The 57,226-nt window shown below is 72.4% G+C and carries 52 protein-coding genes and 1 riboswitch (2 of these 53 running past the window's edge); of the genes, 42 read left to right on the forward strand and 10 right to left on the reverse strand.

Annotation, left to right across the window (positions count from 1 at the left end):
* The 12 genes from alaS to nusB all read left to right on the forward strand — a co-directional run.
* Positions 1-2,313 carry the 3' portion of an alanine--tRNA ligase gene (alaS, locus tag OO62_RS14730; protein ID WP_033267840.1) on the forward strand. It extends 357 nt beyond the left edge of the window, so only the last 2,313 of its 2,670 coding nucleotides appear in the window; the start codon falls outside the window, past its left edge; its stop codon occupies positions 2,311-2,313.
* 14 nt (positions 2,314-2,327) lie between these two features.
* Positions 2,328-2,792 carry a Holliday junction resolvase RuvX gene (gene ruvX, locus OO62_RS14735; protein ID WP_033267841.1) on the forward strand — a complete coding sequence of 155 codons (465 nt, stop codon included), beginning with the start codon at positions 2,328-2,330 and terminating at the stop codon, positions 2,790-2,792.
* Between the two features lie 128 nt (positions 2,793-2,920).
* Entirely contained in the window at positions 2,921-4,609 is a 1,689-nt protein-coding gene (gene mltG, locus OO62_RS14740; RefSeq protein ID WP_033267842.1) for an endolytic transglycosylase MltG, read from the forward strand.
* A complete protein-coding gene (locus OO62_RS14745; RefSeq protein ID WP_033267843.1) occupies positions 4,606-5,433 on the forward strand; it encodes a shikimate dehydrogenase in 828 nt (275 codons plus the stop codon). The genes mltG and OO62_RS14745 overlap by 4 nt, the downstream gene beginning before the upstream one ends.
* 161 nt (positions 5,434-5,594) lie before the next feature.
* The gene (gene aroC, locus OO62_RS14750) at positions 5,595-6,779 is read left to right on the forward strand and encodes a chorismate synthase (protein ID WP_033267844.1); all 1,185 of its coding nucleotides are present in this window, start codon (positions 5,595-5,597) and stop codon (positions 6,777-6,779) included.
* Positions 6,776-7,333, forward strand: a complete 558-nt coding sequence (locus OO62_RS14755; RefSeq protein ID WP_033267845.1) for a shikimate kinase — start codon at positions 6,776-6,778, stop codon at positions 7,331-7,333. The genes aroC and OO62_RS14755 overlap by 4 nt, the downstream gene beginning before the upstream one ends.
* Positions 7,330-8,421, forward strand: a complete 1,092-nt coding sequence (gene aroB, locus OO62_RS14760) for a 3-dehydroquinate synthase (protein ID WP_033267846.1) — start codon at positions 7,330-7,332, stop codon at positions 8,419-8,421. The genes OO62_RS14755 and aroB overlap by 4 nt, the downstream gene beginning before the upstream one ends.
* Positions 8,422-8,426: 5 nt before the next feature.
* Positions 8,427-8,876 carry a type II 3-dehydroquinate dehydratase gene (aroQ, locus tag OO62_RS14765; protein ID WP_033267847.1) on the forward strand — a complete coding sequence of 150 codons (450 nt, stop codon included), beginning with the start codon at positions 8,427-8,429 and terminating at the stop codon, positions 8,874-8,876.
* Positions 8,877-9,108: 232 nt separating this feature from the next.
* Positions 9,109-9,969 (forward strand): Pro-rich N-terminal domain-containing protein, encoded by an 861-nt coding sequence (locus OO62_RS14770; protein ID WP_033267848.1) that lies wholly within the window; start codon positions 9,109-9,111, stop codon positions 9,967-9,969.
* Between the two features lie 78 nt (positions 9,970-10,047).
* Positions 10,048-11,154, forward strand: a complete 1,107-nt coding sequence (locus OO62_RS14775; RefSeq protein ID WP_033267849.1) for an aminopeptidase P family protein — start codon at positions 10,048-10,050, stop codon at positions 11,152-11,154.
* Between the two features lie 66 nt (positions 11,155-11,220).
* Positions 11,221-11,787: an elongation factor P gene (gene efp / locus OO62_RS14780; protein WP_033267850.1), complete on the forward strand. Its 567-nt coding sequence runs from the start codon at positions 11,221-11,223 to the stop codon at positions 11,785-11,787.
* A 2-nt stretch (positions 11,788-11,789) separates the two neighbouring features.
* The gene (nusB, locus tag OO62_RS14785; RefSeq protein WP_033267851.1) at positions 11,790-12,224 is read left to right on the forward strand and encodes a transcription antitermination factor NusB; all 435 of its coding nucleotides are present in this window, start codon (positions 11,790-11,792) and stop codon (positions 12,222-12,224) included.
* A gap of 303 nt (positions 12,225-12,527) precedes the next feature.
* Here nusB and bldD read toward each other — a convergent pair whose 3' ends face one another.
* Entirely contained in the window at positions 12,528-13,028 is a 501-nt protein-coding gene (bldD, locus tag OO62_RS14790) for a transcriptional regulator BldD (RefSeq protein WP_030412006.1), read from the reverse strand.
* 219 nt (positions 13,029-13,247) lie between these two features.
* On the opposite strand from bldD, the gene pyrR reads away from it, so the two are divergent.
* The 14 genes from pyrR (at position 13,248) to OO62_RS14860 (ending at position 30,011) form a co-directional block, all read left to right on the forward strand.
* Positions 13,248-13,838, forward strand: a complete 591-nt coding sequence (gene pyrR, locus OO62_RS14795; RefSeq protein ID WP_033267852.1) for a bifunctional pyr operon transcriptional regulator/uracil phosphoribosyltransferase PyrR — start codon at positions 13,248-13,250, stop codon at positions 13,836-13,838.
* A gap of 93 nt (positions 13,839-13,931) precedes the next feature.
* On the forward strand, positions 13,932-14,909 hold the full coding sequence (locus tag OO62_RS14800; RefSeq protein ID WP_033267853.1) for an aspartate carbamoyltransferase catalytic subunit: 978 nt from the start codon (positions 13,932-13,934) through the stop codon (positions 14,907-14,909).
* Between the two features lie 5 nt (positions 14,910-14,914).
* Positions 14,915-16,201, forward strand: a complete 1,287-nt coding sequence (locus OO62_RS14805; RefSeq protein ID WP_033267854.1) for a dihydroorotase — start codon at positions 14,915-14,917, stop codon at positions 16,199-16,201.
* Complete coding sequence (locus OO62_RS14810; protein ID WP_033267855.1) at positions 16,198-16,845, forward strand: PH-like domain-containing protein; 648 nt, start codon at positions 16,198-16,200, stop codon at positions 16,843-16,845. The genes OO62_RS14805 and OO62_RS14810 overlap by 4 nt, the downstream gene beginning before the upstream one ends.
* Positions 16,842-18,026: a glutamine-hydrolyzing carbamoyl-phosphate synthase small subunit gene (gene carA / locus OO62_RS14815; RefSeq protein WP_033267856.1), complete on the forward strand. Its 1,185-nt coding sequence runs from the start codon at positions 16,842-16,844 to the stop codon at positions 18,024-18,026. Before OO62_RS14810 ends, carA begins: the two co-directional genes overlap by 4 nt.
* Positions 18,019-21,327, forward strand: coding sequence for a carbamoyl-phosphate synthase large subunit (gene carB / locus OO62_RS14820; RefSeq protein ID WP_033267857.1), 3,309 nt, complete (start codon positions 18,019-18,021; stop codon positions 21,325-21,327). The genes carA and carB overlap by 8 nt, the downstream gene beginning before the upstream one ends.
* Positions 21,328-21,382: 55 nt before the next feature.
* Positions 21,383-22,492 carry a quinone-dependent dihydroorotate dehydrogenase gene (locus OO62_RS14825; protein ID WP_033267858.1) on the forward strand — a complete coding sequence of 370 codons (1,110 nt, stop codon included), beginning with the start codon at positions 21,383-21,385 and terminating at the stop codon, positions 22,490-22,492.
* Entirely contained in the window at positions 22,489-23,322 is an 834-nt protein-coding gene (pyrF, locus tag OO62_RS14830) for an orotidine-5'-phosphate decarboxylase (protein ID WP_033267859.1), read from the forward strand. The genes OO62_RS14825 and pyrF overlap by 4 nt, the downstream gene beginning before the upstream one ends.
* 215 nt (positions 23,323-23,537) lie before the next feature.
* Entirely contained in the window at positions 23,538-23,861 is a 324-nt protein-coding gene (locus OO62_RS14835) for an integration host factor (protein ID WP_006607450.1), read from the forward strand.
* 38 nt (positions 23,862-23,899) lie between these two features.
* A complete protein-coding gene (gene gmk, locus OO62_RS14840; RefSeq protein ID WP_051733194.1) occupies positions 23,900-24,520 on the forward strand; it encodes a guanylate kinase in 621 nt (206 codons plus the stop codon).
* A gap of 105 nt (positions 24,521-24,625) precedes the next feature.
* Complete coding sequence (gene rpoZ / locus OO62_RS14845; protein WP_005319902.1) at positions 24,626-24,898, forward strand: DNA-directed RNA polymerase subunit omega; 273 nt, start codon at positions 24,626-24,628, stop codon at positions 24,896-24,898.
* A 147-nt stretch (positions 24,899-25,045) separates the two neighbouring features.
* Positions 25,046-26,284: a bifunctional phosphopantothenoylcysteine decarboxylase/phosphopantothenate--cysteine ligase CoaBC gene (coaBC, locus tag OO62_RS14850; protein WP_033267860.1), complete on the forward strand. Its 1,239-nt coding sequence runs from the start codon at positions 25,046-25,048 to the stop codon at positions 26,282-26,284.
* 262 nt (positions 26,285-26,546) lie between these two features.
* Positions 26,547-27,755 carry a methionine adenosyltransferase gene (metK, locus tag OO62_RS14855; protein ID WP_033267861.1) on the forward strand — a complete coding sequence of 403 codons (1,209 nt, stop codon included), beginning with the start codon at positions 26,547-26,549 and terminating at the stop codon, positions 27,753-27,755.
* Between the two features lie 111 nt (positions 27,756-27,866).
* Positions 27,867-30,011, forward strand: coding sequence for a primosomal protein N' (locus tag OO62_RS14860; RefSeq protein ID WP_033267862.1), 2,145 nt, complete (start codon positions 27,867-27,869; stop codon positions 30,009-30,011).
* A gap of 124 nt (positions 30,012-30,135) precedes the next feature.
* Here the strand turns inward: OO62_RS14860 and OO62_RS14865 are convergent, their stop codons facing one another.
* Complete coding sequence (locus OO62_RS14865; RefSeq protein ID WP_033267863.1) at positions 30,136-30,690, reverse strand: hypothetical protein; 555 nt, start codon at positions 30,688-30,690, stop codon at positions 30,136-30,138.
* A 252-nt stretch (positions 30,691-30,942) separates the two neighbouring features.
* Between OO62_RS14865 and fmt the strand changes: the two genes are divergently transcribed.
* Complete coding sequence (gene fmt, locus OO62_RS14870) at positions 30,943-31,887, forward strand: methionyl-tRNA formyltransferase (protein WP_033267864.1); 945 nt, start codon at positions 30,943-30,945, stop codon at positions 31,885-31,887.
* 104 nt (positions 31,888-31,991) lie between these two features.
* Positions 31,992-33,425: an RsmB/NOP family class I SAM-dependent RNA methyltransferase gene (locus OO62_RS14875; RefSeq protein ID WP_033267865.1), complete on the forward strand. Its 1,434-nt coding sequence runs from the start codon at positions 31,992-31,994 to the stop codon at positions 33,423-33,425.
* 61 nt (positions 33,426-33,486) lie between these two features.
* Here the strand turns inward: OO62_RS14875 and OO62_RS14880 are convergent, their stop codons facing one another.
* A complete protein-coding gene (locus OO62_RS14880; RefSeq protein ID WP_033267866.1) occupies positions 33,487-34,653 on the reverse strand; it encodes a cytochrome P450 family protein in 1,167 nt (388 codons plus the stop codon).
* A gap of 208 nt (positions 34,654-34,861) precedes the next feature.
* Here OO62_RS14880 and OO62_RS14885 point away from each other — a divergent pair, with 208 nt between their 5' ends.
* From OO62_RS14885 to OO62_RS14920, 8 genes are all read left to right on the forward strand, one after another.
* Positions 34,862-35,350: a MarR family winged helix-turn-helix transcriptional regulator gene (locus OO62_RS14885; RefSeq protein ID WP_033267867.1), complete on the forward strand. Its 489-nt coding sequence runs from the start codon at positions 34,862-34,864 to the stop codon at positions 35,348-35,350.
* Positions 35,351-35,448: 98 nt separating this feature from the next.
* Positions 35,449-36,132, forward strand: a complete 684-nt coding sequence (rpe, locus tag OO62_RS14890; RefSeq protein WP_033267868.1) for a ribulose-phosphate 3-epimerase — start codon at positions 35,449-35,451, stop codon at positions 36,130-36,132.
* Positions 36,133-36,352: 220 nt separating this feature from the next.
* Positions 36,353-37,369: a sugar-binding transcriptional regulator gene (locus OO62_RS14895; RefSeq protein WP_033267869.1), complete on the forward strand. Its 1,017-nt coding sequence runs from the start codon at positions 36,353-36,355 to the stop codon at positions 37,367-37,369.
* A gap of 84 nt (positions 37,370-37,453) precedes the next feature.
* A complete protein-coding gene (locus OO62_RS14900; RefSeq protein WP_033267870.1) occupies positions 37,454-37,921 on the forward strand; it encodes a guanyl-specific ribonuclease in 468 nt (155 codons plus the stop codon).
* A complete protein-coding gene (locus tag OO62_RS14905; RefSeq protein ID WP_051733195.1) occupies positions 37,918-38,394 on the forward strand; it encodes a barstar family protein in 477 nt (158 codons plus the stop codon). Before OO62_RS14900 ends, OO62_RS14905 begins: the two co-directional genes overlap by 4 nt.
* Before the next feature lie 87 nt (positions 38,395-38,481).
* A complete protein-coding gene (locus tag OO62_RS14910; RefSeq protein ID WP_033267871.1) occupies positions 38,482-39,945 on the forward strand; it encodes a GuaB1 family IMP dehydrogenase-related protein in 1,464 nt (487 codons plus the stop codon).
* A 511-nt stretch (positions 39,946-40,456) separates the two neighbouring features.
* Positions 40,457-41,929 carry an amino acid permease gene (locus tag OO62_RS14915; RefSeq protein ID WP_033267872.1) on the forward strand — a complete coding sequence of 491 codons (1,473 nt, stop codon included), beginning with the start codon at positions 40,457-40,459 and terminating at the stop codon, positions 41,927-41,929.
* A gap of 10 nt (positions 41,930-41,939) precedes the next feature.
* On the forward strand, positions 41,940-42,395 hold the full coding sequence (locus tag OO62_RS14920; RefSeq protein ID WP_033267873.1) for an Lrp/AsnC family transcriptional regulator: 456 nt from the start codon (positions 41,940-41,942) through the stop codon (positions 42,393-42,395).
* Positions 42,396-42,451: 56 nt separating this feature from the next.
* Here OO62_RS14920 and OO62_RS14925 read toward each other — a convergent pair whose 3' ends face one another.
* Positions 42,452-43,891: an MFS transporter gene (locus OO62_RS14925; protein WP_051733197.1), complete on the reverse strand. Its 1,440-nt coding sequence runs from the start codon at positions 43,889-43,891 to the stop codon at positions 42,452-42,454.
* 54 nt (positions 43,892-43,945) lie between these two features.
* On the opposite strand from OO62_RS14925, the gene OO62_RS14930 reads away from it, so the two are divergent.
* Positions 43,946-44,884: a LysR family transcriptional regulator gene (locus tag OO62_RS14930; protein ID WP_033267919.1), complete on the forward strand. Its 939-nt coding sequence runs from the start codon at positions 43,946-43,948 to the stop codon at positions 44,882-44,884.
* Here the strand turns inward: OO62_RS14930 and OO62_RS14935 are convergent.
* Positions 44,853-45,401: a hypothetical protein gene (locus OO62_RS14935; RefSeq protein WP_033267874.1), complete on the reverse strand. Its 549-nt coding sequence runs from the start codon at positions 45,399-45,401 to the stop codon at positions 44,853-44,855. The genes OO62_RS14930 and OO62_RS14935 overlap by 32 nt on opposite strands.
* 434 nt (positions 45,402-45,835) lie before the next feature.
* Here OO62_RS14935 and OO62_RS14940 point away from each other — a divergent pair, with 434 nt between their 5' ends.
* Positions 45,836-46,624 carry a carbon-nitrogen hydrolase family protein gene (locus tag OO62_RS14940; RefSeq protein ID WP_033267920.1) on the forward strand — a complete coding sequence of 263 codons (789 nt, stop codon included), beginning with the start codon at positions 45,836-45,838 and terminating at the stop codon, positions 46,622-46,624.
* Between the two features lie 57 nt (positions 46,625-46,681).
* A complete protein-coding gene (locus OO62_RS14945; protein ID WP_033267875.1) occupies positions 46,682-48,388 on the forward strand; it encodes a flavin monoamine oxidase family protein in 1,707 nt (568 codons plus the stop codon).
* Between the two features lie 77 nt (positions 48,389-48,465).
* Here OO62_RS14945 and OO62_RS14950 read toward each other — a convergent pair whose 3' ends face one another.
* The 3 genes from OO62_RS14950 to OO62_RS14960 form a co-directional block, all read right to left on the reverse strand.
* Positions 48,466-49,395 (reverse strand): LLM class F420-dependent oxidoreductase, encoded by a 930-nt coding sequence (locus OO62_RS14950; RefSeq protein ID WP_033267876.1) that lies wholly within the window; start codon positions 49,393-49,395, stop codon positions 48,466-48,468.
* A 111-nt stretch (positions 49,396-49,506) separates the two neighbouring features.
* Entirely contained in the window at positions 49,507-50,226 is a 720-nt protein-coding gene (locus tag OO62_RS14955) for a DUF5995 family protein (RefSeq protein WP_228332405.1), read from the reverse strand.
* 505 nt (positions 50,227-50,731) lie between these two features.
* A complete protein-coding gene (locus tag OO62_RS14960) occupies positions 50,732-52,105 on the reverse strand; it encodes a uracil-xanthine permease family protein (protein ID WP_033267877.1) in 1,374 nt (457 codons plus the stop codon).
* A gap of 214 nt (positions 52,106-52,319) precedes the next feature.
* Between OO62_RS14960 and OO62_RS14965 the strand changes: the two genes are divergently transcribed.
* Positions 52,320-52,823 (forward strand): acyl-CoA thioesterase, encoded by a 504-nt coding sequence (locus OO62_RS14965; RefSeq protein ID WP_033267878.1) that lies wholly within the window; start codon positions 52,320-52,322, stop codon positions 52,821-52,823.
* Positions 52,824-52,883: 60 nt separating this feature from the next.
* On the opposite strand, the gene OO62_RS14970 is transcribed toward OO62_RS14965, so the two are convergent.
* Positions 52,884-54,116, reverse strand: a complete 1,233-nt coding sequence (locus OO62_RS14970; RefSeq protein ID WP_033267879.1) for an MFS transporter — start codon at positions 54,114-54,116, stop codon at positions 52,884-52,886.
* Positions 54,117-54,185: 69 nt separating this feature from the next.
* Between OO62_RS14970 and OO62_RS14975 the strand changes: the two genes are divergently transcribed.
* Positions 54,186-55,418 carry an ROK family transcriptional regulator gene (locus OO62_RS14975; RefSeq protein WP_051733200.1) on the forward strand — a complete coding sequence of 411 codons (1,233 nt, stop codon included), beginning with the start codon at positions 54,186-54,188 and terminating at the stop codon, positions 55,416-55,418.
* Between the two features lie 7 nt (positions 55,419-55,425).
* On the opposite strand, the gene OO62_RS14980 is transcribed toward OO62_RS14975, so the two are convergent.
* A complete protein-coding gene (locus OO62_RS14980; protein WP_033267880.1) occupies positions 55,426-56,205 on the reverse strand; it encodes an SDR family oxidoreductase in 780 nt (259 codons plus the stop codon).
* Between the two features lie 200 nt (positions 56,206-56,405).
* Positions 56,406-56,536, forward strand: a riboswitch (FMN riboswitch).
* A 135-nt stretch (positions 56,537-56,671) separates the two neighbouring features.
* On the opposite strand from OO62_RS14980, the gene ribD reads away from it, so the two are divergent.
* On the forward strand, positions 56,672-57,226 hold the 5' portion of the coding sequence (ribD, locus tag OO62_RS14985; RefSeq protein ID WP_051733203.1) for a bifunctional diaminohydroxyphosphoribosylaminopyrimidine deaminase/5-amino-6-(5-phosphoribosylamino)uracil reductase RibD. 591 nt of this gene lie beyond the right edge of the window; the window shows 555 of its 1,146 coding nt (coding positions 1-555); its start codon is at positions 56,672-56,674; its stop codon lies beyond the right edge, outside the window.

Here is a 57,226-nt window from a genome sequence, read left to right on the forward strand (position 1 = left end):
GACCCCGAGCGCCTGTGGATCACCGTCTACCTCGAGGACGACGAGGCCGAGCGCATCTGGCACGAGGTCATCGGGGTGCCCAAGGAGCGCATCCAGCGCCTGGGCAAGAAGGAGAACTACTGGTCCATGGGCGTCCCGGGCCCCTGCGGCCCGTGCTCCGAGATCAACTACGACCGCGGCCCCGAGTTCGGCGTCGAGGGCGGCCCGGCCGTCAACGACGAGCGGTACGTGGAGATCTGGAACCTGGTCTTCATGCAGTACGAGCGCGGCGCGGGCACCGGCAAGGAGGACTTCGAGATCCTCGGTGAGCTGCCCAGCAAGAACATCGACACCGGCCTCGGCCTCGAACGCCTGGCGATGATCCTGCAGGACGTACAGAACATGTACGAGACCGACACCCTGCGCGTCGTCATCGACAAGGCCACCGAGCTGACCGGCGTCCGCTACGGCGCCACGCACGAGAGCGACGTCTCGCTGCGCGTGGTCGCCGACCACATCCGTACGTCCACGATGCTCATCGGCGACGGCGTCACCCCCGGCAACGAGGGCCGCGGGTACGTCCTGCGCCGCATCATGCGCCGTGCCATCCGCAACATGCGCCTGCTCGGTGCGAGCGGACTGGTCATCGGTGAGCTGCTGGACGTGGTCATCAAGACCATGGGTCAGCAGTACCCGGAGCTGCTGGAGGACCGCCGCCGCATCGAGACGGTCGCCCTCGCCGAGGAGGCCGCCTTCGTCAAGACGCTGAAGGCCGGCACCAACATCCTCGACACCGCCGTCAGCGACACCAAGGCCACCGGCTCCACGGTCCTGCCCGGCGACAAGGCGTTCCTGCTCCACGACACCTGGGGCTTCCCGATCGACCTCACCCTCGAAATGGCCGCCGAGCAGGGCCTGTCGGTGGACGAGGACGGCTTCCGCCGCCTGATGAAGGAGCAGCGGGAGCGCGCCAAGGCCGACGCCCAGGCCAAGAAGAGCGGCCACGCCGACCTGTCGGCCTACCGCGAGGTCGCCGACAAGTCCGGCGCCACCGAATTCACCGGCTACGGCGCCACCGAGGGCGAGTCCAGTGTGGTCGGCCTGCTGGTCAACGGCGTCCCGGCGCCCGCCGCCCACGAGGGCGACGAGGTCGAGGTCGTCCTGGACCGCACCCCCTTCTACGCCGAGGGCGGCGGCCAGCTCGCCGACACCGGCCGGATCAAGCTGGACTCCGGCGCCGTCGTCGAGGTCCGCGACGTCCAGCAGCCGGTGCCCGGCGTCACGGTTCACAAGGGCATCGTGCAGGTCGGCGAGGTGGTGCTCGGCTCCGCCGCGTACGCCAGCATCGACGTCACCCGCCGGCGGGCCATCGCCCGGGCCCACAGCGCCACCCACCTCACCCACCAGGCGCTGCGCGACGCGCTCGGCCCGACCGCCGCCCAGGCCGGTTCGGAGAACTCCCCGGGCCGCTTCCGCTTCGACTTCGGCTCGCCGACGGCGGTGCCCGGCACGGTGCTCACCGACGTCGAGCAGAAGATCAACGACGTGCTCGCCCGCGAGCTCGACGTGCACGCCGAGGTCATGAGCATGGACGAGGCCAAGAAGCAGGGCGCCATCGCCGAGTTCGGCGAGAAGTACGGCGACCGGGTCCGCGTGGTCACCATCGGCGACTTCTCCAAGGAGCTGTGCGGCGGCACGCACGTCCACAACACCGCCCAGCTGGGTCTGGTGAAGCTGCTCGGCGAGTCCTCCATCGGCTCCGGCGTCCGCCGCGTCGAGGCCCTGGTCGGCGTCGACGCCTACCGGTTCCTCGCCCGCGAGCACACGGTCGTCTCCCAGCTCACCGAGCTGGTCAAGGGGCGCCCGGAGGAGCTGCCGGAGAAGATCTCCGGTGTCCTGGCCAAGCTGAAGGACGCCGAGAAGGAGATCGAGAAGTTCCGCGCCGAGAAGGTGCTGCAGGCCGCCGCCGGGCTGGCCGAGGGCGCCAAGGACGTCCGCGGGGTGGCGCTGGTCGCCGCCCAGGTGCCGGACGGCACCTCCGCCGACGACCTGCGCAAGCTGGTCCTCGACGTCCGCGGCCGGATCCAGGGCGGCCGCCCCGCCGTCGTGGCCCTCTTCTCGGTCGCCAACGGCCGCCCGGTGACGGTCATCGCCACCAACGAGGCCGTCCGTGAGCGCGGCGTCAAGGCCGGTGACCTGGTCCGTACGGCCGCCAAGACGCTCGGTGGCGGAGGCGGCGGCAAGCCGGACGTCGCCCAGGGCGGCGGCCAGAACCCCGCCGCGGTGCCCGAGGCCATCGAGGCCGTGGAGCGCCTCGTGGCCGAGGCGGCCTGACGCGCGTGAGTGAGATGCGACGCGGCCGGCGCCTCGCGGTGGATGTCGGGGACGCCCGTATCGGGGTCGCCTCGTGCGACCCCGACGGGGTCCTCGCCACCCCGGTCGAGACCGTGCCGGGACGTGACGTCCCGTCAGCGCACCGCCGGCTCAAGGCGATCGTCGACGAGTACGAGCCGCTGGAAGTCGTGGTCGGCCTGCCCCGCTCCCTCAGTGGGGGAGAGGGGCCGGCCGCGGCCAAGGTCCGGGCCTTCGCCCAGGAGCTGGCAAAGAACATCGCACCCGTAGGGGTCCGGCTGGTCGACGAGCGGATGTCGACGGTCACCGCGACCCAGGGCCTGCGGGCCTCGGGGGTGCGGAGCAAGAAGGGCCGTTCGGTGGTCGACCAGGCCGCCGCGGTGGTCATCCTGCAGAGCGCGCTGGAGACCGAACGCGTCTCCGGGGAACCTCCGGGCGAGGGCGTCGAAGTGGTCATCTGATCGCGATACGGTAACGTGCCGCGCGATGCGGCGGCGGTTCGAACAGCCGCACGTGCAAGTAGAGGCGGATCCGTACAGCAAGCGCGCTGCCAGGCCGGAGCGCACCGCCTCTCGGCTCTAGGGGATCGATGACCGAGTATGGCCGGGGCTACGGCTCCGAACCGTGGCATCCCGAGGACCCGCTCTACGGAGACCAGGGTCCCTACGGGGGTCAGGCGCAGCAGCCCCAGTGGGGCGGGCAGCAGCCCGCCCCGCAGCAGCCCGCCCCTCAGCAGTACAGAGATCCCCAGCAGCATCCGCAGCAGCAGTACAACGGCGGCTGGGACGGTTCCCAGACCGGGCAGCTCCCGTACGACCCGTACGACCCCTACGGGCAGTCCCAGCCGCAGGCCGATCCGTATGCCGGCGCGGGCCAGGACCCCTACGGGCATCAGGGCGGCTATCAGCAGCAGCCGCACCACCAGCAGGAGCCGCATCACCAGCAGCACATGCAGCAGCAGGTGGCGCCGCACCCGCAGCAGATGGCGCCTCAGCAGCAGTACCCGCCGCACCAGTACGAGCAGCCCGTCGAGCCTCCGTACGAGGACCCCGCCGACGACTGGCGGGCCGAGCCGGAGCCGCCGCGGGAACCGGAGCCCGGGCACGCGTTCTTCGCCGACGACGAGGACGACCACCCCGGCCCCGACGACGAGCCGCGCGAGCGGCGCGGCAAGCGCAACGGCAAGAAGAACAAGCGGCGCAGCGGCACGACTTGCCTGGTCGCGACCCTGGTGTTCGCCGGCGCGGTCGGTGCCGTCGGCTACTTCGGCTATGACTTCTTCATGGCCCACTTCGGCTCGGCCCCCGACTACGAGGGCGAGGGCTCGGGCGCGGTCCAGGTCGACATTCCGGACGGCTCACCTATCTCGAACATGGGCGAGATCCTCGCCAAGAACGGCGTGATCAAGAGTGCCGGCGCCTTCAACGAGGCGGCGGGCGAGAACAAGAAGTCCGGGCTGCTGCAGCCGGGCACGTACTCGCTGCGCAAGCACATGTCGGCCGCCGCGGCCATGGAATTGATGCTGGACCCCAAGAGCCGCAACGGCCTGACGATCCGCGAGGGTTTGCGGGCCAAGGACATCTACGCGCTCATCGACAAAAAGCTCAAGCTCAAGGCGGGCACGACCAAGAACGTCGCCGAACACGACGTCAAGAACCTCGGACTGCCCTCCTGGGCCGACGACAACGGCAAGATAAAAGACCCGCTGGAGGGATTTCTCTACCCCTCCACGTACAGCGTGGGCGAGAACGCGAAGCCGGCCGCCGTCCTCAAGCAGATGGTCGCGCGCGCCAGTCAGGTCTACGAGAAGTACGACCTGGAAGGCAATGCCCGCAAGCTCAACCTCCGGTCGCCGCTCCAGCTGCTCACCGTCGCCAGCCTCACGCAGGCCGAGGGCAAGTACAAACACGACTTCGTCAAGGTCGCGCGCGTCGTCTACAACCGCCTCAAGCCGGACAACACCGAGACCTACGGGCTGCTCGACTTCGACTCGACGGTGAACTACGCCAAGTCCCGCAGCACCCTGGACACCGGGTCCGTCGACAATTTGCGGCATTTCAACGACGCCTACAACACCTACAAGTTCAAGGGCCTGCCGCCGGGACCGATCGGAAACCCGGGCGAGGTGGCGATCAATTCGGCCATTCACCCGGCCACGGGCAACTGGTACTACTTCGTCTCGATCAGCCCGGAAAAGACGCTCTTCGCCGCGACCAATGAAGAGCATGAGCGGAACCGCCGCATCTACCTGAAGGAACACGGAAAAGCCGAGCAATGAGTCCCACACGTCGTGCCGCGGTTCTCGGATCCCCCATCGCGCACTCGCTCTCCCCGGTGCTGCACCGCGCCGCCTACGCGGAACTGGGCCTGGCCGACTGGACCTACGACCGCTTCGAGGTCGATGAGGCCGCGCTGCCCGGGTTCATGGAGAAGCTCGGTCCCGCCTGGGCGGGGCTCTCGCTGACCATGCCGCTCAAGCGCGCGGTGATCCCGCTGCTCGACGAGATCACGCCCACCGCGTCGTCGGTGGAGGCGGTGAACACCGTCGTGCTCACCGCCGACGGGCGGCGCCTCGGCGACAACACCGACATTCCCGGCATGATCGCCGCGCTGCGCGAGCGCGGCGTGCGGCAGGTCGAGCGCGCCTGCGTGCTGGGCGCCGGGGCCACCGCCTCCTCGGCGCTCGCCGCGCTCTCCCGCATCTGCACCGGCGAGGTCACCGCGTACGTCCGGAGCGAGGCGCGGGCCGCCGAGATGCGCGGCTGGGGCGAGCGGCTCGGCGTCGCGGTCCGCACCGCTCCCTGGGAGGACGCCGCAGAAGCCTTCGCCGCCCCCCTGACCGTCGCCACCACCCCGGCGGGTACCACCGACGCGCTCGCCGCCGCGGTCCCCGACCGGCCCGGCACGCTCTTCGACGTCCTCTACGAGCCTTGGCCGACAGCGCTCGCCGGTGCCTGGGCCGACCGCGGCGGCGCGGTGGTCGGCGGCCTCGACCTGCTCGTCCACCAGGCCGTGCTCCAGGTGGAGCAGATGACCGGCCGCCAGCCGGCCCCGCTGGCCGCGATGCGCCGAGCCGGCGAGGCGGCGCTCGCCGCCCGCTGACCGCCGGCCGGCCACCGGCCCAGGCGTCGTGTCCCCGGGCCCCGCGGCCCGGGGCCACCGACCCACGGGTCCGCTTCCTGGACTGCGCTCCGGCCCTCCCGTGCGACGTGGGAGGATCAGGGGGAGACCGTACGCGGATGAGCAGTACATGAGGAGCACCGTTGAGCAGGTTGCGCTGGCTGACGGCGGGGGAGTCGCACGGCCCCGCACTCGTGGCGACGCTGGAGGGCCTTCCGGCCGGGGTCCCGATCACCACTGAGCTGGTGGCGGACGCGCTGGCGCGGCGCCGGCTGGGCTACGGCCGCGGTGCCCGGATGAAGTTCGAGCAGGACGAGATCACCTTCCTCGGCGGCGTGCGGCACGGTCTGTCGCTGGGCTCGCCGGTGGCGATCATGGTCGGCAACACCGAGTGGCCCAAGTGGGAGCAGGTGATGTCGGCCGACCCGGTGGACGAGGAGGAGCTGGCCGCGCTCGCCCGTAACGCGCCGCTGACCCGCCCCCGCCCCGGTCACGCCGACCTCGCCGGTATGCAGAAGTACGGCTTCGACGAGGCCCGCCCGATCCTGGAGCGCGCCTCGGCGCGGGAGACCGCGGCGCGGGTGGCGCTGGGTGCGGTGGCCCGCTCGTTCCTCAAGGAGACGGCCGGCATCGAGATCGTCTCGCACGTCGTCGAGCTGGCCGCGGCCAAGGCGCCGTACGGCGTCCTCCCGAAGCCGTCCGACGTGGAGAAGCTGGACGCCGACCCGGTGCGCTGCCTGGACGCGGACGCGAGCAAGGCGATGGTCGCGGAGATCGACCAGGCCCACAAGGACGGCGACACCCTGGGCGGTGTGGTCGAGGTGCTGGCCTACGGCGTGCCGGTGGGCCTCGGCTCGCACGTCCACTGGGACCGCCGTCTGGACGCCCGGCTGGCCGCCGCCCTCATGGGCATCCAGGCGATCAAGGGCGTCGAGGTCGGTGACGGTTTCGACCTGGCACGGGTGCCCGGTTCCCAGGCGCACGACGAGATCCTCGCCACCGACGACGGCATCCGGCGCAGCTCGGGCCGCTCCGGTGGCACCGAGGGCGGACTGACCACCGGCGAGCTGCTGCGGGTGCGGGCCGCGATGAAGCCGATCGCGACGGTGCCGCGGGCGCTGGCGACGATCGACGTGAGCACCGGCGAGGCGGCCAAGGCGCACCACCAGCGCTCGGACGTCTGCGCGGTCCCGGCGGCCGGCATCGTCGCCGAGGCCATGGTGGCCCTGGTGCTCGCCGACGCGGTGGTGGAGAAGTTCGGCGGCGACAGCGTGGCCGAGACCCGCCGCAACGTGCGGAGCTTCCTCGACAACCTGGCGATCAAATGACGTCGCCGGTCGTCGTGCTGATCGGCCCGCCCGGCGCCGGCAAGTCGACGGTGGGCGCGCTGCTGGCCGAGCGGCTGGGTGTCGGCTACCGCGACACCGACGCCGACATCGTCGCCACGGCGGGCCGGCCGATCGCCGAGATCTTCATCGACGAGGGCGAACCGCACTTCCGCGAGCTGGAGCGTGCGGCGGTGCGCGAGGCACTGGAACGCCACCCGGGCGTGCTCTCGCTCGGCGGCGGCGCGATCATGGACGACGGCACCCGCAAGCTGCTGACCGGCCTGCCGGTGGTCTTCCTCGACGTCGAACTCGCCGACGCCGTCAAGCGGGTGGGCCTGGACGCGCCCCGCCCGCTGCTGGCCGTCAACCCGCGCAAGCAGTGGCGCGAGCTGATGGAGAAGCGCCGGCCGCTGTACACCGAGGTCGCGCGCGCCGTGATCACCACCGGGGAGCGCACCCCCGGCCAGGTCACCGAGGCGATCATGGACGCTTTGGAGCTACGGACGGCCGCGGGAGACGCCCCGCGGGCCGCCCACAGGGAGGAACAGGCATGACGGAGCAGCCCACCCGGATCCAGGTCGGCGGCACGGCGGGCACCGACCCGTACGAGGTGCTCGTGGGACGGCAGCTGCTCGGCGAACTCCCCGGCCTGATCGGCCAGGGCGTCAAGCGGATCGCCGTGCTGCATCCGGAGGCGCTGGCCGCCACCGGCGAGGCGCTGCGCGAGGACCTCGCCTCGCAGGGCTACGAGGCGATCGCCATCCAGTTGCCGAACGCCGAGGAGTCCAAGACCGCCGAGGTCGCCGCGTACTGCTGGAAGGCGCTGGGGCAGTCCGGCTTCACCCGCAGCGATGTGATCGTCGGCGTCGGCGGCGGCGCCACCACCGACCTGGCCGGGTTCGTCGCCGCGACCTGGCTGCGCGGGGTGCGCTGGATCGCCGTACCGACCACGGTCCTCGGCATGGTTGACGCGGCGGTGGGCGGCAAGACGGGCATCAATACCGCCGAGGGCAAGAACCTCGTCGGCGCCTTCCACCCGCCGGCCGGTGTGCTCTGCGACCTGGCCGCGCTCGACAGCCTGCCGGTGCACGACTACGTCTCCGGCCTGGCCGAGATCATCAAGGCCGGCTTCATCGCCGACCCGGCGATCCTCGACCTCATCGAGTCGGACCCCGAGGCCGCCAAGCGCCCGGACGGCACGCACACCGCCGAGCTGATCGAGCGGGCCATCCGGGTCAAGGCCGAGGTGGTCTCCGCGGACCTCAAGGAATCCGGCCTGCGGGAGATCCTCAACTACGGCCACACCCTGGCGCACGCCATCGAGAAGAACGAGCGCTACAACTGGCGGCACGGCGCGGCGGTCTCCGTCGGCATGGTCTTCGCCGCCGAACTCGGCCGGATCGCCGGCCGCCTGGACGACGCCACCGCCGACCGGCACCGCACCGTCCTCGCCTCCGTCGGGCTGCCGCTGACCTACCGCGGCGACCAGTGGCCCAAGCTGCTGGAGACGATGAAGGTCGACAAGAAGTCCCGCGGCGACCGGCTGCGCTTCATCGTCCTGGACGGCCTGGCCAAGCCGACCGTCCTGGAGGGTCCGGATCCGGCCATGCTGCTCGCCGCACACGCCGAGATCGCAGCGTGAGCGGCATGACCGGCAAGCCCCGCCGGGTACTCGTCCTCAACGGCCCCAACCTCGGCCGGCTGGGCTCCCGTGAGCCCGATGTCTACGGCGCCACCTCCTACGCCGGGCTGGTCGAGGAGTGCACCCGGCTCGGCAAGGAGCTGGGATTTGACGCCGAGGTCCGGGAGACCAACGACGAGGGGGAGATGATCCGCTGGCTGCACGAGGCCGCCGACGGCTCGATCCCGGTCGTCATCAACCCCGGCGCCTTCACGCACTACTCGTACGGCATGCGGGACGCGGCCGCCCAGCGCACCGCGCCCCTGATCGAGGTGCACATTTCCAACCCGTATGCGCGGGAGCAGTTCCGCCACAATTCGGTCATCGCGGCCGTCGCCAGCGGTACGGTCGCCGGATTCGGCATCGGCTCCTACCGTCTCGCCCTCCGCGCGCTGGCCGAGGAACTGGACAACTGACGGACCCGCGGGGGCACTTCGGCCCCGCCTCCGGCCGTTCGGCCGGCGGCCGCCGCGGGTAGTGACCCTCCCGGGCCGCGTCCGGGAGGGTACCGTTCGCACCGGTACCACCCACGACGACGGCCATGGGGCACAACGGCCCCCCGGGGCCGGTGGGTTGCCGCACGACGCACCGGGCAGCCAGGCCCGGCGCCGCGCACCACGTCGACCGCACGAGACGGAGAGCCACCGGATGCAGTACGCAGTGGGGGCTCCGCTGCCGCCCCACGGGCAGGCATCGGGAGCCGGGGCTGCCATGCACTGGACGCCCAACCCGGGGCCCACCCCGCCGGCACCGTCCGGCCCGCCGCCGGCCCCCGCCGCCCCGCCGGCGCAGCAGCCCGCCCCCCAGCAGGGCTGGCACGGGCCCGCGCCCCAGCAGGCCCCGGCCGGCGGCCACAGCACCACGGACATCACCGGCCACATCCAGCTGCCCCCGGGCGCGCCGGTGGCCCTGCCCAGCCCGCCGGCCGACACCGCCGCACCGGACGCCTCGCAGGCGGCCGTCGCGGTGCTGCTGATCGGCCCGGCCGGCGCCGGCAAGACCAGCGTCGCCCGCCACTGGGCCGACACCCGGCGGGTGCCGACCGCGCACATCAGCCTCGACGACGTCCGCGAATGGGTCCGGGCCGGCTTCGCCGACCCGCAGTCCGGCTGGAACGACCACTCCGAGGCGCAGTACCGGCTCGCCCGCCGCACCTGCGGCTTCGCGGCCCGAAATTTCCTGGCCAACGGCATCTCCTGCATCCTCGACGACGCCGTCTTCCCGGACCGCCCGGTCGTCGGGCTCGGCGGCTGGAAGCGCCATGTGGGCCCCGGCCTGCTGCCGATCGTGCTGCTGCCGGGCCTGGAGATCGTCCTGGAGCGCAACGCCCGGCGCACCGGCAACCGCCGGCTCTCCGACGAAGAGGTCGCCAGGATCCACGGCCGGATGGCCGGCTGGTACGGCTCCGGCCTGCCGATCATCGACAACTCCCAGCACGACGTCGCGACGACCGTCCGGGTCCTCGACGACGTCGTCGCCCGCTCCCTGGCCAGCCCGCCCAACTGGTAAGACGCCCGGCCGCCCGGTGGTCCCCCGGGCGGCGGCGCTCAACCAGCCACCCCGGGGGAGCCGCCGTACGCTCGTGATATGTCCGAGTTGTACGCGGCCCGACGCACGCGGCTGCGCGACCGCTGCGCCGCAACCGGAAGTGCCGCAGCCCTGATCTCGCGCCCCGCGAACGTCCGCTACCTCACCGGCTGCGCACCACCGGGAGCCGCCCTGCTGCTGGGTCCGACCGACGACGTGCTGCTGTGCGGCGGCCCGCTGAGCGGTGATCCGAGCGAGGGGCGGCCGGTCGACGACGTGCGGGTCACGGTGCTGCCGGCCCGCGGCGGCGACCCGGTCGTGGCGGGCGCGGATCTGGCCGCGACGGCCGGCGCCGACACCCTGGCCGTCGAGGAGCACCACCTCACCGTCACCCGGCACCGGGCGCTCACCCAGGTCGCGCCCCGGCTGCGGCTGACCGACATGGCGTGCGCGGTCGAGGCGCAGCGGCTGGTCAAGGACGACGACGAGATCGCCTGTCTGCGGATCGCCGCGGAGATCGCCGACCAGGCGCTGGGCGAGCTGCTGGAATCGATTCTCGTCGGCCGTACCGAGCGGCATCTCGCGCTCGAACTGGAGCGCCGGCTGGTGGACCACGGCGCGGACGGCCCGGCCTTCCCCACCTCCGTCGCGACCGGCCCGAACGCCGGCCGCCCCGGTCATCTGCCCACCGACCGGCGGGTGGAGGAGGGCGATTTCCTGAGCGTGGGCCTGGGCGCCAACTATCGCGGCTACCGCTGTGAGATCGGCCGGACCTTCGTCATCGGCACCACGCCCGCGGACTGGCAGATCGAGCTGTACGATCTCGTTTTCGCAGCCCAGAGGGCCGGGCGGGAGGCGCTGGCGCCGGGCGTGGAGTGCCGCGAGGTGGACCGGGTGACGCGCCACGTGCTCGATGCGGCGGGCTACGGCGACCGGCTCGGCCCGTGGACCGGGCACGGCGTGGGACTCGAAATCGACGAGGACCCTCAGTTGTCCCCGTCCGCCATGGGTAAACTGGACGCTTGCGTGCCGGTCACCGTCGAGCCGGGGGTTCACATCCCGGGTCGCGGGGGTGTCCGGATCGACGACACACTCGTCGTCCGTCCCGAGGCGGACGGCGGGCCCGAGCTACTCACGATCACAACCAAGGAGCTGCTCGCACTCTGAGCCGGAGCGGCTCGGTGGGCGTTGCTCCCCGGTTCCACCACCTGCAGTCCAGGAGATTCCGCAACCGTGGCATCCACGAACGACCTCAAGAACGGCATGGTGCTCAAGCTCGAAGGCGGCCAGCTCTGGTCCGTCGTCGAGTTCCAGCACGTCAAGCCCGGCAAGGGCCCGGCCTTTGTCCGCACCAAGCTCAAGAACGTGCTGTCCGGCAAGGTGGTGGACAAGACCTTCAACGCCGGCGTGAAGGTCGAGACGGCCACCGTCGACAAGCGCGGGATGCAGTTCTCGTACATGGACGGCGAGTACTTCGTCTTCATGGACATGGACACCTACGACCAGATCCACGTCGACCGCAAGTCTGTCGGTGACGCCGCGAACTTCCTCCTCGAGGGCTTCGAGGCCGTCGTCGCGCAGCACGAGGGCTCGGTGCTCTACGTCGAGCTGCCGGCCGCGGTCGAGCTGGTCATCAAGGAGACCGAGCCGGGCGTCCAGGGTGACCGCTCCACCGGCGGCACCAAGCCCGCCACGCTGGAGACCGGCTACGAGATCCAGGTGCCGCTCTTCATCACGACCGGTGAGAAGATCAAGGTCGACACCCGCTCGGGCGACTACCTCGGCCGGGTGAACAGCTAACCGTGGCTGCCCGCACCAAGGCCCGTAAGCGCGCCTTCCAGATCCTCTTCGAGGCCGATCAGCGCGGTGCCGACGTGCAGTCCGTGCTCGCGGACTGGATGCGTCACGCCCGGACCGACCCCCGGCAGCCGCCGGTGAACGAATACACCCTGCAGCTGGTCGAGGGGTACGCGGACCACATCGCCCGTATCGACGAGCTCATCTCCACCTACGCGGTCGACTGGGACCTGGACCGGATGCCGGCGGCCGACCGCTCCATCCTGCGTCTGGGCGCCTTCGAGCTGCTGTGGATGGACGAGACGCCGGACGCGGTGGCGATCGACGAAGCCGTTCAGCTCGCCCGGGAGTTCTCCACGGACGACTCGCCGGCCTTCGTCAACGGCCTCCTCGGCCGGCTCAAGGAGCTGAAGCCGGGACTGCGGCGCGAGGCGCAGTAGGCGATCGGCAGAGCGAACCGAAAGGGCCCGGAGCAAGGGGATTGCTCCGGGCCCTTCGTATGCCCTCAGAACGCCGCCGGGGGGCGCGGAGGGGTGACCATGCCCCACGCGTGCCCGCGGGCGCGTGACGGCGCACACAGCGGCGTGCACGGCGCCCTACGCGCCGGTGCACGGCACGGGGGCCGGCACTCGCGCCGGAAGGGGCGGGGAAGACGGGTATCCGGGGGAAAAGGCGGGCAGACACAAACCGCCGCCCCGGAGTCCCGGGGCGGCGGTACGTTTCTGCAGGTGGGGCTGAAGGGGTCAGATCTCCTCGTGCGACACCGCGCGGCGGGCGTCGGCGTCGAGCACGCCCCAGCTGATGAGCTGCTCGGTCAGCACCGAGGGCGACTGGTCGTAGATCACCGCGAGGGTGCGCAGGTCGTCCTGGCGGATCGAGAGGACCTTGCCGTTGTAGTCGCCGCGCTGGCTCTGGATCGTGGCGGCGTAGCGCTGCAGCGGGCCGGCCTTCTCCTGCGGGACGTGGGCCAGGCGCTCCAGGTCGAGCACCAGCTTCGGCGGGGGCTCGGCCGCACCGCCGGGCGTCGTGCCCGGCAGCAGTTCCTGCACCGGAACGCCGTAGAAGTCCGCCAGCTCGGCGAGGCGCTGCACGGTCACGGCACGGTCGCCGCGCTCGTACGATCCCACCACCACGGCCTTCCAGCGGCCCTGGGACTTCTCCTCGACGCCATGGAGGGAGAGGCCCTGCTGGGTGCGGATGGCGCGGAGTTTGGCCCCGAGCTGTTTGGCGTATTCGCTGGACATAAGGCTCCCCGGACGCTGTGTCGAAATGCGGCTCAGCCGCGGGCTGGTAACTCACTGTGAGGTTACGCAGCGTAATCTGACTTCGTCAAGCGGAATGGGCCAGACCATCACCCGTCAGGGGTGCCGACCGGTCCTGGGGGGCCTCCTGCTAACCTGACTGCGTAATTCCGACGTCCTTTAAGGTCCGTCCCGTGAGGCGGAGAAGGAGGTCCGTTTCGTATGGACGCAAACAGTTCCGACGCGGCAGTTCAGCTCGCCGCGCGCCCGGTGCTCGAAGGCCCGGACATCGCGCGCATGCTGACGCGCATCGCCCACGAGATCGTCGAGCGCGCCAAGGGCGCGGACGACGTGGTGCTCCTGGGCATCCCCACCCGAGGTGTCTTCCTCGCCCGGCGGCTCGCCGCCAAGCTGGAGGAGATCACCGGCCGGGCCGTGCCGGTCGGCTCGCTCGACATCACGATGTACCGCGACGACCTGCGCCTGGGCCCGGCCCGCGCGCTCGCCCGCACGGAGATCCCCGCCGACGGCATCGAGGGCCGGCTCGTCCTGCTCGTCGACGACGTCCTCTTCTCCGGCCGTACGATCCGCGCCGCGCTGGACGCCCTGGGCGACATCGGCCGGCCGCGCGCCGTCCAGCTCGCGGTCCTCGTCGACCGCGGCCATCGCGAGCTGCCGATCCGTGCCGACTACGTGGGCAAGAACCTCCCCACGTCGCTGCGGGAGGCGGTCAAGGTACAGCTCACCGAGGAGGACGGCCGGGACGCCGTGCTGCTCGGCGTCAAGGAAGCGAACCCCGCCGGCGGGCGCTAGCGCACCGCGTACGGACCCGGTGAACCCGGGCCCGCAGGCATGCCCGCTCAACGGACATACCCGTACACCTCCTTCACCCACGGAGAAAACCGGATGAAGCGTCACCTCATCTCGGCCGCCGACCTCACTCGCGACGACGCCGTGCTGATCCTCGACACCGCCGAGGAGATGGCCCGGGTAGCGGACCGGCCGATCAAGAAGCTCCCCACCCTGCGCGGACGCACCGTCTGCAACCTCTTCTTCGAAGACTCGACCCGGACCCGCATCTCCTTCGAGGCCGCCGAGAAGCGGCTCTCCGCGGACGTGATCAACTTCGCCGCCAAGGGCTCCAGCGTCTCCAAGGGCGAGTCCCTCAAGGACACCGCCCAGACCCTGGAGGCCATGGGCGTCGACGCCGTCGTCATCCGGCACAGCGCCTCCGGCGCCCCCTACCGGCTCGCCAACTCCGGCTGGATCGACGCCCCCGTCATCAACGCCGGCGACGGCACCCACCAGCACCCCACCCAGGCCCTGCTGGACGCCTTCACCATGCGCCGCCGGCTCATCGGCCCGGACGCCGGGCTCGGCCAGGACCTCGCCGGCCGGCGCATCACCCTCGTCGGCGACGTGCTGCACAGCCGGGTCGCGCGCTCCAACGTCGACCTGCTGCACACGCTGGGCGCCGAGGTGACACTCGTCGCCCCGCCCACCCTGGTGCCGGTCGGTGTCGAGACCTGGCCCTGCGAGGTGTCGTACGACCTCGACAGCGTGCTGCCGAAGTCTGACGCCGTGATGATGCTGCGGGTGCAGCGCGAGCGCATGAACGCCGCCTTCTTCCCGACCGAGCGCGAGTACTCGCGCCGCTACGGCCTGGACGGCGACCGGATGTCGCGGATGCCCGGGCACGCCCTCGTGATGCACCCAGGCCCGATGGTGCGCGGCATGGAGATCACCGCCGAGGTCGCCGACTCCGACCGCTGCACGGTCATCGAGCAGGTGGCCAACGGGGTGTCCATCCGCATGGCCGTCCTCTACCTGCTCCTGGGCGGCAACGAGCCCGCCGTCACCAACCCCCGTACCGAGGAGAAGTAAGAACCATGAGCAAGATCCTGATCCGCGGTGCGAAGGTGCTCGGCGGCGAGCCGCAGGACGTGCTGCTCGACGGGGAGACGATCGCCCAGGTCGGCACCGGTATCGAGGCCGGTGACGCGAGCGTCGTCGAGGCCGACGGCAAGATCCTGCTGCCGGGCCTGGTCGACCTGCACACCCACCTGCGCGAGCCCGGCCGCGAGGACTCCGAGACCGTCCTCACCGGCACCCGGGCCGCCGCGAGCGGCGGTTACACCGCGGTGTTCGCCATGGCCAACACCTTCCCGGTGGCCGACACCGCCGGCGTCGTCGAGCAGGTCTACCGGCTCGGCCAGGAGCACGGCTACTGCGACGTGCAGCCCATCGGTGCCGTCACCGTCGGCCTGGAGGGCAAGAAGCTCGCCGAGCTGGGCGCCATGCACGAGTCCGCCGCCGGCGTCACCGTCTTCTCGGACGACGGCAAGTGCGTGGACGACGCCGTGATCATGCGCCGGGCCCTGGAGTACGTGAAGGCGTTCGGCGGTGTCGTCGCGCAGCACGCCCAGGAGCCGCGGCTGACCGAGGGCGCCCAGATGAACGAGGGCATCGTCTCGGCGGAGCTCGGGCTCGGCGGCTGGCCGGCCGTCGCCGAGGAGTCGATCATCGCCCGGGACGTGCTGCTCGCCGAGCACGTCGGCTCGCGGGTGCACATCTGCCACCTGTCGACCGCCGGCAGCGTCGAGATCGTGCGCTGGGCCAAGTCCCGCGGCATCGACGTCACCGCCGAGGTCACCCCGCACCACCTCCTCCTCACCGACGAGATGGTGCGCACGTACAACCCCGTCTACAAGGTCAACCCGCCGCTGCGCACCGAGCGCGACGTCATGGCGCTGCGCGAGGCGCTCGCCGACGGCACGATCGACATCGTCGCCACCGACCACGCCCCGCACCCGCACGAGGACAAGGACTGCGAGTGGGCCGCGGCCGCCATGGGCATGGTGGGCCTGGAGACCGCGCTGTCGGTGGTCCAGCAGACGATGGTCGAGACGGGCCTGCTGACCTGGGCGGACGTCGCCGACCGGATGTCCTTCGCACCGGCGCGGATCGGCCGGGCGCAGGGCCACGGCCGCCCCGTCTCGGCTGGTGAGCCCGCCAACCTCACCCTGGTCGATTCCGCTTACCGTGGAGAGGTGGACCCCGCGGGCTTCGCCTCCCGCAGCCGCAACACCCCCTACGAGGGCCGTGAGCTGCCGGGGCGTGTGACCCACACCTTCCTGCGGGGCCGGGCAACGCTCGTCGACGGGAAGCTCGCGTGACTCCTTCACTCATCCACCTGGCCGAAGCGCAGAAGTCCGCGCCGGTCACCGACTGGGCCGCACGGATCGGCTGGGTCGTCGGCCTGCTGGTCTTCATCGCCTTCGTCTACTGGCTGATGCGCCAGGGCTGGAAGTGGCGCGGCACGCTCCAGGGCGATCTGCCCGAGCTGCCTTCCGCGCCCGCCGACGCGGGCGAGGCCCGGCTCACGGCCGGCCCCTCGCCCGCCACCACCCCGAGCGGAGGCGGCAAGCCGCCGCTGACCATGTCCGGCCGCTACCACGGCTCCACCACCGCCGGCCAGTGGCTCGACCGCATCGTCGCCCGCGGCCTGGGCACCCGCAGCCGCGTCGAACTGACCCTGACCGACCAGGGCCTGGACGTCGTACGGCCGGGCGCCGCGAGCTTCTTCGTGCCGGCCGCCGCACTGCGCGGCGCCCGCCTCGACAAGGGCATCGCCGGCAAGGTCCTCACCGAGGGCGGCCTGCTGATCGTCACCTGGCGGCACGGGGACCGGGAGATCGACTCCGGTTTCCGCTCCGACCGGGCCGCCGACCACGCCGCCTGGGTCGAGGCCCTCAACGCCCTGAGCACCACCCACACCACGACAACCACCGAGCACACCGAAACGGAAGGCGCACGATGACGACCTCCACCAGGGGTACCGCCCACGGCACAAGGGGGCTCCCCGCCGTACTCGTCCTGGAGGACGGCCGCACCTTTCACGGCCGTGCCTACGGGGCCGTGGGGGAGACCTTCGGCGAAGCGGTGTTCTCCACCGGCATGACCGGCTACCAGGAGACGCTGACCGACCCCTCGTACCACCGCCAGGTCGTCGTCATGACCGCCCCGCACATCGGCAACACCGGTGTGAACGACGAGGACCCCGAGTCGCAGCGGATCTGGGTCGCCGGCTACGTCGTCCGCGACCCCGCCCGCGTCCCGTCCAACTGGCGCTCGGTGCGCTCCCTCGACGAGGAGCTGGTCGCCCAGGGCGTCGTCGGCATCAGCGGCGTGGACACCCGGGCGCTCACCCGCCACCTGCGCGAGCGCGGTGCCATGCGGGTCGGCATCTTCTCCGGCGACGCGATGCCCGACGCGGGCACCATGCTCGCCAAGGTGCGCCAGGCCCCGGAGATGCAGGGCTCCGACCTGTCCGCCCAGGTCGCCACCAAGGAGGCGTACGTCGTCCCGGCGATCGGCGAGAAGAAGTTCACCGTCGCCGCGATCGACCTGGGCATCAAGGGCATGACCCCGCACCGTATGGCCGAGCGCGGCATCGAGGTGCACGTCCTGCCCGCGACGGCCACCGTCGAGGACGTCTACGCGGTCGAGCCGGACGGCGTGTTCTTCTCCAACGGACCGGGCGACCCGGCCACCGCCGACCACCCCGTCTCGGTCATGCGCGGCGTGCTGGAGCGCAGGACGCCGCTGTTCGGCATCTGCTTCGGCAACCAGATCCTGGGCCGCGCGCTGGGCTTCGGCACGTACAAGCTCAAGTACGGCCACCGCGGCATCAACCAGCCGGTGCAGGACCGTACGACCGGCAAGGTCGAGGTCACCGCGCACAACCACGGATTCGCCGTCGACGCCCCGCTCGACAAGGTTTCCGACACCCCCTTCGGCCGCGCCGAGGTCTCCCACGTCTGCCTCAATGACAACGTGGTGGAGGGCCTCCAGCTGCTCGACCAGCCGGCCTTCAGCGTCCAGTACCACCCCGAGGCCGCCGCGGGTCCGCACGACGCCGCGTACCTCTTCGACCGCTTCGTCGCGCTCATGGGCGACGACAACCAGCACAGCGTTTCCCTGGAGGGCCAGCGTGCCTAAGCGCACCGATATCCAGTCCGTCCTGGTCATCGGCTCCGGCCCGATCGTCATCGGCCAGGCCGCCGAGTTCGACTACTCCGGTACCCAGGCGTGCCGGGTCCTCAAGTCCGAGGGCCTGCGCGTCATCCTGGTCAACTCCAACCCGGCGACGATCATGACCGACCCGGAGATCGCCGACGCCACGTACGTCGAGCCGATCACCCCCGAGTTCGTCGAGAAGATCATCGCCAAGGAGCGCCCCGACGTGCTCCTGCCCACCCTCGGCGGCCAGACGGCCCTGAACACCGCCATCTCGCTCCACGAGGCCGGCACCCTCGACAAGTACGGCGTCGAACTGATCGGCGCCAACGTCGAGGCCATCAACAAGGGCGAGGACCGCGACCTCTTCAAGGAGGTCGTCGAGGCCGTCCGCCAGAAGATCGGCCACGGTGAGTCCGCCCGCTCGGTCATCTGCCACTCCATGGACGACGTCCTGGCCGGCGTCGACGAGCTCGGCGGCTACCCCGTCGTCGTCCGCCCCTCCTTCACCATGGGCGGCGCCGGCTCCGGCTTCGCGCACGACGAGGAGGAGCTGCGCCGCATCGCCGGCCAGGGCCTGACGCTCTCCCCGACCACCGAGGTGCTCCTGGAGGAGTCCATCCTCGGCTGGAAGGAGTACGAGCTGGAGCTGATGCGCGACAAGAACGACAACGTCGTGGTCGTCTGCTCCATCGAGAACTTCGACCCGATGGGCGTGCACACCGGCGACTCGATCACCGTCGCGCCGGCCATGACGCTCACCGACCGCGAGTACCAGATCCTGCGGGACGTCGGCATCGCGATCATCCGCGAGGTCGGCGTCGACACCGGCGGCTGCAACATCCAGTTCGCGGTCAACCCCGAGGACGGCCGGGTCATCGTCATCGAGATGAACCCCCGGGTCTCGCGCTCCTCGGCGCTGGCCTCCAAGGCCACCGGCTTCCCGATCGCGAAGATCGCCGCCCGGCTCGCCGTCGGCTACACCCTCGACGAGATCCCGAACGACATCACCGAGAAGACCCCGGCCTCCTTCGAGCCGACGCTCGACTACGTCGTCGTCAAGGTGCCGCGGTTCGCCTTCGAGAAGTTCCCGGCCGCCGACGCCACGCTCACCACGACCATGAAGTCGGTCGGCGAGGCCATGGCGATCGGCCGCAACTTCCCCGAGGCGCTCAACAAGGCGCTGCGCTCGCTGGAGAAGAAGGGCAGCCAGTTCGACTTCGTCAGCGAGCCCGGTGACAAGGCCGCGCTGCTGGAGAAGGCCAAGGTCCCCACCGACGGCCGGATCAACACGGTCATGGCGGCGATCCGTGCGGGCGCGACCCCGCAGGAGGTCTTCGACGCCACGAAGATCGACCCCTGGTTCGTCGACCAGCTCTTCCTCGTCAAGGAGATCGCCGACGAGATCGCCGGGGCCGACAAGCTCGACCCGGAGATCCTTGCGGACGCAAAGCGCTACGGCTTCTCCGACGCCCAGATCGCGGCGATCCGCGGTCTGCGGGAGGACGTCGTCCGCGAGGTCCGGCACGCGCTCGGCGTCCGCCCCGTCTACAAGACGGTCGACACCTGCGCCGCCGAGTTCGCCGCGAAGACGCCGTACTTCTACTCCTCCTACGACGAGGAGACCGAGGTCGCGCCGCGCGAGAAGCCGGCCGTGATCATCCTCGGCTCCGGCCCCAACCGCATCGGCCAGGGCATCGAGTTCGACTACTCCTGCGTCCATGCCTCGTTCGCGCTCAGCGACGCCGGCTACGAGACCGTGATGGTCAACTGCAACCCGGAGACCGTCTCGACGGACTACGACACCTCCGACCGCCTGTACTTCGAGCCGCTGACGCTGGAAGACGTGCTGGAGATCGTGCACGCCGAGACCCAGGCCGGGCCGGTCGCCGGCGTCATCGTCCAGCTCGGCGGGCAGACCCCGCTGGGCCTGGCGCAGGCGCTCAAGGACAACGGCGTGCCGATCGTCGGCACCTCGCCCGAGGCCATCGACCTCGCCGAGGAGCGCGGCGCCTTCGGCCGGGTGCTGACCGAGGCCGGCCTGCCGGCCCCCAAGTACGGCACCGCCTTCTCCTTCGACGAGGCCAAGCGGATCGCCACCGAGATCGGCTACCCGGTCATGGTCCGCCCGTCGTACGTGCTCGGCGGCCGCGGCATGGAGATCGTCTACGACGAGCCCTCGCTCGGTGAGTACCTCACCCGCCACGCCGGCCTCATCGACCGCCACCCGGTCCTCATCGACCGCTTCCTCGACGACGCCATAGAGATCGACGTCGACGCGCTCTACGACGGCCACGAGCTCTACCTCGGCGGCGTCATGGAGCACATCGAGGAGGCCGGCATCCACTCCGGCGACTCCGCCTGCGCGCTGCCCCCGATCACCCTCGGCGGCTTCGACATCAAGCGGCTGCGCGCCTCGACGGAGGCCATCGCCAAGGGCGTCGGCGTCCGCGGCCTGATCAACATCCAGTTCGCGATGGCCGGGGACATCCTCTACGTCCTGGAGGCCAACCCGCGCGCCTCCCGCACGGTGCCCTTCACCTCGAAGGCCACCGCGGTGCCGCTGGCCAAGGCCGCGGCGCGGATCTCGCTCGGCGCCACGATCGCCGAACTGCGCGCCGAGGGCATGCTGCCCAGGACCGGCGACGGCGGCACGCTGCCGCTGGACGCGCCGATCTCGGTCAAGGAAGCCGTCATGCCCTGGTCCCGCTTCCGGGACGCCTCGGGCCGCGGCGTGGACACCATCCTCGGCCCGGAGATGCGCTCCACCGGCGAGGTCATGGGCATCGACTCGGTCTTCGGCACCGCCTACGCCAAGTCGCAGTCCGGCGCCTACGGGGCGCTGCCCACCAAGGGCCGCGCCTTCGTCTCCGTCGCCAACCGGGACAAGCGCTCGATGATCTTCCCGGCCCGCGAGCTGGTCGCGCACGGCTTCGAGCTGCTCGCCACCTCCGGCACCGCCGAGGTGCTGCGCCGCAACGGCATCAACGCCACCGTGGTGCGCAAGCAGTCCGAGGGCGAGGGCCCGAACGGTGAGAAGACCATCGTCCAGCTGATCCACGACGGTCAGGTCGACCTGATCATCAACACCCCGTACGGCACCGGCGGCCGGCTGGACGGCTACGACATCCGCACCGCGGCAGTGGCCCGCTCCGTGCCCTGCCTGACCACGGTCCAGGCCCTCGCGGCCGCCGTCCAGGGCATCGAGGCGATGAACCGCGGCGACGTCGGCGTCAGGTCACTCCAGGAACACGCGGAACACCTGACCGCGGCCCGCGACTAGCAGCCCATGAGGGGGACACCGGAAACGGTGTCCCCCTCCTCATGAGGACACCACCATGTACCAGCTCTTCTTCCGGCTCTTCTTCACGCGCATGGATCCCGAGCGGGCCCACCACCTGGCCTTCGGCTGGATCTGCCGGGCCGCGCGGGTCCCCGTACTGCGGACGTTCCTGGCCGCCGCGCTCGCGCCGCGCCACAAGGAACTGCGCGTCGAGGCGTTCGGCCGCCGGATGCACGGCCCCTTCGGGCTCGCCGCCGGCTTCGACAAGAACGCGGTCGCCATCGACGGCATGACCATGCTCGGCTTCGACCACGTCGAGATCGGCACCGTCACCGCCCAGGCCCAGCCCGGCAACCCCAAAAAGCGCCTGTTCCGGCTTGTCCAGGACCGCGCGCTGATCAACCGCATGGGCTTCAACAACGACGGTTCCGCGTCCGTCGCGGCCCGCCTGGCGGCCCGCAACCCGGTCTTCCCGACCACCCTCGGCGTCAACATCGGCAAGACCAAGGTCGTCCCGGAGTCGGAGGCGATCGGCGACTACGTCACCTCCACCGAGCGGCTGGCCGGCCACGCCGACTACCTCGTCGTCAACGTCTCCTCCCCGAACACCCCCGGCCTGCGCAACCTCCAGGCCGTCGACCACCTGCGGCCGCTGCTGACCGCGGTGCGCGAGGCGGCCGACCGCACGGTCACCGACCGCCGGGTCCCCCTCCTGGTCAAGATCGCGCCCGACCTGGCCGACGAGGACGTCGACGCGGTCGCCGACCTCGCCGTCGAGCTCGGCCTGGACGGCATCATCGCCACCAACACCACCATCGCCCGCGACGGCCTGGGCCTCGCGTCCGACCCGGCGCTCGTCAAGGAGACCGGCGGCCTGTCGGGCGCACCCCTCAAGGAGCGCTCCCTGGAGGTGCTGCGCCGCCTGTACGCCCGCGTGGGCGACCGGATCACCCTGGTCGGGGTCGGCGGCGTCGAGACCGCCGAGGACGCCTGGCAGCGGATCCTGGCCGGCGCCACCCTCGTCCAGGGCTACAGCGCCTTCATCTACCAGGGCCCGTTCTGGTGCCGGGCGATCCACAAGGGACTCGCCGCCCGCCTGCGCAACAGCCCGTACGCCACCCTCGCCGACGCCGTCGGCGCCGAGCACAAGAAGGTGACCGCATGACCGAGCCTTTTGGCGCGCGGCTGCGCCGCGCCATGGACGAGCGCGGCCCGCTCTGCGTCGGCATCGATCCGCACGCCTCGCTGCTGGCCGACTGGGGCCTGAACGACGACGTCGCGGGCCTGGCCCGCTTCACCCGCACCGTCGTCGAGGCGCTCGGCGAGCAGGTCGCGGCTTTCAAGCCGCAGGCCGCGTTCTTCGAGCGGTTCGGCTCCCGCGGCCTGGCCGTGCTGGAGACCGCGGTCGTGGAGGCCCGTGAGCGCGGCGCCCTGGTCGTGATGGACGCCAAGCGCGGCGACATCGGTTCCACCATGGCCGCGTACGCCGAGACCTTCCTGCGGACCGACTCGCCGCTCTTCTCCGACGCGCTGACGGTCTCCCCGTACCTCGGCTACGGCTCGCTGAAGCCGGCCGTCGAGCTGGCCCGCGAGAGCGGCGCCGGGCTCTTCGTGCTCGCGCTGACCTCCAACCCGGAGGGCGCGGAGGTGCAGCGGGCGGTGCGCGAGGACGGCCGGACGGTCGCCGCGACGATGCTCGGCCACCTCGCCGAGGAGAACGCCGGAGCCGAGCGGCTGGGGTCCTTCGGCGCGGTGGTCGGCGCCACGCTCGGCGATCTCTCCTCGTTCGACCTGGCGATCAACGGTCCGCTGCTCGCTCCCGGCATCGGCGCACAGGGCGCCACCCCCGCCGACCTCCCCACCGTCTTCGGGAAGAGCGTGCGCAACGTCGTCCCGAGCGTCAGCCGGGGGGTGCTGCGGCACGGTCCGGACACCGCCTCGCTGCGCGCGGCGGCGGACCGATTCACCGACGAAGTGCGGACCGCGCTCGGCTGAGGGCCTTCAGACGAGGACTTTGGTCCCGAATTGTCCTGGTCAGCTGAGTCTGACCAGGACTTTTCGTCTGTTCTCGCTGACTCCGGCGCCCTCGGCCGCTAGTCTCCGTCGAGAGCAGTGCACGTAAGCGCGTTGCTCGTTGCTCCGCAGGTGCGGGGCGACTAGGTTCCACACCGGTCCGTATCCGACAGTTCGACATCCGAGGTGACGTAGGCGTGGCTCTTCCGCCCCTTACCCCTGAACAGCGCGCAGCCGCGCTCGAGAAGGCCGCCGCGGCTCGCCGGGAGCGCGCCGAGGTCAAGAATCGGCTCAAGCACTCCGGTGCCTCCCTCCATGAGGTCATCAAGCAGGGCCAGGAGAACGACGTCATCGGCAAGATGAAGGTCTCCGCCCTGCTGGAGTCCCTGCCGGGCGTCGGCAAGGTCCGCGCCAAGCAGATCATGGAGCGGCTCGGCATCTCCGAGAGCCGCCGTGTCCGGGGTCTTGGCTCCAACCAGATCGCGTCGCTGGAGCGCGAGTTCGGCAGCACTGCTTCCTGAATTTTCCGGCATCAGCGGGAAGCTGGAATAATCGCTGCATGAGTTCAGCAGTCTCCCGGGGGACGACCCCCGTATCCCCGGCCAGACAACCGCGACTGACCGTGCTCTCCGGCCCCTCGGGGGTCGGCAAGAGCACGGTCGTCGCGCATATGCGCAAGGTCCACCCCGAGGTGTGGCTCTCGGTTTCGGCCACCACCCGCAAGCCACGCCCCGGGGAGCAGCACGGCGTCCAGTACTTCTTCGTCGAGGACGGGGAGTTCGACAAGCTGATCGCCAACGGCGAGCTGCTCGAATGGGCGGAGTTCGCCGGCAACCGCTACGGCACGCCACGCCAGGCCGTGCTCGACCGCCTGGAGCGGGGCGAGCCCGTCCTGCTGGAGATCGACCTCCAGGGGGCCCGCCAGGTCCGGGAGTCCATGCCGGAGGCCCAGCTGGTGTTCCTGGCCCCGCCGAGCTGGGAGGAGCTGGTCCGCCGGCTCACCGGCCGCGGCACGGAGGCGCCCGACGTCATCGAGCGCCGCCTGGAGGCCGCCAGGGTCGAGCTGGCAGCGGAGAAGGAGTTCGATCTCACGCTTGTCAACACCTCCGTCGAGGACGTCAGCCGTGAGCTGCTAGCCTTGATGCTGGACCGATCCGAGGAGCGGAAGAACAGCGGCTGACCCCGCGAAGCTCCACCGGCCCCCCGGACCGGACAGGACTGTGCGCCGTTCCGTACGACATCAGGCGCATCACACCCAGGCTTTATCCCCATCGGAAGGCAGAGAGTGTCCTCTTCCATCACCGCACCCGAGGGCATCATCAACCCGCCCATTGATGAGCTTCTCGAGGCCACCGACTCCAAGTACAGCCTCGTGATCTACGCCGCCAAGCGCGCGCGCCAGATCAACGCGTACTACTCGCAGCTCGGTGAGGGCCTGCTGGAGTACGTGGGCCCGCTCGTCGACACCCACGTCCACGAGAAGCCGCTGTCGATCGCGCTCCGCGAGATCAACGCGGGTCTGCTGACCTCCGAGGCCATCGAGGGCCCCGCGCAGTAAGCAGCACAGCACCACTTCAGGGCCCGGCGAGGCTCCCCCGACTGAATCCGGGAGGTGCCCCCAGCCGGGCCCTTGGTGTGTCATAGGGGCAGGTATGCCACCGGGGCGTGCCGGCGTACGGGGCCTGAGCTCGGGGAGCGGGAAGCGATGGACAAGCGGGAGCGGGAGCGGCCCAGGGTCGTCCTGGGCGTCAGCGGCGGGATCGCCGCGTACAAGGCGTGTGAGCTGCTGCGGCGGCTGACCGAGTCCGGCCACGACGTCCGGGTGGTGCCGACCGCCTCGGCGCTGCACTTCGTCGGCGAGGCCACCTGGTCGGCGCTCTCCGGCAACCCGGCCACCACCGAGGTCTGGGAATCCGTGCACGAGGTCCCGCACGTCCGCATCGGTCAGGCCGCCGACCTCGTCGTGGTCGCCCCCGCCACTGCCGACATGCTGGCCAAGGCCGCCCACGGCCTCGCCGACGACCTGCTGACCAACACGCTGCTGACCGCCCGCTGTCCGGTGATCTTCGCCCCCGCGATGCACACCGAGATGTGGGAGAACCCCGCCACCCAGGAGAACGTCGCCACCCTGCGCCGCCGCGGCGCGCTCGTCATCGAGCCCGCGGTGGGCCGGCTGACCGGAGTCGACACCGGCAAGGGCCGCTTCCCCGACCCGGTGGAGATCTTCGAGCTCTGCCGCCGGGTCCTGGCCCGCGGCGAGCGGGGCGGCTTCGAGCCGGACCTGTCCGGCCGCCGGGTCGTGGTCACCGCCGGCGGCACCCGCGAGCCCCTGGACCCCGTCCGTTACCTGGGCAACCGCTCCTCGGGCAAGCAGGGCTACGCGCTCGCCGCCACCGCCGCGGCCCGCGGCGCCCAGGTCACCCTGATCGCGGGCAACACCGAGCTGCCCGACCCGGCCGGCGTCGACGTGATCCCCGTCGGCACCGCGCGCCAGCTCCGCGAGGCCGTGCTCAAGGCCGCGGCGGACGCCGACGCGGTGGTCATGGCCGCCGCCGTCGCCGACTTCCGGCCCGCCGTCTACGCCACCGGAAAGATCAAGAAGGTCGAGGGCCGGGAGCCGGAACCGATCGGGCTGGTCCGAAATCCGGACATCCTCGCCGAGCTGTCCGCCGACCGCGCCCGCCCCGGTCAGGTCGTCGTGGGCTTCGCCGCGGAGACCGACGACGTGCTCGCCAACGGCCGCGCCAAACTCGCCCGCAAGGGCTGTGACCTGCTGGTCGTCAACGAGGTGGGGGAGGACAAGGCGTTCGGTTCGGCGGAGAACGAGGCGGTCGTGCTGGCCTCCGACGGCAGTGAGACCCCGGTCCCGTACGGGCCGAAGGACGCCCTCGCGGACCGGGTCTGGGACCTGGTGGTGCCCCGCCTGGCGGAGCGTTCGGCCTGATCCCGCGGTACGGCCGATTTCCGCCCCCCGGTCACCCCACCGGCCCCACAAAAACCGGCGTGTCCCCTTGACCCGGTACAGACTCAAGGTGATCGTCCTACCGTGAGGCGTGGTGTCCCAGGTCACCGGGGGTCCAGAAATCGAGACCGTGTGCCCGAACGCCACATCCGACCGATAAACTGGCGAGTGGATCGGGCCGAGCGCAGCTCTCGGCCCTTCCGCCAATGATCAGCCAGCAGCCGCTGCAACCCCAGGGAGCGATGTGTCCCGCCGCCTGTTCACCTCGGAGTCCGTGACCGAGGGCCACCCCGACAAGATCGCTGACCAGATCAGCGACACGATCCTCGACGCGCTCCTCAAGGAGGACCCGACCTCCCGGGTCGCCGTCGAGACGCTGATCACCACCGGCCTGGTCCATGTGGCCGGCGAGGTGACGACCAAGGCGTACGCCGACATCCCCAACCTCGTCCGCAACAAGATCCTGGACATCGGCTACGACTCGTCCAAGAAGGGCTTCGACGGCGCTTCCTGTGGTGTCTCGGTCTCCATCGGTGCGCAGTCCCCGGACATCGCACAGGGCGTCGACACCGCGTACGAGAACCGCGTCGAGGGCGACGACGACGAGCTGGACCGGCAGGGCGCCGGTGACCAGGGCCTGATGTTCGGCTACGCGTGCGACGAGACGCCGGAGCTGATGCCGCTCCCGATCAACCTCGCGCACCGCCTGTCCAAGCGCCTGTCCGAGGTCCGCAAGAACGGCACCATCCCCTACCTCCGCCCCGACGGCAAGACCCAGGTCACCATCGAGTACGACGGCCACAAGGCCGTCCGCCTCGACACCGTCGTGGTCTCCTCGCAGCACGCCAGCGACATCGACCTCGACTCGCTGCTCGCGCCCGACATCCGCGAGTTCGTCGTCGAGCACGTCCTCAACCAGCTCGTCGAGGACGGCATCAAGCTGGACACCGACGGCTACCGCCTGCTGGTCAACCCGACCGGTCGCTTCGAGATCGGCGGCCCGATGGGTGACGCCGGTCTGACCGGCCGCAAGATCATCATCGACACCTACGGCGGCATGGCCCGCCACGGTGGCGGCGCCTTCTCCGGCAAGGACCCGTCCAAGGTCGACCGCTCGGCCGCCTACGCGATGCGCTGGGTCGCCAAGAACGTCGTCGCCGCCGGCCTCGCGGCCCGCTGCGAGGTCCAGGTCGCCTACGCGATCGGCAAGGCCGAGCCGGTCGGTCTCTTCGTCGAGACCTTCGGCACCGCCACCGTCGACACCGACAAGATCGAGCAGGCCATCGCCGAGGTCTTCGACCTCCGCCCGGCCGCGATCATTCGTGACCTCGATCTGCTCCGCCCGATCTACTCCCAGACCGCCGCCTACGGCCACTTCGGCCGCGAGCTGGAGGACTTCACCTGGGAGCGCACGGACCGCGTGGAGGCCCTGAAGAAGGCCGCGGGCCTGTAAGCCCGCTCACGTCGCTCGACCGAACACGGCCCCGGACCGCTTGGCGGTGCGGGGCCGTGGGCTGTCCACAGACCCGGACCGTTGTCCGACCCGTCTGCTAAGACTGGAGCTGTGAGCAGGGAGAACGGGCGGTCGGAGGTGGGTGTGGAGGCGTCGGGGACGGGGGAGCAGCTGGCGCTGATCCGGGAGGCCGTGCGGGAGAAGAAGGCCGACCGGGCCAAGCCGCGGACCTGGCGGGGGGCCGAGCTGGCGGCTGAGCTGCCGGTGGCGCGGGTGCTGGTGGACAAGGGGCTGGTGCACCTCGACCGGTACTTCGACTACGCGGTGCCGGCGGCCATGGACGCCGAGGCGCAGCCCGGGGTGCGGGTGCGGGTGCGGTTCGGTGCCGGGGAGAAGGGCGGCCGGCGCGAGGGCGGCAAGCTGGTCAGCGGCTTCATCGTGGAGCGGGTGGCGGAGAGCGAGTACCGCGGGGTGCTGGCGCCCCTCGCGCAGGTGCTGTCGCCGGAGCGGGTGCTGTCGCCGGAGCTGCTGGGGCTGTGCCGGGCGGTGGCGGACCGGTATGCGGGGACGCTGGCCGATGTGGTGCAGCTGGCGGTGCCGCCCCGGCGGGCCCGCGCCGAGGCCAAGCCCTCGCCGCCCCTGCTGGCGCCCAACGCCCCGCCAGAAGTGGGGAGTTGGGCCCGCTACGGCGCGGGGGCCGGGTTCCTTTCGGCGCTGACGCGCGGGGACGCGCCGCGGGCGGTGTGGACGGCGCTGCCGGGGGCGACCTGGCCGCAGGAGCTGGCGCGGGCGGCGGCCGCGGCGCTGGCGGGCGGGCGCGGCGCGCTGGTCGTGGTGCCCGACGGGCGGGCCGCGGCGCGGGTCGACGAGGCGCTCGGCGAGCTGATCGGGGAGGGCCGGCACGTACTGCTGACCGCCGATGCCGGGCCCGAGGAGCGATACCGCCGCTGGCTGGCGGTGAGCCGGGGCTCGGTGCGCGCCGTGATCGGGACGCGTGCGGCGATGTTCGCGCCGGTCGCCGACCTCGGGCTGGTGGCGCTGTGGGACGACGGCGACTCCAGCCACAGCGATCCGCACGCGCCGCAGCCGCACGCCAGGGAAGTGCTCATCCAGCGGTCGGTCAACGAGCGGGCCGGGTTCCTGCTGGGCGGCCTGAGCTGCACGGTCGAGGCCGCGCAGCTGGTGGAGACCGGCTGGGCGCGGCCGTTGACCGCGGAGCGCGAGCAGGTCCGGGCCGCGGCGCCGCTGGTGCGGACGATCGGTGAGGGCGACGAGGCGCGGGACGCCGCGGCCCGGGCCGCCCGGCTGCCGAGCATGGCCTGGCAGGTGGTGCGCGACGGGCTCACCCGGGGACCGGTGCTGGTGCAGGTGCCGCGCCGCGGTTACGCGCCCCGGCTCGCGTGCGAGCGGTGCCGCACCCCGGCCCGCTGCCGGGCCTGCGCCGGACCGCTGGAGGCCCAGGAGGCCGGCGCGCTCGCCTGTGCGTGGTGCGGGCGGGCGGAGCCCGACTGGCACTGCGCGGAGTGCGGGGGCGCGCGGCTCCGGGCCCAGATCGTCGGGGCCCGGCGGACGGCGGAGGAGCTGGGGCGGGCGTTCCCCGCGGTGCCGGTGCGCACGTCGGGGCGCGACCACGTGCTGACGACGGTGCCCGGCGCGCCGGCGCTGGTGGTGAGCACGCCCGGCGCGGAGCCGGTGGCCGAGGGGGACGGCTATGCCGCCGCGCTGCTGCTGGACGGCTGGGCGCTGCTGGGGCGGCCGGATCTGCGCGCCGGGGAGGAGGCGCTGCGCCGCTGGCTGGGCGCCGCCGCACTGGTGCGCGGCCAGGCGGCGGGCGGCACGGTCGCGGTGATCGCGGAGCCCACGCTGCGGCCGGTGCAGGCCCTGGTGCGCTGGGACCCGGTGGGCCATGCGGTCCGCGAGCTCGCCGAGCGGGCCGAGCTGGGCTTTCCGCCGGTGTCCCGGATGGCCTCGGTGGCGGGCCGCGGCGAGGATGTGGCGGAGCTGCTGCGTACGGCCGAACTCCCTTCGGGCGCTGAGGTGTTGGGGCCGGTTCCGCTGCCGGTGCCGGATGCCGGGCGGCCGCGCCGGCCGGGCGATCCCCCGCCGGGGGAGGAGTGGGAGCGGGCGCTCGTACGGGTCCGTCCCGGCCAGGGGGCGGCGCTCGCCGCGGCGCTCAAGGCGGCACGGGCGGCGCGGCTGGTCAAGCGGGAGGGCGAGGCGGTACGGGTCCGGATCGATCCGCCGGATCTGGGGTGAGGCCCCGGCGCCGGGGCCGCGGACATGGCGCCGCCCCGGGACCGTGGGCGGTGAGCGGTCCCGGGGCGTTGGCGAGCGATGCGCAGCGAGCCGCGCCGGTGGGGGGGGCAGTCCGGTGGGGGTGTCAGCCGTTGCGGGGGCCGGGGAAGGCGCCCGGGCGGGTCGGCTCCTCGCGGGAGGCCGCGGAGGGCTGGGTGGGCATCGAGCGGGCGGGGGGGACGGACGGCGTGCCGGGCAGTCCGTTGGCCATGGTCACCGCGCGGCCGGCGGCGGCGTCGGACGTGCGGACCACCGGCTCGGCGCCGCTGTCCGCGGCGGCGGGCTGGGCGGCCGTCCTGCGGGCACCGTAACGCCGGTGCACGGCCTGCTTGGTGACGCCGAGCGCCGAACCCACCGCGTCCCAGGAGAAGCCCAGCGAACGATCGAAGTCGACCGCCGCCGTGACGAGGGTTTCGACGCTGTCGCGCAGTTCCTGGGCGAGCCGCACGGTCGGGGCGGGCGCGCGTCCGTAGACGACGAAGCCCGCGGACGGGCCCGTACGCCGCGGCCGGTAGACGTTGCCGAGCTGGGCGGTCAGCGTGCGCAGTGCGTCCACCTGCCGGCGGACCCGCTCGATGTCCCGCACCAGGAGATGCAGGCTGGCGCGCGCCTGGGCGTCGTGGGTTGCGTGGTCGGCCATGAGCAAGCCTCTCGAACCGGCGTGGAAAAGGTAAGTGGTGAAAGCGAGCGGGCCGCCAAAGCGGCCCGGTCGTAGGTCAATGCTGTTTGACCAACGCGACAGCAGCGCCTCTGGTCACGGTATGGGGGCGTGCGAGGTTTTGCGGGAGGCGCGGGAAATGTCGTACGCCCCCTCGATCTCTCGGCATGACCTGGGCCAAGACCCCTAGACTGGTGCGTCGTTCCGCTGCGTGTGAGAGGTAGATCGCCACCCATGAGGCTTGTCTTCGCCGGCACCCCCGAGGTCGCCGTACCCGCCCTCGATGCCCTGATCGCCTCGGAGCGGCATGACGTCGTGGCCGTCGTGACCCGGCCCGACGCGCCCGCAGGACGCGGCCGGCACCTGGTCGCGAGCCCCGTCGCGGAGCGCGCGGAGGAGGCCGGTATCGAGGTGCTCAAGCCCGCCAAGCCGCGCGACGAGGACTTCCTGGCCCGGCTGCGGGAGATCGCGCCGGACTGCTGCCCGGTGGTCGCCTACGGCGCGCTGCTGCCGAAGGCCGCACTCGACATCCCCGCCAAGGGGTGGGTCAATCTGCACTTCTCGCTGCTGCCCGCATGGCGCGGCGCCGCGCCCGTCCAGCACGCGGTGCTCGCCGGCGACGAGGTGACCGGCGCCTCCACCTTCCAGATCGAGGAGGGCCTCGACTCCGGCCCGGTCTACGGGGTGTTGACCGAGGAAGTCCGCCCGACGGACACCAGCGGCGATCTGCTCACCCGGCTGGCGTTCGCCGGCTCCGGGCTGCTCGTCGCGACGATGGACGGCATCGAGGACGGCGCCCTCCAGGCGGTGCCGCAGCCCGCCGAGGGCATCACCCTCGCCCCGAAGATCGAGGTCGAGGACGCAAAGGTCGACTGGTCGGCACCGGCGCTCCGCGTCGACCGGCTGATCCGCGCCTGCGCGCCGGCGCCCGGGGCCTGGACGGTCTTCCGCGGCGAGCGCCTGAAGCTGATCTCGGCCACCTCCGCCGAGGGCCACGCCGAGCCGGCCCTCGCCCCCGGCGAACTCGCCGTCACGAAGAAGGCGGTGTACGTCGGCACCGGCAGCCACCCCGTCGAGCCGCTCTGGGTGCAGCCGCAGGGCAAGAAGCCGATGAAGGCGGCGGACTGGGCGCGCGGCGTCCGCATCGAGGCGGGCGAGCGGCTGGGCGAGTCCGGCTGACGACGGGGCCGCGGCCGCCCGGGCCCTCCCCGCGCGCTGCCGCCGGCGCGCCCGCGTAGGCTGGGACGGCACCCTCCTCATCTCGTATCCGGAGCACCTTTTTCGTGAGTCAGCAGCCCCGTAGCCGCCCCGGCAAGCCCTATCGCCGTCCGAAGAAGGACCCGGTCCGGATCCTCGCGTTCGAGGCGCTGCGGGCGGTCGACGAGCGGGACGCCTACGCCAACCTCGTCCTGCCGCCGCTGCTGCGCAAGGCGCGCGAGGGCGGCGACTTCGACACCCGGGACGCGGCGCTCGCCACGGAACTGGTCTACGGCTCGCTGCGGCGCCAGGGCACGTACGACGCGATCATCGCGCAGTGCGTGGACCGCCCGCTGCGCGAGGTGGACCCGCCGGTCCTGGACGTGCTGACGCTCGGCGCGCACCAGCTGCTGGGTACCCGCATCCCCACGCACGCCGCGGTCAGCGCCACCGTCGAGCTGGCGCGGGTGGTGCTGGGCGACGGGCGGGCCAAGTTCGTCAACGCGGTGCTCCGCAAGATCGCGGCCGATGACCTGGACGGCTGGCTGGAGCGGGTCGCCCCGGACTACGACGAGGACCCCGAGGACCACCTCGGCATCGTCCACGCCCACCCCCGCTGGATCGTCTCGGCACTGTGGGACGCCCTCGGCGGCGGCCGGGCCGGCATCGAGGACCTACTGGAGGCGGACAACGAGCGCCCCGAGGTGACGCTGGTGGCCCGGCCCGGCCGGGCCACCGCCGAGGAGCTGCTGGCCGCGGCCGGCGAGGAGAGCGCGCTGCCGGGCCGCTGGTCGCCGTACGCGGTCCGGCTCGCGGAGGGCGGCGAGCCGGGCGCGCTGGACCCGGTGCGCGAGGGGCGCGCCGGGGTGCAGGACGAGGGCAGCCAGCTGGTCGCCCTCGCGCTGGCGAACGCGCCGGTCGAGGGCGCCGACCGGCGCTGGCTCGACGGCTGCGCCGGCCCCGGCGGCAAGGCCGCCCTGCTCGCCGCGCTCGCCGCACAGCGCGGCGCCGCTCTGGTGGCCTCCGAGAAGCAGCCGCACCGGGCGCGTCTGGTGGCCCGGGCGCTGGACGGCAACCCCGGCCCGTACACGGTGATCGCGGCCGACGGCACCCGCCCGGCCTGGCAGCCCGGCAGCTTCGACCGCGTCCTGATGGACGTGCCGTGCACCGGCCTGGGCGCGCTCCGCCGCCGCCCGGAGGCGCGCTGGCGCCGCCGCCCCGAGGACCTCGACGGTTTCGCCCCGCTCCAGCGCGAGTTGCTGCGCCAGGCGCTCGCGGCGGTACGGGTCGGCGGCGTCGTCGGCTATGCGACCTGCTCGCCGCACCCGGCGGAGACCCGGGCCGTGGTCGAGGACGTCATCAAGGGCCGCGGCGGCCCGGCCGTGGACGTGGAGTGGATCGACGCCCGGCCGCTGATGCCCGGTGTGCCGGCCCTCGGCGACGGCCCGGACGTCCAGCTGTGGCCCCACCTGCACGGCACGGACGCGATGTACCTGGCCCTGCTGCGCCGCACGAGCTGAGCGACGGCCGGATTCCCCGGGCGCATCCGGCGCCGTCGTGGTGTGCGCGGAGCCGTCGGCGTCAGCTGTGCAGTGTGACGGGGAGAGCCGTCAGCCGGCTTCCTTGCAGCCCGCCGAGGGTGGCCTGCCGGAGCTCGGTGAAGGGGATGGCGAGGCAGGCGTCGGGAAAGTCCGTTCGCAGCACCGTGGCCACCGCGCGCAGTTCGAGTTGTGCGAGTCGAGCGCCGACGCAGAAGTGCGGGCCGGCGCCGAAGGCCAGGTCCGGCCCGGGTGAGCGGGCGGCGTCGGTGTTGATTCCCTGGATGTCGACGAGCACGGGTGCGCGGGAGGGAAGTCGCGTCCCGGCGAGTTCCAGCTCGGTGGTGGTGAACCGCCAGAGGGTCAAAGGGGCGGGCGGGTGCTGCCTGAGCGTCTCACGGACCAGTTCGTCGATGCTCCCCTCGTCGGCCGGGGGCCGGTGCGGGCGGTCCGCGAGGGCGTACGCCATAACGGTGCCGAGGGCGGCGTCGGTGGTGAGCTGTCCGGCGAAGATCAGCGCGAACAAGTGGTACTGCAGCTGCTCCTGGGTGGTGTGTGCGGGGACTCGGTCACGCAGCTCGGCGGCGAGGCCCCGGCGGTTGTCGCCGAGCCCGGAAGCGGCGAGTGCGGTGAGTGCGGCGATTGCGCTGCCCTGGGCGCCGGGTTGGTTGCTGAGCATCCGCCTGCAGGCGTCGGCTGCCCGGTCGACGTGTTCGAGGGGGATGCCGAGCAGGTCGAGCAGGACGGTGAGCGGATAGCGGGTGGTGAAGCCCGCCATGAGGTCGATCTCCGTGCGGTCGGCGGCGAGTTCGGTGAGTAACTCCCGGGCGATCGCGTGGATCCGACCGGACTGCTCGCTGATCCGTTGGGCGTTGAGGAGCGGGGCGTGGGCGCGTCGCAGTTCGGCGTGTTCGGGGCCGTCGAGGGTGGTGAGGGACGGCTGCTCGGCGGCGGTCTGCTCAAGTCCGGCGGAGCGACGATCCCAGCCGGGAGGCGCGAACGCGGGGTCCTTGGAGATCCGGGGGTCGAGGAGCACCTCGCGTGCCAGGGCGTTGTCGGTCACGATCCAGGCCCGTCCTCCGGCCGGGGCGTCCACTTGGACGAGGGGGCCGGCGGCGCGCAGGGCGGCGTGGACCGGGTCGGGTTCGGTGATGCCGCGGACGGTTGCGGCGAACGGGTCGATGCCCTCGAGGTAGGGGGCGTTCAGCATCTGGGGCTCCATGAGTAGGGGGAGGGGCGGGGGAGCGATTGCGACCCGGTGCGGGCCGCAATCCGCTACGCCTCCACGTCAAGTGGCTTCATGGGCGAGATACTTCATCATGAAGTAACTTCGTGAGGAAGCTATGCTGCTCGGCGACAGGGTGTCAACGCGTGCCGGCGAAATGAACCGTCGGCGGCAAGGGGAAGGGAGGGGCCCGGTGGACGAATCGGTGCCCGGTGGCGTCGCGGCGCAGCGCGAGCAGTTGGCGGAAGCCCTCAGGGCCTACGGTGCGAGCTTCACCGAACTGGGCCGACGCTTCGCCGCTCAGCTCGGCGTGCACTCCACCGATGCTTTCGCTCTGCTGGAGATCGCCTCCGCCGAAGCCAGGGGCGTCCCGCTGTCCCCGGCTCTGCTCGGCAACCGCATCCCCCTGTCCTCGGGGGCCATGACCGCACTGCTCAACCGCCTCGAACGGGCCGGGTACGTCATCCGCACCCGCGAACACACCGACCGGCGCATCGTCACCCTGCGCAGCACCCCCCAGGCCAAGGAACGCGCGGAGGCGTTCTTCGGCCCCGTCAACGCACGCCAGGACGCCGTCTTGTCCCGGTACCCGTCCGAGCTGCTTCAGCAACTGGAGACCGTCCTGACCCAACTGCGCTCCACCATGGACACGCCGCTCACAGGGCAAGCCGGGGACGTGTGACGGCGGATCGACCGCCCGGCATGCCGGGGGCGGCGCCCGCCGGCGTCCGGTGCCGTCCCGCCGCCGTCGGTGTGCGGGCGGGACGCCATACTGGGGGCATGGCCTTGATCAACCCCAGCATCCTGTCCGCAGACTTCGCCCGGCTCGCCGAGGAGGCGAAGGCCGTCGAGGGCGCCGACTGGCTGCACGTCGACGTCATGGACAACCACTTCGTCCCGAACCTGACCCTCGGTGTGCCGGTCGTCGAGTCGCTGCGCAAGGCGACGGACACCCCGCTCGATCTGCATCTGATGATCGAGGACCCGGACCGCTGGGCGCCGCAGTACGTCGAGGCCGGGGCCGGGTCGGTGACCTTCCACGTGGAGGCGGCCGGTGCGCCGGTGCGGCTGGCGCGGGAGATCCGGGCCCAGGGCGCGCGGGCGTCGATGGCGCTGAAGCCGGCCACGCCGATCGAGCCGTACGAGGACCTGCTGCCCGAGCTCGACATGCTGCTGATCATGACCGTGGAGCCGGGCTTCGGCGGGCAGTCGTTCCTGGACATCATGCTGCCGAAGATCCGCCGCACCCGTGAGCTGATCTCCAAGCACGGGCTGGAGCTGTGGCTCCAGGTGGACGGCGGGGTCTCCGCGGACACCATCGAGCGGTGCGCGGAGGCCGGTGCCGATGTGTTCGTGGCCGGCTCCGCGGTCTACGGCGCCGACGACCCGGCCAAGGCGGTGCGGGACCTGCGCGAGGCGGCCCGGGCCGCGACGGCGGCGGCGGGCTGGGGCTGCGCACACTGACTTTCAGCAGACCGGGACGGGCGGCCCGGCCGGTTTCCGTCACGGCGTGCGTGCCGTGGCGCGACCGTGCCGCCAGTTGTCCGTGGCGCCACCGAGCGTTCACGGCCGTCGGGGCGCCGTTGGTCCCCGTTGGCCCGGGGTTTCTGAAAGGATGAGCAAAGACTCGATCAGATGCGCAAAAGGGGAGAATTTCGTGGTAGCCAGCCGCCCACAGTCCGGAATGGGCCCTGCCGAGCTGGTGCAGGCTGCGGCCATGGCCCGCCGTTTCTATCTTGAGGGCAAGTCGAAGATCCAGATCGCCGAGGAGTTCGGCGTCAGCCGGTTCAAGGTCGCGCGGGTGCTGGAGACGGCACTGGAGCGCGATCTTGTACGGATCGAGATCCGGGTGCCCTCCGAGCTCGACGCCGAACGCTCCGACGCCCTGCGGGCCCGCTACGGCCTGCGGCACGCCGTCGTCGTCGAGTCGCCCGCGGACGCTCCCCCCGCCTTCGGCGCGCAGAACCCGCCCGATGACGCCGCCGACCCGGAGAACCTCGGTGAGGTGGCCGCCGACCTGCTCGGCGAGCTGGTCAACGAGGGCGATGTGCTCGGGCTCGCCTGGGGCCGTTCGACCATCCACATGGCGGCCGCGCTCCACCGGCTGCCGCCGTGCACCGTCGTGCAGCTGACCGGTGTCTACGACGCCGGCACCGCCGACCGCGGCTCGGTCGAGGCGGTGCGCCGCGCGGCCGACGTCGCCGGCGGCGAGGCGCACCCGATCTACGCGCCGATGCTGCTGCCGGACTCGGCCACCGCCGAGGCGCTGCGCCGGCAGACCGGCATCGCCCGCGCCTTCGAGTACTTCGACAAGGTCACCGTCGCCTGCGTCTCCATCGGCTCCTGGGAGCCGGGCGTCTCGACCGTCTACGACATGCTCTCGGAAGAGGAGCGGGAGCACTACGCCTCGCTGGGCGCGGCCGCCGAGATGTCCGCGCACCTCTTCGACGCGGAGGGCCGGCGGATCGGCCGCGACCTGGGCGAGCGGTGCATCACGGTCGAGGCCGACCGGCTGCGGCGCATCCCGGAGGTCGTCGCCATCGCGGGCGGCCGGCGCAAGGCCGCGGCGATCGGTGCGGTGCTGCGCTCGGGTCTCGTGACGAGCCTGGTCACGGACACCGCGGCCGCCGACCACCTGCTGCTGGAGACCGGCCCCGGGCCGCGTCCTGCCCTGGACCGCGCGGACCCTGACGGGTCGTGACGCCCGCCCGGGCGGCCGGCCGCCGGCCACCCCTGGGCGCTCACCGGCGGGCAGGCCGCGCGGGCCTGTGACAGCATCGGCGCCATGGTGATCCGCTCCGCCCCGCGCCGTGCCGCCGCCGCTCTCGGCGCGCTGCTCGCCGGGCTGCTGCTCGTCGTCACGGGGTGCGCCACCGGCGGTGGCGACAGCGGGAGTTCACCCGGTTCGCCGCGGGCCACCGCCACCGGCGTGGTGACCGCGCCCCGCCCCTCCGGCACACCGGGCCGGCCCCGGGGCATGCCGGTCGTCGAGGTCGGCGAGCTGCCCGTCCAGGCGCGCGACACGCTCCGGCTCATCGACGCCGGCGGGCCCTTCCCGTACGCGCAGGCCGGCACGGTCTTCGGCAATCGCGAGGGTCTGCTGCCCCGTCATCCGCGCGGCTACTACCACGAGTACACGGTCCCCACCCCCGGCGCACCGGACCGCGGCGCCCGCCGCCTGGTCACCGGCGAGGGCCATGAGACGTACTACACCCAGGACCACTACCGATCGTTCAGGGCGGTGTTGCGATGACGGAGCCGGTACCCCGCCCGCTGGTGGCGGTGCTCGACGGCAGTACGCCGCCGGGGGTGCTGACCTGGCCCGCCAACCGGCCGGTGGCGGACGCGCTGGCGGCCGCCCGGGACGCCGGATGGACCGGTGCGGTCCTGGAGCTGGCGGACGTGGCGGACAAGGCGGCCTTCATGGAGCGGTGCGCCCGCGCGCTGCGGCTGCCGGAGTGGTTCGGCCGCAACTGGGACGCCCTCGCCGACTGCCTGACCGATCTGTCCTGGTGCCCGGCCGACCGGGGGCGGCTGCTGGTCGTCACGGGCTGGCAGGGCTACGCGGCGGCCGCGCCGGACGAGTGGAGCGTGGTGGAGTCGGTCCTCGCGGACGCGGTCGGCCACTGGCGCGACACGGACACCGGACTCGCCGTGATCATGGCCAGGGGACGGCCCCGGAAGGGGGAGCAGCGGCCCGACCAGGGACGCTGTCCCGCGACCTGATCCGGCCCCTTGGCGGATCGCACACACGGCCCGGGTATCGGCTCGGACAATCATATGAGCCCTGGTCAGGGCCCGTATCCTGGCTGTATGCGATTCCTGAATCCGAAGAACGGCGCGCTCGAAGAGAGTTCTTCGGTGCCCTACGACCTGACCTACGACGACGTGTTCATGGTGCCCGGCCGCTCCGCCGTGGGATCCCGCCAGGGAGTGGACCTCTCCTCGCCCGACGGGTCCGGAACCACCATTCCGCTGGTGGTCGCCAACATGACGGCGATCGCCGGCCGCCGGATGGCCGAGACCGTCGCCCGCCGTGGTGGCCTGGTCGTCATCCCGCAGGACATCCCGATCGACGTCGTCACCGACGTCGTGACCTGGGTCAAGCGCCGCCACCTGGTCCTGGACACGCCGATCGTGCTGTCCCCGGTCGCGACCGTCGCCGACGCGCTGTCGCTGCTGCCCAAGCGGGCGCACGGCGCGGGCATCGTCGTCGAGGGCGGCCGTCCGATCGGTGTCGTCACCGAGCACGACCTGGCCGGCGTGGACCGCTTCACGCAGGTCGCCGAGGTCATGTCCAAGGACCTGCTGGTCCTGGACGCCGACATCGACCCCCGCGAGGCGTTCAACCGCCTCGACGCCGCCAACCGCAAGCTCGCGCCCGCGGTCGACGAGAACGGCATGCTGGTCGGCATCCTGACCCGCAAGGGCGCCCTGCGCGCCACCCTGTACACCCCCGCCACGGACGCCGACGGCAAGCTGCGGATCGCCGCCGCCGTCGGCATCAACGGCGATGTGGCCGGCAAGGCCAAGGCCCTGCTGGAGGCCGGTGTGGACACGCTCGTCGTGGACACCGCGCACGGGCACCAGGAGTCCATGATCAGCGCGATCAAGGCGGTCCGCGGGCTGGACCCGCACGTCCCGATCGTGGCGGGCAACATCGTCGCCGCGTCGGGCGTCCGCGACCTGGTCGAGGCCGGTGCGGACATCATCAAGGTCGGTGTCGGACCGGGCGCGATGTGCACCACCCGAATGATGACCGGCGTCGGCCGGCCGCAGTTCTCCGCGGTGCTGGAGTGCGCCGCCGAGGCGAAGAAGTACGGCAAGCACGTCTGGGCCGACGGCGGGGTGCGCCACCCCCGCGACGTCGCCATGGCGCTCGCCGCCGGCGCCTCCAACGTCATGATCGGCTCGTGGTTCGCCGGCACGCTGGAGTCGCCCGGTGACCTCCAGCACACCGCCGACGGCCGCCCCTACAAGGAGAGCTTCGGCATGGCCTCCGCCCGTGCGGTGCAGCGCCGTACGAGCGAGGAGTCGGCCTACGACCGGGCCCGCAAGGCGCTCTTCGAGGAGGGCATCTCCACCTCGCGGATGTTCATCGACCAGGCACGCCCCGGCGTCGAGGACCTGATCGACTCGATCATCGCGGGCGTCCGCAGCTCCTGCACGTACGCGGGCGCGGCCTCCCTCGCGGAGTTCGCCGAGAAGGCCGTCGTAGGGGTGCAGAGCGCCGCCGGCTACGCCGAGGGCAAGCCGCTGCACGACAGCTGGAACTAGGGCGTGTCTTTCGGGTCATGCCGGGCCCGCGACGCCCGGCACCGCGCCTCGCGGCGTTCTCGTCGGTCGCCGACGCTCCGCGTCGACTCCCTCCTCGGCCTTGCGATGCACGGCACCGGACGCCGCGGGCTGATCCGACCTGATCCGAAAGACACGCCCTAGCCCCGCACGCCGCGCCACGGCCCCGCACCGATCCGGTGCGGGGCCGTTCGCGTGGGCGGGCGCGGGCGGCGCGTCCACCCTGTGGACACCGCGCGGGGAGCGGTTGCGTCCGGCGCCCGAAACGCAACGAACCTCCGGCCGTCGCACCCGTGCGCAACGATCTGTCGCGGTTGCGCAAGGAACCTGCATTACGGCAGCTCAGCGGCGCCCCGTACAGTCATGCGCTAGTACGTGGAGTGGCGGGGACCGTCAGCTCAGCGGTCTCCTGCAGCGGTGGCTTTCGCCTGCCCGCGCACAGATCGCTGTTGGTCGCCGCCATCTGACCGGCAGCGATTAAGGAGCCACCCGAGTGTTGGAGCACGGCGCAGCCCCACCCGCAGGGGACCGTGACACCAGGCAACCCGCCCCCGGAGGTCTCGGCACCCGGCTGATGCGGCGCAAGCCGGTCGAGCGGCTGGTGTCCGAGGGCGGCAAGGGCGAGGGGGGCGAACTCCGCCGCTCGATGGGTATGTGGCAGCTGACCATGATCAGCATCGGTGCCACCCTGGGCACCGGCATCTTCGTGGTCCTCGGCGAGGCCGTCCCGGACGCCGGGCCCGCGGTCATCATCTCCTTCGTCATCGCCGGTATCACCGCGCTGTTCTCGGCGCTGTCGTACGCGGAGCTGGCCGGCACCATGCCGGTCTCCGGTTCCTCGTACTCCTACGCCTACGCCACCCTCGGCGAGCTGGTCGCCTGGGTCTGCGGCTGGTGCCTGATCCTGGAGTACGGCGTCTCGGTCGCGGCCGTCGCGGTGGGCTGGGGCCAGTACCTCAACGAGCTGCTCGACGGCGTCTTCGGCTTCACCATCCCGGACGCGCTGTCCGCGCCGCCCGGTGACGGCGGCTACTTCAACCTGCCGGCGCTGCTCGTGGTGCTGCTCGCGATGGCGTTCCTGCTGGGCGGGGCCAAGGAGAGCGCCCGGGCCAACACCATCATGGTGATGGTCAAGATCGTTGCGCTGCTGCTGTTCTGCGGTGTCGCCTTCCAGGGCGTGAAGTCCGGCAACTACGCCAACTTCATGCCGATGGGCATGGCGGGCGTCAGCGCCGCGGGCGCGACCCTGTTCTTCTCGTACATCGGCTTCGACGCCGCCTCCACCGCCGGCGAGGAGGCCAAGAACCCGCAGCGCGACCTGCCGCGCGCGATCATGCTCTCGCTGGTGATCGTCACCGCCCTGTACTGCCTGGTCGCGGCGATCGCGGTGGGCGCGATGCCGTGGCAGAAGTTCAAGGGCTCGGAGGCCGCGCTGGCCGGGATCATGAAGGCGGTCACCGGCCAGAGCTGGTGGGCCGTGCTGCTCGCCTTCGGCGCGGTCGTCGCGATCGCCAGCGTCGTGCTGACCGTGCTCTACGGCCAGACCCGCATCCTCTTCGCGATGTCCCGGGACGGCCTGGTGCCCAAGACGTTCTCCAAGGTGCACGCCAAGACCGGGGTGCCGCGGGTGAACACCGTGATCGTCTCGCTGTTCTGCGGTGTGCTCGCCGCCGCGGTGCCGCTGGGCGAGCTGGCCGACGCCACCAGCATCGGCACGCTCTTCGCCTTCGCGCTGGTCAACGTCGCCGTGATCGTGCTGCGCCGCACCCGCCCGGAGATGAAGCGCACCTTCCGCACGCCGCTCTCCCCGCTCTTCCCGGCGATCGGCTTCCTGCTGTGCCTCTACATGATGGGCAGCCTGGGCGCGGTCACCTGGGTGGTCTTCGGTGTCTGGATGGTCGTGGGCCTTGTGGTCTACTTCGGTTACGGCTTGCGCCGCTCCCGATTGGCCACGTCAGAGAAGTGATCCACCCGCAGTGCGACTGAACGATCTCGACGAACGCATCGTCCACGCCCTCGCCGAGGACGCCCGCCGCAGCTACGCCGACATCGGCCAGGAGGTCGGACTGTCCGCACCGGCCGTCAAGCGCCGGGTGGACCGGCTGCGGGCCGACGGCGCGATCACCGGCTTCACCGTACGGGTGGACCCGGCCGCGCTGGGCTGGGAGACCGAGGGATTCATCGAGATCTACTGCCGCAGCAACACCTCGCCCGAGGCGATCCACCGCGGCCTGTCGCGCTACCCGGAAGTGGCGTCCGCCTCCACCGTCACCGGTGAGGCGGACGCCATCGTCCAGGTCTTCGCCTCCGACATGCGCCACTTCGAGCGCGTCCTGGAGCGCATCGCCGGCGAGCCGTTCGTCGAGCGCACCAAGTCGGTCCTGGTGCTCTCCCCGCTGCTGCGCCGCTTCAGCTCGGGCGCACCCGGCTGAGCCGAGGGGCCCGGCCGGGCGCGGACCGGCCCGCCGCGTGCCGCGGCCCCGCACGGTCAGCCGCCGGTCGGTGCGGACCTCGCGCCGGTACGGAGACCGGCCACCACCGCGCCGCCCACCACCAGGACCGCCCCCGCGGCGATCCGGTAGCCCAGCGCCGTGGCGTCGGTGAACGCGGCCGCCGTCCCGGCGCCGTGACCGGTGCCGGCGGCGAACCGCACGGACAGGACCGTGCCGACGACGGCGATGCCCAGCGCCGCGCCCAGCTCCCGCGCCGCGCCCTGGAGGCCGGAGCCCATCCCCGAGCGACGGGCCGGCACGGACGCCACGATCGCGTGCGACAGCGTCGGCATCGCCAGCCCCGCGCCGACCGACATCACCAGCAGGAACGCCAGGTAGAGGGCGTAAGGGGTGCCCGCGTCGGCGGTGGACAGCAGCAGCAGTCCGGCCGCGATCAGCACCAGCCCGCCGCCGACCGCCCTGGCCTCGCCGGCCCGCTGCGCCCAGCGCATCCCGTACGTGGTGACCGCCATCATCCCGAGCGCCAGCGGCACGATCGCGCAGCCGGTCTGCAGCGGGGAGTAGCCCTTCACGTACTGGAGGAACTGTGCGTTGACGTAGAAGAGCGAGAACATTCCGAAGAACGTCAGGGCGATGCCGACGGCGCCGGCACGCAGCCGCGGTATCCGGAACAGCCGCGGGTCCAGCACCGGGTGCGCGGCCCGCAGCCCGTGCCGTACGAACACCGCGAACAGCACCACGGCCAGTGCGAAGGCGCCGGTCACCGCCGCGGAGGTCCAGCCCAGCCCGGGGCCCTCGATGATGCCGAAGAGCAGCGCCGTCGCGCCGAGGACCAGCAGTGCCGAGCCGGGCAGGTCGAGCACCGCGGTCTGCCGGGGGACCCGGGGCGCCACCGCGGCGACCCAGGCCAGCAGGGCCAGGCCGAGCGGTACGTAGGCGCCGAACAGCGCCTGCCAGGGCAGGTACTGGAGGATCAGCGCGCCGCCGGCGTTGCCCGCCATGCCGCCGAGGCCGGCCGCCGTGCTCCAGGCGGCGACGGCCCCGGCCGTACGGCCCGGCGGCGCGGCGTGCAGCAGGACGGACATGGTCGCCGGGACCAGCAGCGCCGCGCCCGCCCCCGAGACGGCGCGGCCGGCCAGCAGGACCGGAAGACCGTTCGCCAGCGCGCTGAGCAGGGTGCCCGCCGCGAACACGCCGAGCCCGGTCAGCAGGACGCCCTTGCGGCCGAACCGGTCGCCGAGCGCGCCGGCCGGGATCAGCAGCCCGGCGAAGACCAGCACGTAGGTGTCGACGATCCACAGCAACTGGGCGGGCGACGGGTGCAGCCCGCTCGCCGCGATCTTGGGTATCGCCAGGTTCATCGCAGCCACCAGCGACTGCGCGACCAGCACACAGGCGCACATCGCGACCGTCACCGAGCGCCGGCGTCCCGAAGCGGCGCGGACCGGCGGGGGAGAAGTCATCGTCAAGGTCATGGCCGGGACGTTAGAGTCGCCGTGGATTAACCTCAAATGCAAGGTATGCACTCCATGATTGCGCGAAACGCAAACATCGACCTCAACCTGCTGACGGCGCTGGACGCCCTGCTGGAAGAGGAGAGCGTGACCGCGGCCGCCGACCGCCTCGGGCTCTCCGGACCGGCCATGAGCCGCGCCCTCGGGCGGATCCGCCGCACCATCGGCGACCCGGTGCTCGTCCGCGCGGGCCGCCGCATGGTGCCCACCCCGCGCGCCCTGGAGATCAGGGCCGAGGTACGCGGCCTGGTGGAGGCGGCGCACCGGCTGCTGGCCCCCTCCGCGCCCGCCGACCCGGCCCAGCTGGCCCGGGTCTTCACCCTCAGCGCACACGACCTCTTCGTCAGCGCCGTCGGCCCGCGGCTGGTCGCGCTCGCCGCCGAGGAGGCGCCGCAGGTCGTGCTGCGCTTCCTCGGCGAGAGCCACGTGGACGTGCCGGTGCTGCGGGACGGGGCGGCGGACCTGGAGCTCGGCATCATCGGCCCCCGCGAGCCGGAGATCCGTACGGAGCACCTGTTCAACGACCGCGGGGTCGCGGTGGTGCGCGCCGGCCATCCGCTCACCACCGCGCGGCTGACGGCGCGGCGCTACGCCGACGCCCCACACATCAACTTCACCCGCCGCGGCCGGCTGACCGGCCCCATCGACGCCGCGCTCGCCGAACTCGGCCTGCGCCGCAGGGTGATCGCCACCGTCCCCACCTTCGCCGCGTCGCTGCTGATGGTCCGCGACAGCGACGCGGTCGGCCTGGCCAACGAGGTGACCGCGGCGTCGACGGTCCGCGGGCTGGGGCTGTGCACCCTGCCCATCCCGTTCGACCTGCCGCCGATGGAGGTGGCGATGGCCTGGCACCCGCGTCAGGACGCCGATCCGGGCCACCGCTGGCTGCGCGGGCTCGTACGGCGGGTCGTCATGGCGGCGGTCAGTGCCGAATCCGCCAGGGAACAACCGTGAAATCGCCGCTTTCGAGGGTCTCGAAGGGCGCCGACGCCACACACGGCGGCAGGTCCTTCGTCGCCCACGGGCCGTCGGTGCCGACCCAGCTGTAGCCGAGCCGGTCGTGCCGGCCGTCGTCGCGGACGCTGAAGCCGACCCGCTTGCCCTTCAGGCCGGGCCGGTCGGTCCGGGTGACGATGCCGGAGGCGGTGGCGATCTTCCCGCCGGTCATCAGGCAGTCGATCCGGCCCTCGGCGAAACCGCTGTTCCCGTTGGGGAAGACATGGCTGAAGCGGAAGGTGCCCCTGGCGTCCAGCGGGCCCTGGTCCTTGCGGAAGTGCGCGTCGAACGCGAAGTGGATGTTGTCGCCGGCCGAGCGGTAGAGCTTGGCGGCACCGGTCAGCCGCGGGTCCTTGGCGGAGACGGCGGCGGTGGGGCGTCCGGACCGCGCGCCGGGCGCGCCGTCGGAGGCGGCCGCGGAGCCGGCGGTCGCGGCGGCGGCCAGCGCCACCGCGCCGGCCGTGGCGAGCGCCACCCGGGTGCGGGTACCGCGGCGTCGGGCGGAAAGAGCGGAAAGAGGGGGCATGACGGCCCTTTCGTCGAGCGTGCTGAAGGAGGTGCGACCGGCCTTTTCCGGACGGCTCCCACGCTCCCGCCGGCCCCCGGCGCGGACGTCGCGCCACGGGACGAAACGGCTCCGCCGTACGGCGGAGGGACGACCCCCGGGCCGTACGACCCCGGCCGCACAGGCCGTGCGACCAGGGGCCCGCGACGCCTCGGTGCGGCCCCCGGCACCCCCGCGCCCACCTGCGCCGACAGGGGGCGCAATGAATCGCCGCAGAGGCGCTTGAACGCGCAATGAATCGTCCGTCGGCGCGCAACGGTGGCGGCTTGTCCGGAATCGTCACCGCCCCGTACCGTCAATGCGTCCCGCCCGCACCCGTTCCGCCGAGGGGTCCCATGACGTCGCTGCACACCGCCCTGCTCCAGAGTTCGGGACGGCCCGGCGACGTCGCGCACAATCTGCGGGTGCTCGACGACGCGGCCCGCGCCGCCGCGGCGAACGGCGCCGGACTGCTGGCCGCGCCCGAGATGTTCCTCACCGGCTACGCCATCGGCGACGACGTCCCCAGGCTCGCCGAGCCCGCCGACGGCGAGTCCGCCGACGCGATCGCCGAGATCGCCACCCGGCACGGTCTGGCCGTCGCGTACGGCTACCCGGAGCGCGACGGCGAGACGGTCTACAACTCCGTCCAGCTGATCTCTGCCGACGGCACGAGGCTCGCGAACTACCGCAAGACCCACCTCTTCGGCTGCTTCGAGCGCGACCACTTCACGCCCGGCGACCAGCCCGTCGTCCAGGCCGAGCTGGCCGGCCTCCGCGTCGGCCTGATGATCTGCTACGACGTGGAGTTCCCGGAGAACGTCCGGGCCCACGCCCTCGCCGGCACCGACCTTCTCCTGGTGCCCACCGCGCAGATGCACCCGTTCCAGTTCGTCGCGGAATCGCTGGTGCCGGTCCGCGCCTTCGAGAACCAGATGTACGTCGCGTACGTCAACCGCACCGGCCCGGAAGGGGAGTTCGAGTTCGTCGGGCTCTCCACGCTCGCCGGCCCCGACGGAGTCGCCCGGGCCCGCGCCGGCCGCGGCGAGGAACTGGTGTCCGCCGACGTCGACCCGGCGTTCCTCGCCGCCTCCCGGGAGAACAACCCCTACCTGCGCGACCGCCGCCCGGGACTGTACGCGTCCCTCGTCTGACCGCTTCCCGCCCCCACCGCCTCATCGTCAGCTTTCCGTGCAAGGAGTCCGTACCCCATGACGTCCACGGTGCCCCCCGCCGTCCCGCACACCGACATGCAGCCGCCGATCACCATGTTCGGCCCGGACTTCCCGTACGCCTACGACGACTTCCTGGCGCACCCGGCCGGCCTCGGCCAGATACCGGCGACCGAGCACGGCACCGAGGTCGCGATCATCGGCGGCGGCCTCTCCGGCATCGTCACCGCGTACGAGCTGATGAAGATGGGCCTCAAGCCCGTCGTCTACGAGGCCGACCAGATCGGCGGCCGGCTCCGCACCGTCGGCTTCGACGGCTGCTCCGCCGCAGCGGACGAGAGCGAGCTCAACTGCGAGCTGGGCGCGATGCGCTTCCCGCCGTCCTCCACGGCGCTGCAGCACTACATCGACCTGGTGGGCCTGCAGACCCGGCCGTTCCCCAACCCGCTCGCCGAGACCACGCCCTCGACGGTCGTCGACCTCAAGGGCGAGTCGCACTACGCGACCACCGTCGACGACCTGCCGCAGGTCTACCGCGACGTGATGAACGCCTGGAACGCCTGCCTGGAGGAGGGAGCCGACTTCTCCGACATGAACCAGGCCATGCGCGAGCGCGACGTGCCGCGCATCCGCGAGATCTGGGCGAAGCTCGTCGAGAAGCTCGACAACCAGACCTTCTACGGCTTCCTCTGCGACTCCACGGCCTTCAAGTCCTTCCGGCACCGCGAGATCTTCGGCCAGGTCGGCTTCGGCACCGGCGGCTGGGACACCGACTTCCCCAACTCCATCCTGGAGATCCTGCGGGTCGTCTACACCGAGGCCGACGACCACCACCGCGGCATCGTCGGCGGCTCTCAGCAGCTGCCGCTGCGCCTGTGGGAGCGCGCGCCCGAGAAGATCGTCCACTGGGCGCAGGGCACCTCGCTGTCGACGCTGCACGACGGCGCCCCGCGCCCGGCGGTGACCCGGCTGCACCGCACCGCCGGCAACCGCGTCACGGTCACCGACGCCACCGGCGACATCCGCTCCTACGGTGCGGTCGTCTTCACCGCCCAGTCGTGGATGCTGCTGTCCAAGATCGCCTGCGACGACGAGCTGTTCCCCATCGACCACTGGACGGCGATGGAGCGCACCCACTACATGGAGTCGTCCAAGCTGTTCGTGCCCGTGGACCGGCCGTTCTGGCTGGACAAGGACGAGGACACCGGCCGGGACGTCATGTCGATGACGCTCACGGACCGGATGACCCGCGGCACCTACCTCCTCGACAACGGCCCCGACCGGCCCGCCGTCATCTGCCTCTCGTACACGTGGTGCGACGACAGCCTCAAGTGGCTGCCGCTGGACGCCAACGAGCGGATGGAGGTCATGCTCAAGTCGCTGTCGGAGATCTATCCGAAGGTCGACATCCGCAAGCACATCATCGGCAACCCGGTCACCGTCTCCTGGGAGAACGAGCCCTACTTCATGGGCGCGTTCAAGGCCAACCTGCCCGGCCACTACCGCTACCAGCGGCGGCTGTTCACCCACTTCATGCAGGACCGCCTGCCCGAGGACAAGCGCGGCATCTTCCTCGCCGGCGACGACATCTCCTGGACGGCCGGCTGGGCCGAGGGCGCGGTGCAGACCGCGCTGAACGCGGTGTGGGGCGTGATGCACCACTTCGGCGGCGCCACCGACTCCACCAACCCCGGCCCGGGCGACGTGTACGACGAGATCGCGCCCGTCGAACTGCCCGAGGACTGACCCGAGGACAGCAGGGGCCCGGCACCGCCGGGCCCCTGCTGCCGTACCGGCCTCCCCTGGGCGAGGGGAGACGCCTCCTACACCCCGGCCGCCCGCGCCGCCGCGTACACCTCCGCCGCGAGGTCCTTCAGCTCCGCGGCGTCCCGTGCCCGGCCCTGCAGGTCGATCAGGATCTCCTCCACGCCCACCGCGGCATGCGCGTGCAGGTCCTCGACGATCTGCGCCACGCTGCCCTGGAACGGCCGGCGGTCCGCGCCCTCGTAATCCTTGCCGGTGTGCTGGGTGTTGACCCGCAGTACGCTCTGCACCGGTTCCTTGCGGCCCCGTTCGGCGGCCAGCTCCTGCAGCTGCCGCCACTGCCCGGCGAGCGCCTCGGCACCCATACCGACCGGCATCCAGCCGTCCGCCCGGTCGACCAGCCGGCGCAGCGCCCGCGGGCTGCCGGCCGGCAGCAGGATCGGCAGCGGCCCCTTGGGCTTGGGGCCGACGACGGACGGCGCGACGGTGGTCAGCGCTCCCTCGTACTCCACCGGGTCGGGGCCCCACACCGCGCGGCAGACGTCGATCACCTCGTCGAGGACCTTGCCGCGCTGCTCGAAGGGCGCCACGGCGGCGGCCGCGTACTCGTCCAGCGACCAGCCGGAGCCCAGGCCGGCGACCACCCGGCCGCCGCTCGCCGCGTCCAGCGAGGCGAGGGTGCGGGCCAGCTGGAAGGGGACGTGCAGCGGGGCGACCAGGACGCTGGTGCCCAGCCGCGCCCGCCGGGTGGCGGCCACCGCCAGCGCCAGCGTCACCAGCGGGTCGGCCACCGAGCGGTAGTCGTCGGGCCAGGGCAGGCCCGGGATGTTGTACAGCCCCTGGGTGGCGGGCTCCGGGAAGAGGACCCGCTCGAAGACCCACAGGCTCTCGTAGCCGGTTTCCTCCGCCGCCCGCGCCACGTCGGGCACGTCACGTCCGATGTCGTACTGCCGCATCTGCGGAAGACCCAGGCCGAGTCGGATGGCCATACACCGCACTCCTCTGTCTCGGGTGTCGCACCTCGTCCCCTCGGTCAACCTACCGGCGGGGAAGGGAAGTTCAAGGAGACGTCGCCGTGCCGGGCCGGTACGGTGACCGGTTCAGCCCGGCAGCGGCGTCAGCAGCATCCGCCCCACCAGGCCCACCCCGGCGTCCAGCCGCTCGGTGAACTCCTCGGTCACCTCGGTCAGCCGGCGCACGCTCCACAGTGCCCGGGCCGCCACCCAGGCGCCGTCCCTGGCCTTGTCCAGGCTCCACGAGCCGATCAGATGCGTCAGCGGATCGGCCACGTCCAGCAGGTCGGGGCCCGGCATCAGCCGCTCCCGGATCCGCTCCTCCAGGCTCGTCAGCACCCCGCCCACCCGGTCGAAGTCGGCCGCCAGCGCGTCCGGTTCGCACTCCAGCGCCCGGCAGGTGTCCAGCACCGCGAGCGCCAGGTCGTGGCCGATGTGGGCGTTGATCCCGGCCAGCGCGAACTGCAGCGGCCGTACGCCGGGGTGCCGGCGCAGCTGGAACAGCGGCCGCCAGCAGGCCGGCGCGGGTCGCCCGGCGGCCACGGCGTCCACCGCGTCGAAGTAGCGCCGTGCGAAGCGGACGTCGAGCTCGCCGGCGGCCCGCGGATCGGTGAAGGAGCCGCCCCCGAGGCGTCCGGCCACCGCCTCGGTGACCGTCAGGTAGATCCCGTTGAAGACGGCCACCCCGTCCTCGGGGGGCAGCGCCGCGGCCAGCGCCCGCATCCGTGCGAGCACCTCGGCCACACCGGCGCCGGCCGCGGTCGCCGGCCGGCCGTGGCCCTCGCCGCATTCCTGAAATGTCGTCATCTGCCCAGCGTGACAGCCGGATCGGTAATTTCCGTATCCGCCGGTGGCCGTTGACCGGAACGAGGTAATGTCCGGCGCGCCCTCTTGTGGCGCTTACGGCGAGCCGCGAACAGGGCTACAGCGGACCGTGAAAACGCCTCTCGGCGTTCCCGGAACCGGCGCGGGAACGCGGCGCGGAATTCCGGAGGCCGGGCCTGTCCCGAGAGGCCCGGCCGCACGCGATGCCCCGCTCGTGGGCATCGTGCGCTGTTGCCGGGTGGCGGCCCGCGGCGCTCGGCCGAAAGGCCCGGGTGCCCCTTCGACCGGTCCACGGATTACTTCTCCGGGACGCCGGAAACTCTTCGGCTTTCCTTGACGGATCTCCTGCGCGTCATGATTTCTGCTGCCGCACCCACCGGAAATCCGGCGCCTTCCCCGCGGGCAAAACCCGTGCGGGAAGACGGCCACGGAAGCTCCCGGTGCGCGGGGCCGCGTCGTCCGACCGGGGCGAAGCCCGTGCCCTCGCTCAGTCCTCGTCGTACGAGGAGGTGCCCTCGTCCAGCAGCGGCGGCTGGGGCTTGAGGTGGGCGGGGGCCATGGCGCGCAGCGCGTGGTAGCCGGTGAGGACCACGATCGTGCCCAGCGCGATCCCGCTCAGTTCGAAGTTGTCGCTGATGTGCAGGCTGACACCGCCGACGCCGATGATGATGCCGGCGGCGACCGGCACGAGGTTGAGCGGATTGCGCAGATCCACCTTGTTGTGCACCCAGATCTGGGCGCCCAGCAGGCCGATCATGCCGTAGAGGATGACGGTGATACCGCCCAGCACGCCGCCGGGGATCGCCGCCACCACCGCGCCGAACTTCGGGCACAGGCCGAACAGCAGGGCGAAGCCGGCCGCCGCCCAGTAGGCCGCGGTGGAGTAGACCCGGGTCGCCGCCATCACGCCGATGTTCTCGGAGTAGGTGGTGTTGGGCGGGCCGCCGAGCGCGGTGGAGAGCACCGAGGCGGCGCCGTCCGCGGAGATCGCGGTGCCGAGCTGGTCGTCCAGCGGGTCCCCGGTCATCTCGCCGACCGCCTTGACGTGTCCGGCGTTCTCCGCGACCAGCGCGATCACCACCGGCAGCGCGACCAGGATCGCCGACCACTGGAAGCTCGGGCCGTGGAAGTGCGGCAGGCCGATCCAGTCCGCCTTGCCGACCGCGGAGAAGTCCAGCCGCCAGTGATCGGTGACCTTCCCCGCGCCGTTCACGGAGTGGATCATCCCGAAGAGCCGGTCGAAGACGAAGGAGACGAGGTACCCGAAGACCAGTCCCAGGAAGATCGCGATACGGGACCAGAAGCCGCGCAGGCAGACCACCGCGAATCCGGTGCACAGCATGGTCAGCAACGCCACCCACTGGTCCTGCGGCCAGTACGTGCTCGCCGTCACGGGCGCCAGGTTGAAGCCGATCAGCATCACCACCGCGCCGGTGACCACCGGCGGCATGGCGGCATGGATGATCCGCGCCCCGAACCGCTGGACCGCCAGGCCGACGAGGAACAGCGCGATCCCGACCACCAGCACCGCGCCGGTCACCGTCGCGCTGGTCCCGCCCTGCGCCCGGATGACCGCGGCCACCCCGACGAACGACAGCGAACAGCCGAGGTACGACGGCACCCGGCCGCGGGTGGCCAGCAGGAAGATGACGGTGGCGACACCGGACATCATGATCGCGAGGTTGGGGTCGAGCCCCATCAGCACCGGAGCGACGAAGCTCGCGCCGAACATGGCGACGACGTGCTGCGCGCCCAGTCCCACCGTGCGCGGCCACGAGAGCCGCTCATCCGGTCTGACCACGGCTCCGGGGGCCGGATTGCGCCCGTCTCCATGAACGGTCCAGCGGACGCCCAGGCCCATGACTGCTCCACTTCTCCACGCGGTGATGACCGGGCAATGTTAGAGCGGCGTAAGTCCACTTCATCCCGGTATTGCACGGTCTGAGGTTGCTATGGCCTCGGTCACTGCCGCCCGTCGCGGGCGGTGGCCGCACCGGCCCGCCGGGCAAAGCATTCTAAGCAGCCGCTTACTATTGCTCCGGCAAGCGCACCGAGAACCCCAGGAGCAACACCCCGTGAGCGTCGAACCCCTCCAGACCACCGGCCCCGTCCCCTACGGCCAACTGGTCCCCGTCACCGTCCACTTCGACGACCTCGACGCACTCGGCATGCTCCACAACTCCCGCTACCCGCTGCTCGTCGAGCGCGCCTGGGCCGAGTACTGGCACGGCCGGGGCTTCGGCTTCGACGGCGACTGGGCCGCCGCGGGCGACATGTGCAACGTCATCAAGGAGATGCGGGTCTCCTACGAGCGCTCCGTCACCAGCCCCGGCCGCTACGCCGCCCACCTGTGGGTGGAGCGCCTCGGCCGCACCGGCCTGACCTACGGCTTCCGGCTCTGCTCGGCCGACGGCACCGAGACCTACGCGCACGGCCACCGGGTCCTGGTCCGCGTCGACGCGGGAACGCTGCGCCCCACCCCGTGGTCGGACCGGGCCCGCGCGATCGCGACGGAGCTGCTCCGCCCCGCGGCCGATGGGACGGACGCGGCTGACACGACGGGCGCGGAGGCCGCCTGAGGCACGGCCCGGCGGGCGGCAGCCGAGGCGAGCCCCGCGCCGCCGTTGGTGCCGTCCGGCTCAGGACCGCTCCAGGTCGCCGGCCGCCGCCGGCGCGCCGGACGCGGTCCGGGCCGGGACGCGCAGCACCCCGGCGCCCCCGACCAGCCCGCACGCCAGCGCGGTGACCAGCGCGAACGACACCGTCAGCGACGTCGCCTGGGCGATGCCGCCGATCGCGGACGGGGCGATCAGCCCGGAGGTGTAGGTGATCGTGGCGACGCCCGCGATCGCCTGGCTGGGGGCCGGGCCGCTGCGCCCGGCCGCCGCGAACGCCAGCGGGACCACCACCGCGATCCCGAGACCCATCAGGCCGAACCCGGCCATCGCGGCCGCGGGGTGCCGCGCGAGGACGACCAGCAGCCCGCCGGCTGCTGCCAGCGCCCCGCCGGCCCGTACGGTGCGCATCGCGCCGAAGCGTGCCACCACCTTGTCGCCGGCCAGCCGCGCGGCGGCCATCGTGCAGGCGAAGGCGGTGGTCGACGCGGCCGCCAGGCCCGGGTCGGTGCCCAGCCGGTCACGGAGGTAGACCGCGGACCAGTCCAGACCGGCGCCCTCGGCGAACACCGCGCAGAACCCGACGGCCCCGATGACCAGCGCCGACCTGGGCGGCAACGCGAAGCGCGGGGGCGGGTGCTCCTCGGGCGCGCTGCGCAGGTCCAGCACGCCCCGGCAGGCGAGCGCGCCGAGCAGGGTCAGGACGAGGGCCGCTCCCGCCAGATGGAGCCGGGCGTCCCAGTCGGCGTGTGCGGCGACGGTGCCGGCCGCCGAGCCCAGCAGCGCGCCCACGCTCCACATGCCGTGCAGCCCCGACATGATCGGCCGGCCCAGCCGGTCCTCGGTCTCCACCCCCAGCGCGTTCATCGCGACGTCCGCCGTGCCGGAGGCCGCGCCGTACACCAGCAGCGCCGGGCACAGCGTGTACAGGCCGGGGGAGAGGGCGGGCAGGACCAGCGACAGGGTCCACAGGGCGAGCAGTCCGCGCAGCGCGGCGCGGGCGCCGAAGCGGTGGCTGATCCGGCCGGCGAGCGGCATCGCCAGGGAGGCGCCGATCGCCGGGAAGGCCAGGGCCAGTCCGAGCTGACCGGGGGAGAGGGCGGTGTGGTCCTGGATCCAGGGGATGCGGGTGGCGAAGTTGCCGGTGACCGAGCCGTGGATCAGGAAGACCGCGGCCACGGCCCAACGGGCGCGGCGCAGGTCGCTGCGGGGGAGGGAGGTGGGGGTGACGTCACGGGGGACGCCGTTGCCGGCCATGGGTGAAAAACTATCAGGAACCCTGCCTGATAATAAGAGTTCGGGCCTGCGGGGTGACAGAATCCCGCCATGCACCCACCGCGCGCGGCGACCGCCGGCCGTACCGCCTCCCCGGCCACCGCACGACTGATCAACGATCGCCTCGCCCTGCAACTCCTGCAGTCCGACGGTCCCCTGACGGCTGGTCAGCTCAAGGCGATGACCGGACTGTCCCGGCCGACCGTCGCGGACCTCGTCGAGCGCCTCCAGGAGGCCGGACTGATCGCCGTGGTCGGCGAGAGCGGCGCCCAGCGGCGCGGACCCAACGCCCGGCTCTACGGCATCGTCGCCGACCGCGCCCACCTCGTCGGCCTCGATCTGCGCGCGCGCAGCGTCACCGTCGCGGTCGCCGACCTCCTGGGCCGGGTGCGCGCCGAACGCACCGCCCCCGTCGCCCCGGGCGACGCCCCCGACACTGCCGTCGCCACCGCGCTCGCCACGGTGGACACGGCCCTCGCCGCGGCGGGCGCCGACCGTCCGCACACCGTCGCGGTCGGTGCCCCCGGCCTGGTCGACCCGGCCACCGGACGGCTCGGCGGCACCGACTGGATCCCCACCTGGCACGCCGCCGTCGTCGCCGAGCTGCGGGCCCGGACGGCCGTACCGGTCCTGCTGGAGAACGAGGTCAACCTCGCCGCCCTCGCCGAGCAGCGCGAGGGGGCGGCCCGTGACCACGACACCTTCGTGCTGCTCTGGCTCGGCCACGGCACCGGCGCCGCCGTCGTCCTGGACGGCACCCTGCGCCGGGGCGCCTCCGGCGGCGCCGGCGAGATCGGCTTCCTGCCGGTCCCCGGCACCGGCGCGCTGCCCTCCGCGACCGGCTGCGACGGCGGCTTCCACTCCCTCGCCGGCTCCGCCGCGATCGCCGCCCTCGCGGCGGAACACGGCATCGAGCCCCCGCCGGGCGGCGCGCCCGGTGAGGGCGCCCTCGCCGACGCCCCACCCGCCGAGGCCCTCCTCCGTGCCGCGCTGGCCGCCGAGGACACCGGCGCCGCCTTCCTCGACGCGCTGGCCGCACGGATCGCCCTGGGCGCGGCGGCGGTCTGCGCGGTGCTCGACCCCGGCTGCGTGGTCCTTGGCGGCGAGATCGGCCGAGCCGGCGGCGAGGCGCTCGCCGGCCGGGTCGCGGACCGGCTCGCCCGGCTCTCCCCGCTGCGCACCGCCGTACGGGCGGGCACCGTCGGCGGCCGGGCGGTACTGCGCGGCGCGGTGCTCGCCGCCCGCGACGCCGCGCAGAACGAGCTGTTCACCCCGGCCGGCTGAGCGCCCGTCACCCCCGGCGCCGGCCGCCCACCCGCTCCGCGAGGAACTCGGCGTAGGTCCGCCGCCCGTCGGCGTGCTCCGGCGTGAGGTTCCCGCCGCGGCGCAGGGCCGCCGCGCCCGCCCCCGGCAGCCACAGCGGCGCCAGCAGCCGGCGCCGCCCACCCGCCTCCAGCGTCGCGCGGACGAGCTCCCGGGCCCCGAGCACCTCGGGGCCGCCCATGTCCGTGACCCGCCCGGCCGGCTCGCCGACCGCCAACTCCGCCAGCCGGTCCGCCACTTCGCGCACCTCGACCGGCTGCACCCGGACGCCCGTCGGCACCGGCACCACCGGCGACCGGGCGCCCGCCTTGATCACGCGGAGCACCAGATCGTGGAACTGCGTCGTCCGCAGCATCGTCCAGCCGATGCCGGACTCCTCGATCAGCCGCTCCACGGCGAGCTTGGTCCGGTAGTAGCCGATCGGCACCCGGTCCACGCCGACGATCGAGATGTACACCAGGTGCGGCACGCCCGCCGCCCTGGCCGCCTCGATGAGGTGCCCGGCCGCCTCCGCGTCGCCGCCGGAGGGTGTCGAGGCGCAGTGCACGATCGCGTCCACCCCCGCCAGCGCCTCGGGCAGGCCGGTGGCGTCCTGCAGGTCGACGGCGTGCGACCGCAGCCGGGGCCGGTCGGTGCCGGTGTGCGGACGCCGGCTCAGCGAGTGGACGTCGTGGCCGTCGTCGAGCAGCCGGTCGATCAGGGGCCGCCCGAGCGTGCCCGTGCCGCCGGTCACCAGGATTGTCGCCATCACGGATCATTCCTTGAGGTGGATGCGTATCTGGAGGGGGCACACGCCCCTGGGGCGCTGTCCCGTTCCCGATATGACGGATCACCCGGCCCGTCCGTGACATCGCGCCGCGCCGGAAGCTGTGAGGCAGCCCACAGCGCTTCGCCCGCATGGGCCACGATCGGCCGTGGCAGACTGAAGCTGTACTGACATAAAAGCAGCAGCGCACTCCGGGGTCGGTGTAATTCCGAACCGGCGGTAACAGTCCGCGACCCGTCCGCAGCCAGCGGCCGGTTGAGCAGGTGAAATTCCTGCACCGACGGTGAAAGTCCGGATGGGAGGCAGTGCGCGGCGGGCGAGCTTCGGTACACCGCCGTCGGCGGCGCGTCCGGTTCTTTTGTTTCCGGGCGACTCCTCCTTCGTGCTCGGTGTTCCCGTTGTGTCGTTTCCGCTTCTGTCGTCCAGACAGCCCCGGAGTCCGTGCCCGATGAGGCAGGAGGACCCGGTGGCCACCGCAGCCCCCGTCGAGACCGTGGCGATGCGCCGAGCCATCGAGCTCGCCGCGCGCGGCCTCGGGCACACCAGCCCCAACCCCGTGGTCGGCTGCGTCGTCCTGGACGCCGAGGGCCGTACGGCCGGCGAAGGCTGGCACGAACGGGCCGGCGGGCCGCACGCCGAGGTCCACGCGCTGCGCGCCGCGGGTGAGCGGGCCCGGGGCGGCACCGCCGTGCTCACCCTCGAACCCTGCAACCACACCGGCCGCACCGGTCCCTGCGCCCGGGCGCTGATCGACGCCGGCGTGGCCCGCGTGGTCTACGCCGTCTCCGACCCCACCCCGACCGCCACCGGCGGCGCCGTCACCCTGGCCGCGGCCGGCATCGACGTCGAGGGCGGCCTGCTCGCCGACGAGGCGGCGGCCGGCAACGAAGCCTGGCTGACCTCCGTGCTCCGCGGCCGGCCCTTCGTGCTGTGGAAGTACGCCGCCACCCTCGACGGCCGGATCGCCGCCGCCGACGGCACCAGCCGCTGGATCTCCTCGCCC

Source organism: Streptomyces lydicus (assembly GCF_000717345.1).
Classification (GTDB): domain Bacteria; phylum Actinomycetota; class Actinomycetes; order Streptomycetales; family Streptomycetaceae; genus Streptomyces; species Streptomyces lydicus.

What these genes read in the sequence shown, in the direction of transcription:
- ruvX (WP_033267841.1), top strand. Translation starts at nt 2,328, where the DNA reads ATGCGACGCGGCCGGCGCCTCGCGGTGGATGTCGGGGACGCCCGTATC.
- mltG (WP_033267842.1), top strand. Translation starts at nt 2,921, where the DNA reads ATGACCGAGTATGGCCGGGGCTACGGCTCCGAACCGTGGCATCCCGAG.
- OO62_RS14745 (WP_033267843.1), top strand. Translation starts at nt 4,606, where the DNA reads ATGAGTCCCACACGTCGTGCCGCGGTTCTCGGATCCCCCATCGCGCAC.
- OO62_RS14755 (WP_033267845.1), top strand. Translation starts at nt 6,776, where the DNA reads ATGACGTCGCCGGTCGTCGTGCTGATCGGCCCGCCCGGCGCCGGCAAG.
- aroB (WP_033267846.1), top strand. Translation starts at nt 7,330, where the DNA reads ATGACGGAGCAGCCCACCCGGATCCAGGTCGGCGGCACGGCGGGCACC.
- aroQ (WP_033267847.1), top strand. Translation starts at nt 8,427, where the DNA reads ATGACCGGCAAGCCCCGCCGGGTACTCGTCCTCAACGGCCCCAACCTC.
- OO62_RS14770 (WP_033267848.1), top strand. Translation starts at nt 9,109, where the DNA reads ATGCAGTACGCAGTGGGGGCTCCGCTGCCGCCCCACGGGCAGGCATCG.
- OO62_RS14775 (WP_033267849.1), top strand. Translation starts at nt 10,048, where the DNA reads ATGTCCGAGTTGTACGCGGCCCGACGCACGCGGCTGCGCGACCGCTGC.
- bldD (WP_030412006.1), bottom strand. Translation starts at nt 13,028, where the DNA reads ATGTCCAGCGAATACGCCAAACAGCTCGGGGCCAAACTCCGCGCCATC.
- pyrR (WP_033267852.1), top strand. Translation starts at nt 13,248, where the DNA reads ATGGACGCAAACAGTTCCGACGCGGCAGTTCAGCTCGCCGCGCGCCCG.
- OO62_RS14800 (WP_033267853.1), top strand. Translation starts at nt 13,932, where the DNA reads ATGAAGCGTCACCTCATCTCGGCCGCCGACCTCACTCGCGACGACGCC.
- OO62_RS14805 (WP_033267854.1), top strand. Translation starts at nt 14,915, where the DNA reads ATGAGCAAGATCCTGATCCGCGGTGCGAAGGTGCTCGGCGGCGAGCCG.
- carA (WP_033267856.1), top strand. Translation starts at nt 16,842, where the DNA reads ATGACGACCTCCACCAGGGGTACCGCCCACGGCACAAGGGGGCTCCCC.
- OO62_RS14825 (WP_033267858.1), top strand. Translation starts at nt 21,383, where the DNA reads ATGTACCAGCTCTTCTTCCGGCTCTTCTTCACGCGCATGGATCCCGAG.
- pyrF (WP_033267859.1), top strand. Translation starts at nt 22,489, where the DNA reads ATGACCGAGCCTTTTGGCGCGCGGCTGCGCCGCGCCATGGACGAGCGC.
- gmk (WP_051733194.1), top strand. Translation starts at nt 23,900, where the DNA reads ATGAGTTCAGCAGTCTCCCGGGGGACGACCCCCGTATCCCCGGCCAGA.
- coaBC (WP_033267860.1), top strand. Translation starts at nt 25,046, where the DNA reads ATGGACAAGCGGGAGCGGGAGCGGCCCAGGGTCGTCCTGGGCGTCAGC.
- OO62_RS14865 (WP_033267863.1), bottom strand. Translation starts at nt 30,690, where the DNA reads ATGGCCGACCACGCAACCCACGACGCCCAGGCGCGCGCCAGCCTGCAT.
- fmt (WP_033267864.1), top strand. Translation starts at nt 30,943, where the DNA reads ATGAGGCTTGTCTTCGCCGGCACCCCCGAGGTCGCCGTACCCGCCCTC.
- OO62_RS14880 (WP_033267866.1), bottom strand. Translation starts at nt 34,653, where the DNA reads ATGCTGAACGCCCCCTACCTCGAGGGCATCGACCCGTTCGCCGCAACC.
- rpe (WP_033267868.1), top strand. Translation starts at nt 35,449, where the DNA reads ATGGCCTTGATCAACCCCAGCATCCTGTCCGCAGACTTCGCCCGGCTC.
- OO62_RS14895 (WP_033267869.1), top strand. Translation starts at nt 36,353, where the DNA reads ATGGGCCCTGCCGAGCTGGTGCAGGCTGCGGCCATGGCCCGCCGTTTC.
- OO62_RS14900 (WP_033267870.1), top strand. Translation starts at nt 37,454, where the DNA reads ATGGTGATCCGCTCCGCCCCGCGCCGTGCCGCCGCCGCTCTCGGCGCG.
- OO62_RS14905 (WP_051733195.1), top strand. Translation starts at nt 37,918, where the DNA reads ATGACGGAGCCGGTACCCCGCCCGCTGGTGGCGGTGCTCGACGGCAGT.
- OO62_RS14910 (WP_033267871.1), top strand. Translation starts at nt 38,482, where the DNA reads ATGCGATTCCTGAATCCGAAGAACGGCGCGCTCGAAGAGAGTTCTTCG.
- OO62_RS14925 (WP_051733197.1), bottom strand. Translation starts at nt 43,891, where the DNA reads ATGACCTTGACGATGACTTCTCCCCCGCCGGTCCGCGCCGCTTCGGGA.
- OO62_RS14930 (WP_033267919.1), top strand. Translation starts at nt 43,946, where the DNA reads ATGATTGCGCGAAACGCAAACATCGACCTCAACCTGCTGACGGCGCTG.
- OO62_RS14945 (WP_033267875.1), top strand. Translation starts at nt 46,682, where the DNA reads ATGACGTCCACGGTGCCCCCCGCCGTCCCGCACACCGACATGCAGCCG.
- OO62_RS14950 (WP_033267876.1), bottom strand. Translation starts at nt 49,395, where the DNA reads ATGGCCATCCGACTCGGCCTGGGTCTTCCGCAGATGCGGCAGTACGAC.
- OO62_RS14955 (WP_228332405.1), bottom strand. Translation starts at nt 50,226, where the DNA reads ATGACGACATTTCAGGAATGCGGCGAGGGCCACGGCCGGCCGGCGACC.
- OO62_RS14960 (WP_033267877.1), bottom strand. Translation starts at nt 52,105, where the DNA reads ATGGGCCTGGGCGTCCGCTGGACCGTTCATGGAGACGGGCGCAATCCG.
- OO62_RS14970 (WP_033267879.1), bottom strand. Translation starts at nt 54,116, where the DNA reads ATGGCCGGCAACGGCGTCCCCCGTGACGTCACCCCCACCTCCCTCCCC.
- OO62_RS14975 (WP_051733200.1), top strand. Translation starts at nt 54,186, where the DNA reads ATGCACCCACCGCGCGCGGCGACCGCCGGCCGTACCGCCTCCCCGGCC.
- OO62_RS14980 (WP_033267880.1), bottom strand. Translation starts at nt 56,205, where the DNA reads ATGGCGACAATCCTGGTGACCGGCGGCACGGGCACGCTCGGGCGGCCC.